This is a genomic window from Candidatus Pantoea multigeneris, assembly GCF_011752615.1.
Lineage (GTDB): Bacteria > Pseudomonadota > Gammaproteobacteria > Enterobacterales > Enterobacteriaceae > Pantoea > Pantoea multigeneris.
Genome location: NZ_VWXF01000001.1, coordinates 114,772 through 172,442, shown reverse-complemented (window position 1 = coordinate 172,442; position 57,671 = coordinate 114,772). Strand labels below are relative to the sequence as shown.

50 protein-coding genes and 3 pseudogenes (2 of these 53 only partly in view) are annotated in these 57,671 nt (G+C 50.9%); 19 read left to right on the top strand and 34 right to left on the bottom strand.

Annotated features, from left to right (window positions below; genetic code table 11):
• Window positions 1–135: the 3' portion of an exodeoxyribonuclease V subunit alpha gene (gene recD / locus F3J40_RS00810; protein ID WP_167012004.1), read on the top strand. It extends 1,899 nt beyond the left edge of the window; only the last 135 of its 2,034 coding nucleotides appear in the window; the start codon falls outside the window, past its left edge; it ends in the stop codon at window positions 133–135.
• A gap of 459 nt (window positions 136–594) precedes the next feature.
• Window positions 595–1,434 (top strand): DUF817 domain-containing protein, encoded by an 840-nt coding sequence (locus F3J40_RS00805; RefSeq protein ID WP_167012002.1) that lies wholly within the window; start codon window positions 595–597, stop codon window positions 1,432–1,434.
• Window positions 1,435–1,464: 30 nt separating this feature from the next.
• Here the strand turns inward: F3J40_RS00805 and F3J40_RS00800 are convergent, their stop codons facing one another.
• The 3 genes from F3J40_RS00800 to F3J40_RS00790 form a co-directional block, all read right to left on the bottom strand.
• Window positions 1,465–2,190 (bottom strand): transporter substrate-binding domain-containing protein, encoded by a 726-nt coding sequence (locus F3J40_RS00800; protein ID WP_167012904.1) that lies wholly within the window; start codon window positions 2,188–2,190, stop codon window positions 1,465–1,467.
• 515 nt (window positions 2,191–2,705) lie between these two features.
• Window positions 2,706–3,758, bottom strand: a complete 1,053-nt coding sequence (locus tag F3J40_RS00795) for a proline racemase family protein (RefSeq protein ID WP_167012000.1) — start codon at window positions 3,756–3,758, stop codon at window positions 2,706–2,708.
• Between the two features lie 69 nt (window positions 3,759–3,827).
• Window positions 3,828–5,207 carry an MFS transporter gene (locus F3J40_RS00790; protein ID WP_167011998.1) on the bottom strand — a complete coding sequence of 460 codons (1,380 nt, stop codon included), beginning with the start codon at window positions 5,205–5,207 and terminating at the stop codon, window positions 3,828–3,830.
• Window positions 5,208–5,750: 543 nt separating this feature from the next.
• On the opposite strand from F3J40_RS00790, the gene F3J40_RS00785 reads away from it, so the two are divergent.
• Entirely contained in the window at window positions 5,751–6,833 is a 1,083-nt protein-coding gene (locus F3J40_RS00785) for a GlxA family transcriptional regulator (protein WP_167011996.1), read from the top strand.
• Between the two features lie 26 nt (window positions 6,834–6,859).
• Here the strand turns inward: F3J40_RS00785 and ydiJ are convergent, their stop codons facing one another.
• The 7 genes from ydiJ to F3J40_RS00750 form a co-directional block, all read right to left on the bottom strand.
• On the bottom strand, window positions 6,860–9,901 hold the full coding sequence (ydiJ, locus tag F3J40_RS00780; protein ID WP_167011994.1) for a D-2-hydroxyglutarate dehydrogenase YdiJ: 3,042 nt from the start codon (window positions 9,899–9,901) through the stop codon (window positions 6,860–6,862).
• A gap of 118 nt (window positions 9,902–10,019) precedes the next feature.
• The gene (gabD, locus tag F3J40_RS00775) at window positions 10,020–11,462 is read right to left on the bottom strand and encodes an NADP-dependent succinate-semialdehyde dehydrogenase (protein WP_167011992.1); all 1,443 of its coding nucleotides are present in this window, start codon (window positions 11,460–11,462) and stop codon (window positions 10,020–10,022) included.
• Window positions 11,463–11,490: 28 nt separating this feature from the next.
• On the bottom strand, window positions 11,491–13,152 hold the full coding sequence (locus F3J40_RS00770; RefSeq protein ID WP_017349059.1) for an acetolactate synthase large subunit: 1,662 nt from the start codon (window positions 13,150–13,152) through the stop codon (window positions 11,491–11,493).
• Between the two features lie 78 nt (window positions 13,153–13,230).
• Window positions 13,231–14,196, bottom strand: a complete 966-nt coding sequence (locus F3J40_RS00765) for an NAD(P)-dependent oxidoreductase (RefSeq protein WP_167011990.1) — start codon at window positions 14,194–14,196, stop codon at window positions 13,231–13,233.
• Window positions 14,197–14,210: 14 nt separating this feature from the next.
• The gene (locus F3J40_RS00760) at window positions 14,211–15,602 is read right to left on the bottom strand and encodes an NAD(P)/FAD-dependent oxidoreductase (protein ID WP_167011988.1); all 1,392 of its coding nucleotides are present in this window, start codon (window positions 15,600–15,602) and stop codon (window positions 14,211–14,213) included.
• A gap of 197 nt (window positions 15,603–15,799) precedes the next feature.
• Entirely contained in the window at window positions 15,800–16,159 is a 360-nt protein-coding gene (locus F3J40_RS00755) for a RidA family protein (protein WP_167011986.1), read from the bottom strand.
• Between the two features lie 8 nt (window positions 16,160–16,167).
• Window positions 16,168–16,518 (bottom strand): cupin domain-containing protein, encoded by a 351-nt coding sequence (locus F3J40_RS00750; RefSeq protein WP_167011984.1) that lies wholly within the window; start codon window positions 16,516–16,518, stop codon window positions 16,168–16,170.
• Window positions 16,519–16,766: 248 nt separating this feature from the next.
• On the opposite strand from F3J40_RS00750, the gene rarD reads away from it, so the two are divergent.
• From rarD to F3J40_RS00730, 4 genes are all read left to right on the top strand, one after another.
• Window positions 16,767–17,654, top strand: a complete 888-nt coding sequence (gene rarD, locus F3J40_RS00745; protein ID WP_167011982.1) for an EamA family transporter RarD — start codon at window positions 16,767–16,769, stop codon at window positions 17,652–17,654.
• Window positions 17,655–17,790: 136 nt separating this feature from the next.
• Window positions 17,791–18,555, top strand: coding sequence for a meso-2,3-butanediol dehydrogenase (gene budC / locus F3J40_RS00740; RefSeq protein ID WP_017349053.1), 765 nt, complete (start codon window positions 17,791–17,793; stop codon window positions 18,553–18,555).
• A 210-nt stretch (window positions 18,556–18,765) separates the two neighbouring features.
• A complete protein-coding gene (yajD, locus tag F3J40_RS00735) occupies window positions 18,766–19,113 on the top strand; it encodes an HNH nuclease YajD (RefSeq protein WP_167011980.1) in 348 nt (115 codons plus the stop codon).
• Window positions 19,114–19,318: 205 nt separating this feature from the next.
• Window positions 19,319–19,720, top strand: coding sequence for a nuclear transport factor 2 family protein (locus F3J40_RS00730; RefSeq protein WP_167011978.1), 402 nt, complete (start codon window positions 19,319–19,321; stop codon window positions 19,718–19,720).
• 49 nt (window positions 19,721–19,769) lie between these two features.
• Here the strand turns inward: F3J40_RS00730 and F3J40_RS00725 are convergent, their stop codons facing one another.
• On the bottom strand, window positions 19,770–20,534 hold the full coding sequence (locus tag F3J40_RS00725) for an LEM-3-like GIY-YIG domain-containing protein (RefSeq protein WP_167011976.1): 765 nt from the start codon (window positions 20,532–20,534) through the stop codon (window positions 19,770–19,772).
• A gap of 167 nt (window positions 20,535–20,701) precedes the next feature.
• Here F3J40_RS00725 and F3J40_RS00720 point away from each other — a divergent pair, with 167 nt between their 5' ends.
• The 3 genes and pseudogenes from F3J40_RS00720 to F3J40_RS00710 all read left to right on the top strand — a co-directional run bounded on the left by F3J40_RS00720 (window position 20,702) and on the right by F3J40_RS00710 (window position 23,751).
• Window positions 20,702–21,829: a PDDEXK-like family protein gene (locus tag F3J40_RS00720; protein ID WP_167011974.1), complete on the top strand. Its 1,128-nt coding sequence runs from the start codon at window positions 20,702–20,704 to the stop codon at window positions 21,827–21,829.
• 439 nt (window positions 21,830–22,268) lie between these two features.
• A pseudogene (locus F3J40_RS00715) lies at window positions 22,269–22,547 on the top strand (winged helix-turn-helix domain-containing protein); the annotation flags it as partial.
• A gap of 106 nt (window positions 22,548–22,653) precedes the next feature.
• A complete protein-coding gene (locus F3J40_RS00710) occupies window positions 22,654–23,751 on the top strand; it encodes an SIR2 family protein (protein WP_167011971.1) in 1,098 nt (365 codons plus the stop codon).
• A gap of 292 nt (window positions 23,752–24,043) precedes the next feature.
• On the opposite strand, the pseudogene F3J40_RS00705 reads toward F3J40_RS00710, so the two are convergent.
• The 10 genes and pseudogenes from F3J40_RS00705 to pth all read right to left on the bottom strand — a co-directional run.
• Window positions 24,044–24,899: pseudogene (locus tag F3J40_RS00705) on the bottom strand (IS3 family transposase); the annotation flags it as partial.
• 309 nt (window positions 24,900–25,208) lie between these two features.
• Window positions 25,209–27,434, bottom strand: coding sequence for a KAP family P-loop NTPase fold protein (locus tag F3J40_RS00700; RefSeq protein ID WP_240155258.1), 2,226 nt, complete (start codon window positions 27,432–27,434; stop codon window positions 25,209–25,211).
• 1 nt (window position 27,435) lies between these two features.
• Complete coding sequence (locus F3J40_RS00695; RefSeq protein ID WP_167011967.1) at window positions 27,436–27,615, bottom strand: hypothetical protein; 180 nt, start codon at window positions 27,613–27,615, stop codon at window positions 27,436–27,438.
• 39 nt (window positions 27,616–27,654) lie between these two features.
• Entirely contained in the window at window positions 27,655–28,467 is an 813-nt protein-coding gene (locus F3J40_RS00690) for a zinc chelation protein SecC (RefSeq protein ID WP_167011965.1), read from the bottom strand.
• Window positions 28,457–28,945 (bottom strand): hypothetical protein, encoded by a 489-nt coding sequence (locus tag F3J40_RS00685; RefSeq protein ID WP_167011963.1) that lies wholly within the window; start codon window positions 28,943–28,945, stop codon window positions 28,457–28,459. The genes F3J40_RS00690 and F3J40_RS00685 overlap by 11 nt, the downstream gene beginning before the upstream one ends.
• Window positions 28,946–29,822: 877 nt before the next feature.
• Window positions 29,823–30,743: a RipA family octameric membrane protein gene (locus F3J40_RS00680; RefSeq protein WP_167011961.1), complete on the bottom strand. Its 921-nt coding sequence runs from the start codon at window positions 30,741–30,743 to the stop codon at window positions 29,823–29,825.
• Window positions 30,744–30,898: 155 nt separating this feature from the next.
• Window positions 30,899–32,185 carry an antiviral reverse transcriptase Drt2 gene (gene drt2, locus F3J40_RS00675; RefSeq protein ID WP_167011959.1) on the bottom strand — a complete coding sequence of 429 codons (1,287 nt, stop codon included), beginning with the start codon at window positions 32,183–32,185 and terminating at the stop codon, window positions 30,899–30,901.
• Between the two features lie 487 nt (window positions 32,186–32,672).
• Window positions 32,673–33,083: pseudogene (locus F3J40_RS24775) on the bottom strand (integrase arm-type DNA-binding domain-containing protein); the annotation flags it as partial.
• A 212-nt stretch (window positions 33,084–33,295) separates the two neighbouring features.
• Window positions 33,296–34,387: a redox-regulated ATPase YchF gene (gene ychF, locus F3J40_RS00665; protein ID WP_017349043.1), complete on the bottom strand. Its 1,092-nt coding sequence runs from the start codon at window positions 34,385–34,387 to the stop codon at window positions 33,296–33,298.
• A gap of 92 nt (window positions 34,388–34,479) precedes the next feature.
• Window positions 34,480–35,076, bottom strand: coding sequence for an aminoacyl-tRNA hydrolase (gene pth / locus F3J40_RS00660; RefSeq protein WP_017349042.1), 597 nt, complete (start codon window positions 35,074–35,076; stop codon window positions 34,480–34,482).
• Window positions 35,077–35,334: 258 nt separating this feature from the next.
• On the opposite strand from pth, the gene ychH reads away from it, so the two are divergent.
• Window positions 35,335–35,613 (top strand): stress-induced protein YchH, encoded by a 279-nt coding sequence (ychH, locus tag F3J40_RS00655; RefSeq protein ID WP_167011957.1) that lies wholly within the window; start codon window positions 35,335–35,337, stop codon window positions 35,611–35,613.
• 88 nt (window positions 35,614–35,701) lie between these two features.
• Here the strand turns inward: ychH and prs are convergent, their stop codons facing one another.
• The 3 genes from prs to lolB form a co-directional block, all read right to left on the bottom strand.
• Complete coding sequence (gene prs / locus F3J40_RS00650; RefSeq protein WP_017349040.1) at window positions 35,702–36,649, bottom strand: ribose-phosphate diphosphokinase; 948 nt, start codon at window positions 36,647–36,649, stop codon at window positions 35,702–35,704.
• A gap of 136 nt (window positions 36,650–36,785) precedes the next feature.
• The gene (gene ispE / locus F3J40_RS00645; protein ID WP_167011955.1) at window positions 36,786–37,643 is read right to left on the bottom strand and encodes a 4-(cytidine 5'-diphospho)-2-C-methyl-D-erythritol kinase; all 858 of its coding nucleotides are present in this window, start codon (window positions 37,641–37,643) and stop codon (window positions 36,786–36,788) included.
• Complete coding sequence (gene lolB / locus F3J40_RS00640) at window positions 37,640–38,266, bottom strand: lipoprotein insertase outer membrane protein LolB (RefSeq protein WP_167011952.1); 627 nt, start codon at window positions 38,264–38,266, stop codon at window positions 37,640–37,642. Before lolB ends, ispE begins: the two co-directional genes overlap by 4 nt.
• 217 nt (window positions 38,267–38,483) lie before the next feature.
• Here lolB and hemA point away from each other — a divergent pair, with 217 nt between their 5' ends.
• Genes hemA through kdsA form a run of 6 tightly spaced genes read left to right on the top strand, consistent with a single transcriptional unit; the run spans window position 38,484 to window position 43,794 of the window.
• On the top strand, window positions 38,484–39,740 hold the full coding sequence (gene hemA, locus F3J40_RS00635) for a glutamyl-tRNA reductase (RefSeq protein WP_017349037.1): 1,257 nt from the start codon (window positions 38,484–38,486) through the stop codon (window positions 39,738–39,740).
• 35 nt (window positions 39,741–39,775) lie between these two features.
• Window positions 39,776–40,858, top strand: coding sequence for a peptide chain release factor 1 (gene prfA / locus F3J40_RS00630; RefSeq protein WP_017349036.1), 1,083 nt, complete (start codon window positions 39,776–39,778; stop codon window positions 40,856–40,858).
• Entirely contained in the window at window positions 40,858–41,691 is an 834-nt protein-coding gene (gene prmC / locus F3J40_RS00625) for a peptide chain release factor N(5)-glutamine methyltransferase (RefSeq protein ID WP_167011950.1), read from the top strand. Before prfA ends, prmC begins: the two co-directional genes overlap by 1 nt.
• A gap of 10 nt (window positions 41,692–41,701) precedes the next feature.
• Window positions 41,702–42,100 carry a SirB2 family protein gene (locus F3J40_RS00620; protein ID WP_167011948.1) on the top strand — a complete coding sequence of 133 codons (399 nt, stop codon included), beginning with the start codon at window positions 41,702–41,704 and terminating at the stop codon, window positions 42,098–42,100.
• Window positions 42,097–42,906 (top strand): invasion regulator SirB1, encoded by an 810-nt coding sequence (sirB1, locus tag F3J40_RS00615; RefSeq protein WP_167011946.1) that lies wholly within the window; start codon window positions 42,097–42,099, stop codon window positions 42,904–42,906. Before F3J40_RS00620 ends, sirB1 begins: the two co-directional genes overlap by 4 nt.
• Window positions 42,907–42,939: 33 nt before the next feature.
• Complete coding sequence (kdsA, locus tag F3J40_RS00610) at window positions 42,940–43,794, top strand: 3-deoxy-8-phosphooctulonate synthase (protein WP_167011944.1); 855 nt, start codon at window positions 42,940–42,942, stop codon at window positions 43,792–43,794.
• 88 nt (window positions 43,795–43,882) lie between these two features.
• On the opposite strand, the gene chaA is transcribed toward kdsA, so the two are convergent.
• The gene (gene chaA, locus F3J40_RS00605; protein WP_017349030.1) at window positions 43,883–44,974 is read right to left on the bottom strand and encodes a sodium-potassium/proton antiporter ChaA; all 1,092 of its coding nucleotides are present in this window, start codon (window positions 44,972–44,974) and stop codon (window positions 43,883–43,885) included.
• Between the two features lie 581 nt (window positions 44,975–45,555).
• Between chaA and F3J40_RS00600 the strand changes: the two genes are divergently transcribed.
• Window positions 45,556–46,227, top strand: a complete 672-nt coding sequence (locus F3J40_RS00600) for a gamma-glutamylcyclotransferase (protein ID WP_167011942.1) — start codon at window positions 45,556–45,558, stop codon at window positions 46,225–46,227.
• A gap of 3 nt (window positions 46,228–46,230) precedes the next feature.
• Here F3J40_RS00600 and F3J40_RS00595 read toward each other — a convergent pair whose 3' ends face one another.
• The 8 genes from F3J40_RS00595 to F3J40_RS00560 all read right to left on the bottom strand — a co-directional run bounded on the left by F3J40_RS00595 (window position 46,231) and on the right by F3J40_RS00560 (window position 55,204).
• Window positions 46,231–47,622: a serine/threonine protein kinase gene (locus tag F3J40_RS00595; protein ID WP_167011940.1), complete on the bottom strand. Its 1,392-nt coding sequence runs from the start codon at window positions 47,620–47,622 to the stop codon at window positions 46,231–46,233.
• 56 nt (window positions 47,623–47,678) lie between these two features.
• Window positions 47,679–48,632 carry a hypothetical protein gene (locus F3J40_RS00590; protein WP_167011939.1) on the bottom strand — a complete coding sequence of 318 codons (954 nt, stop codon included), beginning with the start codon at window positions 48,630–48,632 and terminating at the stop codon, window positions 47,679–47,681.
• A 59-nt stretch (window positions 48,633–48,691) separates the two neighbouring features.
• Complete coding sequence (locus F3J40_RS00585; RefSeq protein WP_167011937.1) at window positions 48,692–49,468, bottom strand: PP2C family protein-serine/threonine phosphatase; 777 nt, start codon at window positions 49,466–49,468, stop codon at window positions 48,692–48,694.
• Complete coding sequence (tagH, locus tag F3J40_RS00580; protein ID WP_167011935.1) at window positions 49,465–50,595, bottom strand: type VI secretion system-associated FHA domain protein TagH; 1,131 nt, start codon at window positions 50,593–50,595, stop codon at window positions 49,465–49,467. Before tagH ends, F3J40_RS00585 begins: the two co-directional genes overlap by 4 nt.
• A 19-nt stretch (window positions 50,596–50,614) precedes the next feature.
• The gene (gene tagF, locus F3J40_RS00575) at window positions 50,615–51,301 is read right to left on the bottom strand and encodes a type VI secretion system-associated protein TagF (RefSeq protein WP_167012903.1); all 687 of its coding nucleotides are present in this window, start codon (window positions 51,299–51,301) and stop codon (window positions 50,615–50,617) included.
• Window positions 51,302–51,323: 22 nt separating this feature from the next.
• The gene (tssM, locus tag F3J40_RS00570) at window positions 51,324–53,414 is read right to left on the bottom strand and encodes a type VI secretion system membrane subunit TssM (RefSeq protein WP_167011933.1); all 2,091 of its coding nucleotides are present in this window, start codon (window positions 53,412–53,414) and stop codon (window positions 51,324–51,326) included.
• The gene (icmH, locus tag F3J40_RS00565; protein ID WP_167011931.1) at window positions 53,414–54,628 is read right to left on the bottom strand and encodes a type IVB secretion system protein IcmH/DotU; all 1,215 of its coding nucleotides are present in this window, start codon (window positions 54,626–54,628) and stop codon (window positions 53,414–53,416) included. Before icmH ends, tssM begins: the two co-directional genes overlap by 1 nt.
• An 84-nt stretch (window positions 54,629–54,712) precedes the next feature.
• Window positions 54,713–55,204: an SH3 domain-containing protein gene (locus F3J40_RS00560; protein ID WP_205297159.1), complete on the bottom strand. Its 492-nt coding sequence runs from the start codon at window positions 55,202–55,204 to the stop codon at window positions 54,713–54,715.
• Between the two features lie 432 nt (window positions 55,205–55,636).
• Between F3J40_RS00560 and F3J40_RS00555 the strand changes: the two genes are divergently transcribed.
• A complete protein-coding gene (locus tag F3J40_RS00555) occupies window positions 55,637–57,076 on the top strand; it encodes a YchO/YchP family invasin (RefSeq protein WP_167011929.1) in 1,440 nt (479 codons plus the stop codon).
• A 62-nt stretch (window positions 57,077–57,138) separates the two neighbouring features.
• Here F3J40_RS00555 and F3J40_RS00550 read toward each other — a convergent pair whose 3' ends face one another.
• Window positions 57,139–57,671, bottom strand: the 3' end of a protein-coding gene (locus tag F3J40_RS00550; protein WP_304623104.1) for a porin. The gene runs 541 nt beyond the window's last position; 533 of the gene's 1,074 nt are visible here — the last part of the coding sequence; its start codon lies beyond the right edge, outside the window — the gene reads right to left on this strand; the stop codon is at window positions 57,139–57,141.

Genomic DNA, 57,671 nt, shown 5'->3' with positions numbered 1-57,671 from the left:
CGTGAGCTGATTTATACCGGAATCACTCGCGCCCGCCACTGGTTTAGCCTCGGGGCCAGTGAGAAGGGGGAACAGTTGCTGGCTCAGGCCATTGAACGCCAGGTACTGCGCTCCGGTGGGTTGACGATCGGCTAGTTTCGTTGGCTGCATGAATCTAACGTCAGAATGAGGGTACAAAACGCAACCGACTTCCCCTCACCCCAGCCCTCTCCCGCCAGCGGGAGAGGGAGCCAGACCGGTGATGCATGTAATGGTGATGCCATACATCCCCTCTCCCTTTTAGGGAGAGGGTTAGGGTGAGGGTAGAGAACGCAGCCGACTTTCCCTCTCCCTTACCGATCCTCATCATTAACGGAAGTTGCTGGAGAGATTCCCAGCATGCCACTCATTAGCCCTCTGACAGATAAAAGAAAATCAGTGATGGATATACGTGAAACAGCACTGTGATGTGCCATGGCGCATTACTGTGTAAAGTTTTCTCTGGCGTTATACTTATCCAGCAGATACTGGCAAGCTGTGCGCCGTATGGTTTCACTGCGGTACTATGTTTTCGGGTGAAACAGGGAAATGACGGCTTACTGAGAGGGAGTACACTTGTCTAATCGTATCGATGATTTCTTGATTCACCCGCCTGCGGTGAATTGCACTGGCGTTAAGCGTGCGGGTCTTGAGTTTCTGTGGTTTGGCGTTAAAGAGCTGCGTGCTTGTCTGTTTGCCGGTTTATTTTTCCTCGCGATGTTTTGTGTCCCGCGCACTGGGCTGATGGGCATCGCACGCTATGACCTGCTGTTGCTGATCGCGGTGACTATTCAGGTCATTATGCTGAAGACCGGATTAGAGAGCCGGGATGAGCTGAAAGCGATTACGCTGTTTCATCTGTTGGGATTTGGGCTGGAGTTATTTAAAACCTCTGCGGCCATTGGCTCCTGGCACTATCCCGAAGCCGGCTGGAGTAAAATCGGCGGTGTGCCGTTGTTCAGCGGTTTTATGTATGCCGCGGTGGGGAGTTATATTATTCAGTGCTGGCGACTGATGGACCTGAAAATACGCCATCATCCGCCCCTGTTTTTTGCCGTGTTGTTGTCTCTGGCGCTTTACGCCAACTTTTTTACCCATCACTTTATCGGTGATTATCGCTGGTATATTGCCAGCGTCGCGCTGGGCTTATATGCGCGTAGCGAAGTGGTTTTCACCGCCTATCAGCGGCGGCTACGGATGCCGCTGTTAGTGGCATTTCTGTTGATCGGTTTCTTTATTTGGCTGGCGGAGAATCTCGGTACGTTGTTTGGCGTTTGGCAGTATCCCAATCAGATCGGTGCCTGGGCCACAGTTCATGTGGGGAAGTGGGGGGCATGGTCGCTGTTGGTGATGATGACCTTTACCATCACGCTGTTCCTGAAAGACATTAAACAGCGGGTGCATATAGCGCAGTAGTTCGCCATACGCACCCGTGAACCGTCGATTTTACGGTTGTGACAGGTGCCATTTTTCGCCCAGTTGCTGGCGCGTTTTTCCGGTCAGCAGCTGATTAATGCCGGATATTAGTGCGCTGTCTTCCTGTTTCACCATGTAGACTTTATAGCTTTCGCTGCCTGCAATTGGCGTTGAGGTGGCGAGGCATAATACGCCGGGCTCGCTGCTCTGATAGTATTCCCCTTCAATTAAGTCGGTGAACATAATGTCTGCGCGTTTATCCCGCAGCGCTTGCAGGTTTTGCACATTGTCTGGCACGCGAATAATCTGCGCCTGTTTTATATGGCTGTTTACGAAGCTTTCGTTGGTGCCGCCGGGATTGACCACTACTTTGACTTCAGGACGGTCGATTTTTTCCAGGCTGGAGAGGGTGGCGCTGTTGGCGCAGTTTGCCAGGGCGATTTTCCCGTTCGGCACCACGGGGGCCGTCAAGGCGAACTGTTGTGCGCGCTGCGGGGTGGCCGTGACGCCGCCCATCGCAATATCAAATTTATCTGCGGCCAGGTCGCGGGATAGATCCGGCCAGCTGGAGATAACATATTCCACCTTGAGATGCAGGGAGGCGGCGATTTTTTCTGCCATGTCGATGTCATAGCCCTGCAGTTTGCCCTGCGGGTTGTGCCATGCCAGCGGGGCATAGTCACCGGGTACGCCCACTTTCAGGACCCCAGAAGCGTGGATTTGCTCGGGCGTACGGGCCTGAGCGGGGTGGATCATAATGAGTGCCAGTAAAGTGAGGCAACTTAACAGAGGTTTTTTCACCGTTAACGTCCTGTCATGCAAAGGAAAGGCGATGATAATAGCCGCGCGGTGTCAGCCAGACAATGTAAGTGGTGCATCCACTGCCGGAAATCACGCAGGGATCACTGAATGGTAGGTTTAATGGAGCAGAGGGCAGGGAGCTGAGTGCGGTCTGTATCCGTGCGTTTCAGTCGCAGATGGCGGGGAGTGCCGTAAAGACGCCGTGAATCCGTCCCTGGAGGCTCTGCCGCCGCATCCATGCAGCGGAAGCTTTACTCTACTCCCCACAATCCCCGTCTTTATGTTGGTGATGTGCAGACCTTCATCCGTGCGGTTTGTGGGTTCAGTTCCAAAAGGAGAGGGAATGTACGGCATCGCTATTACATGCATCACCGGTCTGGCTCCCTCTCCCGCTTGCGGGAGAGGGCTGGGGTGAGGGGATGTCCGGCACCATTATTTGAAAGGGAAAATGAATATTCAGCAGCGTGCAATCAAGCCCAGATATCTCCAACCATAAAGCCCTCGGTGAAGGGATCGTCGTGGTCCAGAACATAGTTATTGATACCGTAAATCCAGCTTTTGCCGGTAATGGTCGGGACCACAGCGGTGCGTCCTGCCAGCGACGTCTCTTCTACGAGGCGACCGGTGAACACGTTACCGAGAATACCCTGATGGCGGAAATCCTGATTCAGCGGCAGTTCACCTTTAGCATGCAGCACGGCCATCTTGGCACAGGTGCCGGTGCCGCACGGGCAACGGTCAATGGCCCCCGTCCAGGTGGTGGGGTCCTCCCAGGAAAATGTCCCTGACGCCATGGTCACCACATTGCGCCAGTCGGCATTGGGATCGTCAGTGGGGCCGGAAAGCTGTGAAATGGTAATTCCAACGCCCGGATAATCCGGGTGCGCCACCGGCAGTTGTTCAATGGCGGCCTGACGAATCATGGCTGATATTCGTGCGATCTCTTTGCCGTGAGAGGAAGTCAGCTCCAGGCCGGGGAACTGGCGCACATCCGCAATCACGTAGAACATCCCACCCCAGGCAACGTCGACTTTCACATTCCCTAAATGTGGTACGTCAATAATCGCATCAAGATAGACGGCGAAAGCCGGTACGTTGGTAAATGTCACGCCTTTCACTTTGCCATCCTGACACTGGGCAGACACTTTAATCAAACCTGCCGGGGCTTCCAGAATCAGTTCTGTCACCGGTTCCTGCATCGGCAACATTCCCATCTCCAGCAGCACCGTCACCACCGAGATGGTATTGCCGCCGGACATCACCGGATATTCAATCTGCTCCATAATGATGTAGCCTGCATCGGCGGTCGGGTCGTTTGGCGGGACAATAATATTGCAACAGTGAGCAGGGTAGCCACGTGGCTCACGCAGCATCAGCTTACGCAACTGATCGTCATTCTCTTCCAGCCACTGCATTTTCTCATACACGCTGTTGCCGGGAATATGCGGCACGCCCCCGGTAATGACGCGCATTGGGCATCCGGCATGGGTATCAACCGCGTGAATCGTTCTTTTAAAAGCCATAGCAACCTGCCTGTTCATCTTGGTGTAGTGCGGTTTCCCTGCGAAGTGAAAACCGGTTAAAGGGCTAACTTACTTCAATTCTGCTGAGCGTTTGAGTGCGGCTACAGGCTGCGCATCGGGCGCAATAACACTGCTGTTGTGTAAATCCATGGCGCGGGTTTCCGGGGCCATGAAGAGGGCGACAACAAACCCCACTACCGAAATGCCGAAGGCGACATACATGGTATTGGCGATCCCCAGTGTAGTGAGTGAAAGGGGGATCAGATAAGTACCTACCGCCGCACCAATGCGCGATAGTGAAGTGGCTAACCCCACCGCGCTGCCGCGAACTTCTGTCGGGAACAGCTCATTGGGATACACATATTCCAGCACCTGAGCACCTCCGATAAACAGCGCATAGGCGCAGAAAAAGGCCAGAGTCGCCATGGCAGCACTGCTCGGGAAAATCGCCAGTAACAGCAGCGCTAAGCCACTCCACAGGAAACTGTGCAGTAACAGTTTACGGCGACCTAACGGATTGATCAGTTTCACGGCCCCCAAACAGCCAGCGACAAACATCAAAGTAATCGCAACCGCGCCCAGGGCCGCCCATTCACCGGTCAATCCCATGGTTTGCAAAATACGCGGTGCAAAGGCATAGATAGCAAACTGCGGGATAATGGCGCAGGTCCAAAACATACTGACGAAGAAGATGCGCTTGCCATAACCAGAATGGAACAACTGGCCGACGGAAACGTTATGCCCATGTTGTTTTTCCGGTAGATCATCAATGGAAAACTCAGCGCCATAAACTTTTTTGATCACGGCATCGGCTTCCGCTTTACGGCCTTTGTTCATCAACCAGCGGGCAGACTCCGGGGTGCCAACGCGCAGGAAAAGGAAAATGGCGGCGGGAACAAAGGCGCTGGCTAATGCCCAACGCCAGGCGTCTTCCCCCGCGACACGGAGAATAATTTCACCTACCACATAAGCAGCGGCGGCACCTATAAACCAGACCATCACCAGGCTCGCCAGAATAGAGCCGCGCTGTTTTTTGGGGAGAAATTCAGCCAACAGTGACGTTGCCAGCGGGTGGTCGGCTCCAATTGCCATTCCCAATAGCAGACGCAGGCTGATTAATGCGGCAGCGGAAGTCACCCAGAATTGCCCCAGGGAAAAGAGCGCCAAAAACACCAACACCAATAAATACAGCGTCTTTCTCCCCAGTTTGTCAGTCACAATGCCGCCAATAAATCCCCCAAGGAACATGCCAAATAACGACGATGCGGCTACCATGCCTTCTTCCATGGGGGTTAAATGCAGCGCGGTGCTGATTTGTAACATCACCACCCCAATAATGCTCAGAATATAACCATCAAGAAACGGTGCGGCTGAAGAGTACACGGCTAACTTTTTATGAAAGCTATTTAATGGTGCATCTTCAAGCGAGGTTTTAACGTGCTTTGACATTTACATTACCTCTGACGTAGCGATTTATATTGCAGGTTTAGTTTTCTTTGTCTGATAAAAGAAAATTGATTTTTATTTCATCCGTAACTGAATATAAAAGTACGCCGTAATAGATTGTGATGTGTTATACGGATGTTGCGTCTGCTGCTGACTTTCGCACTGGACAATAAAATGCCATATAAAAAAAAGGACAATTAACATAAGCTAAACCCGGCATGCCGCGGATATGTGATCGCGCTATTAACTTTGCATTAACGTAGTGCGGAATATTCAGGGATAAAAACTTCCCTTCATTCCTGACGCTTTCGCCCCATGACACGGCGACAGAAGATTTGAGACAACCTGAACCTAAAAGTCCCGCTTATCTTGCTGTTACACATTTTTCTATAACGAGGTTGACAAAAAAGCGGTTAAAAAGTGATTTTCATCACAAATTTTGTCTGTTGTCATTTTTGTTATACTTCCTGAGATCTATGTAATAGCTGTGACAGAAGGCTTTGCGGTACATATAAGTGACAATAAGACGCAGCACAGGTGTTAACTATGTTTAGCAACCCGAGTCCCGCCATTTCATCCACATGCCAGGAAATCGCTCTGCCAGGTAAGCCAGAGTTAAAAGTGGGCTTTATCCTGATGAACCGTTTTACCCTTATCCCGGTTGCCGGATTTGTGGATTCGCTGCGCTTTGCCGCTGACGTCTCCTTCTCCAGCCGCCAAATCTACTGCCAGTGGGACTGGATGTCAGTAGATGACAAACCGGCTACCGCCAGCTGTGAAATGCGCATTGAGCCGACGCGTGCGCTCATTAACACTGAACACTACGACTATATTGTGCTCGCCGGGGGGTTACTGGAAGAGACGCGCGATCCACCAGAGTACCTGCTGGAGCTGCTACGTGATTATCATGCGCGCGGCACGCCAATTATTGGTATGTGCAGTGCTTCGTTTGTGCTGGGTAAAGCCGGGCTGCTGCGTAAGAAGCGCTGTGCGGTGCATTTCACTATCGTCGATGAGTTCCGGCAGCGCTTCCCGGATGCCCATGCGGTCATGGACAAAAGCTATATTGATGATCAGGGCATCATTACCTGTCCGGGTGGTACGGCCATCGATCTTGCGGCGAGTTTGATCCGTAAACACTGTGGCGACATCCGTGCGCATAAGGGCCTGGAGTATCTGCTGGTGGAGGACATTCCGGTAGCGAAAAAAGAGGATGAGTCAGTCAAATCGGACAGCATGGAGGAGCACGTCTATAAAAACGCCGTGGTGCAGCGGTCAATTAACTTTATGAAAGCTAATCTGGGCATGCACTTTACCCTCAAGGATGTGGCCGAGCATGTGGGATCGCACCCACGTCAGCTCAACCGGGTATTTCTTGCCAATACCAACTGCACGCCCGCCAGCTACTGGCGGCAGTTGCGTATCCATCACGCCAGAAACCTGCTGGTCAATACCAGCCAGCGTATTACCACGGTGGCGCTTAACTGCGGCTTCTCAGATGCTTCACACTTTATTCTGTGGTTCCGAAAACAGTATGGCGAAACGCCGAATGATTACCGCAAACGCCGGCGTGAAATTGAAAAACTCACTGACCGCCATGAAAAACAGCGGTTCAGTGGGCATGCCTGATTTGCCGTTTGCCCACCATGCTGTGGCTACCACAGGCAGCCATTTCGGATCTGTTCGAGCAACACCATCAACGGATGTCTGAGCGCAATCGCCGACAGCCGTTTCACCTGGCTACGGCAGGAGTAGCCGGTCGCCAGGGGTTCGCTGGTGTTGTGGCCGGTGACCTGCTGTGACCAGGAGAGAGAATAGATGGTTTGCGAGGTTGCGAGGTTACGCGCCTCATGCCCGTAGGTGCCAGACATTCCGCAGCATCCGCTGGGTTGCACGTCCAGCACCAGCCCGCGGCGGGCAAAAATCGCCTGCCACTGTTTTGCACTCTCGGGGGCATTGGTTTTCTCTGTACAGTGCGGTAACAGGCGGTAAACGGTGTTTGTTACCGTAGTGGCTATGTCCGGTAGCGCTGACAGTAGCCACTCTTGCGGTAACATAACCGGAGGAACCTCACCGACCTGCGGGACTTTAAGGTACTCCTGGCGATAGGTTAGTGTCATGGCCGGATCCAGCCCAACCAGCGGAATACCCGCCTGTGCCAGTGCAGACAAACGCTGCGCATTACCGCGTGCGACCTGGTTAAACATCGACATAAATCCCTGTACGTGCAACGGTTTGCCGTTGGCCTTTAACGGGGCCAGCCAGACCTGGAAACCAATGCGGGTAGCCAGCTCAATGAAGGCGGCTAACAGTTGAGGCTCAAAAAAGCGCGTAAAGCTATCCTGAACCACAATCACACTGCGCGCTTTTTCCGTTGCACTCAGGCGTGCCAGCGCCCCCGGCGTCGCGGTTTTAACTTCCCACTGCTTCATCAGAGTTGCGAGGGGAAAGGGGGCGATCAACGGGCTATCAACCATGCCCACCCGGTTTTTCAGCCACGACTTTACCCTGCTAGCGCTCATCAGCTGATTATAAATCGCCGGTATTTTTGCCATCCACGGCAGGGTGAACTCCAGTGAGCCGATCAGATAGTCGCGCAGGGGGCGTGGGTAGCGCTGATGATAGAGATTAAGAAAGCGAGAGCGAAACTCCGGTACGCTGACTTTAACCGGACACTGCCCGGCACAGGATTTACAGGCGAGGCAACCGGCCATGGCGTCATAGACTTGATGGGAAAAATCACCGTTGTTTGCGGCGCTGCGCGTATTGAACCAGCGCTGTACTCTGGCACCTACGCCAGGTGGGTGCTGCTCCGCTTCCAGCACATCAATCCCGCTATTGCCCTGCAAGCGCAACCATTCGCGCATCAGCGAAGCGCGCCCCTTTGGCGAATGAATGCGATCGCGTGTGGCCTTCCAGCTGGGGCACATGGCATCGTCCGGGTCGGCGTTGTAACAGGCACCATTGCCGTTACAGTGCATAGCTGCGCCGAAACTTTGCCACACTCGCTCATCAATCTGGCGGTCATATTCGCCGCGTGTCGGTACGCCATCCACCTTCACCAATGGCGAGGAGCTATCAGCGGGCGTAGCAATTTTGCCGGGATTGATCTGGTTGTTGGGATCAAACGCCTGCTTTATCTGCTGCAACGCCGGATAGAGTGGGCCAAAAAACCGGGGTGAAAACTCGGAACGCATGCCTTTGCCGTGCTCGCCCCACAGTAAACCGCCGTAGCGTTGTGTCAGTGCTGCCACGGCAGTGGTGATGGGGCGGATCAATGCGGCATGCTGCGGATTTTTCATATCCAGTGCAGGGCGCACATGCAACACCCCGGCATCGACATGACCAAACATGCCGTATTGCAGCTGATAGCTGTCCAGCAGCGCGCGGAACTCCGTAATGTAATCCGCCAGGTGCTCAGGTGGCACGGCGGTATCTTCAACAAACGCCTGCGGCCGGGCTTCACCACTCACATTGCCGAGCAGGCCAACGGCGCGTTTGCGCATGCCATAGACGCGTTCTACGGCGGCATGGCCGACAGCACAGGTATGACCCAGCCGTAGTGTGGTGGTGTCCTGCTGTAGATGCGAGATAAAGCGCTCAACCTGCTGATTCACCTCTTGTTCATCATCGCCACTGAATTCAACCAGATTAATGCCCAGCGTCGGCGCGGCTTGCTGCGGAAAATATTCCGCCACGTTGTTCCAGACAATGTCCTGCATCGCCAGCAGCAGTACGCGAGAATCGACGGTTTCTATGGAGAGCGGGTTCAGGGTAATCAGCGCGCGGGCATCATGCAGAGCATCCATAAAACTGGCGTAACGAACGTTCACCAGCACAGAAAATCGTGGTATTGGCAGTACGTTCAGTTTCGCTTCGACCAGCAAACCCAGCGTACCTTCAGCGCCACACAGCACGCTGTTAAGAGTAAAGCCGCCTTCGGCGGTGGCAACATGGGCCAGATCGTAACCGGTCAGGCAGCGATTGAGCGGAGGGAACTGGTGTTGAATCAGTTGGGCCTGCTCAGTAACAATCTTCCGCACCGTACGGTGCACTCTGCCGATCGGGCCAGGCTGGCGTTCCAGCGTTGACCACTCGTCGGCGCTACGCATCTGGCTGTGTAACTGTTCACCTCCGGCCAACACCATATCCAGTTCCAGTACATGATCGCGTGTTTTTCCATAGGTACAGCTGCCTTGACCACTGGCATCGGTATTAATCATGCCGCCCAGCGTGGCACGGTTGGAGGTTGATAACTCGGGGGCGAAAAACAGGCCATAAGGGCGCAACGCGGCATTTAACTGATCTTTTACCACGCCCGCCTGTACCCGCACCCAACGCGCCTCCGGGTTGATTTCAAGGATGCGATTCATGTGACGTGACAGATCCACCACAATGCCGTGGGTCAGCGACTGTCCATTGGTGCCAGTACCGCCGCCGCGAGGTGAAATCACGATCTCATGAAAACCCGGCTGAGCCATCAGGCGGGTGATTATCACCACGTCACGATTATCTTGCGGGAAAAAAATCGCTTTAGGCAGCCGCTGATAAATAGAGTTGTCGGTTGAGAAAATAATCTGGTTTGCGTGGTTTATTTCTATTTCGCCGCTAAATCCCTGACGTTGAATTTCCGCAATAAACTGATGGTAAAGTGAGGAGAGAGGATTATCATTGGGTTTTAATGTCGCGATTAACATAGACGTACGCCAGCCTGCTTCGATAAGCGAATAAATTGTTGTTGATGAATATTCAGCGGTCAGAATTACCATGGCCGGTTAATACGGGATAACCTGCCATGGTGTTATTTATTCAGCCTCAGATGCTAAGGCAGATGTATTTAATTTCCAGGTAATCTTCGATGCCGTATTTAGACCCTTCACGGCCCAGACCGGAAGCTTTAACGCCGCCAAAAGGCGCAACTTCGGTGGTAATTAACCCGGTATTGACGCCCACCATGCCATACTCCAGTGATTCCGCTACGCGGAAGATGCGAGACACATCTCTGGTGTAGAAATAGGAAGCGAGACCGAACTCCGTGTCATTAGCCTGGGCGACCACGTCTTCATCGCGGGTAAAGCGAATCAATGGGGCCAGCGGACCAAAGGTTTCATCGCGGACCACCAGCGCGCTCTGCGGGACTTCGGTTAAAATGGTGGGCTGGAAGAAATTGCCGCGAATCAACTGTCCCCCGCTGAGGACTTTCGCCCCTTTGCTCACTGCATCGTCAATATGCTCGCGCACTTTGGCAAGGGCCTTCTCATCGATTAGCGGGCCGGTGGTGATGCCGTGCTCCAGGCCATTGCCAATGGTCAGTTCAGCCACTTTAGCCTGTAATTTTTCCGCGAACAGGTCGTAAACGCTATCGTGTACATAGATACGGTTAGCGCATACGCAGGTTTGGCCGTTGTTGCGGAATTTAGAGATCAGCGCCCCCTCTACGGCTTTGTCCAGGTCGGCATCTTCAAACACGATAAACGGCGCATTGCCGCCAAGCTCCATTGAGACCTTTTTCACGTCCTGTGCGCACTCCGCAATCAGCTGACGCCCAATATCGGTTGAGCCGGTAAACGTCAGCTTGCGCACGATCGGGTTGCGGGTCAATTCACCGCCGATGTCCCCTGCGCTGCCGGTGATCACGCTGAATACGCCTGCGGGGATCCCGGCACGCTCCGCCAACTCCGCCAGGGCTAACGCCGAGTAGGGGGTCTGTGAGGCGGGTTTCAATACCATGGTGCAGCCTGCGGCCAGTGCTGGCCCGGCCTTGCGGGTAATCATTGCCGAGGGAAAATTCCACGGGGTAATGGCGGCGGTCACGCCAATCGGTTGTTTGAACACCAGCAGGCGTTTGTCCGCCTGATGGCCGGGGATGGTATCGCCATAGATACGTTTGCCCTCTTCAGCAAACCACTCCAGATAGCTGGCGGCGGTGGTAATTTCCCCACGGGATTCGGCCAGCGGTTTACCCTGCTCAATGGTCATTAAGCGGGCGAGATCCTCCTGATTCTCCAGCATCAACTCATACCAACGGCGGATCTTTTCTGAGCGCGCTTTGGCGGTCAGGGCTCGCCATGCGGGGAGGGCCGCACTGGCTGCGTCAATGGCGCGATGGGTTTCTGTTGCCCCCATTTTGGCAATGGTGCCGATGACTTCACCGGTCGCCGGATTGGTCACTTCGGTGGTTAAGCCACTGTCGGCATCCAGCCATTGCCCATTGATATAGGCCTGCTGGCGAAATAAGGCGATATCTTTCAGTTGCATAATCATGTCCCTTCTTTGACGGGTTAATTCAGCAAGAACGCGGGTTGCAAATGGCGGCGCTGCGTGCTTTGAGTTCAGTATTCAGAATGCGATCGTTCTCTGAATAGTCGACCGGGCAATCAATGAGATGGACGCCGGGTGTGGTCAGGCAGTGTTGTAGCCGCGGCAGTAAATCACCTGCTTGCGCAATGCGGTGCCCCTGCGCGCCATAAGATTCAGCATAGAGGACGAAATCGGGATTGCCGTAATCAAGGCCAAAATCGGCAAAGCCCATATTTGACTGCTTCCAGCGGATCATGCCGTAGCCATCATCACGCAGGATGAGCACCGTCAGGTTCATTTTCAGCCGTATAGCGGTTTCCAGCTCCTGGCTGTTCATCATGAAGCCGCCATCACCACATACCGCCAGAATGGGTTTTTCTGGGTAAACCAGGTGTGCTGCCATGGCCGAAGGCAGACCCGCCCCCATGGTTGCCAGCGCGTTGTCCAGCAGCACCGTGTTAGGTTTATGGGCTTTGTAATTGCGGGCAAACCAGATCTTATAAATGCCATTATCCAGGGCAACAATGCCCTCTGACGGCAGAGCCTTACGCACATCAGCAACCAGACGCTGCGGATAAACCGGGAAGCGATTATCGTCACTACCTTCGGTGAGATGGGCTTCATTAGCTTCACGAATTTGCAGCAGGCGGGTGAAATCCCAGTGCGCGGTATTCCGCAACGCTTCGGTCAGTTGCCAGACGGTATTGGCGATATCGCCAATCACTTCGATCTGCGGAAAATAGACCGGATCGACCTCAGCAGAGCGGAAATTTACGTGGATCACTTCGGTTCCGCCTTGTTGCATAAAGAAGGGCGGTTTTTCAATCACATCATGACCGATATTGACGATCAAATCGGCGGCTTCGATCGCTCGATGGACAAAGTCACCGGCGGAAAGCGCAGCGTTACCGAGGAAGCGGGGATCGCGTTCATCAACCACACCTTTCCCCATCTGCGTGGTGACAAAGGGAATGCCGGTGGTGGCAATCAGCTGAGTCAGCACCCTGGCGGTGAGTTTACGATTCGCACCGGCTCCAATCACCAGCACAGGTGAACGCGCGCTTTTAAGCTTGTCCACGGCGGCGGCGATGGATTTTTGCTCAGCGACCGGGCGGCGGTGCAGACTGGGGGGGATTGGGCGGCTTTCCGTGAGTTCGGCGGCAATATCTTCAGGCAGTTCGAGATGCACCGCGCCGGGTTTTTCCTCCTCAGCCAGACGGAAGGCTTCGCGCACCCGCGAGGGAATGTTATCTGCCGAGGCAAACTGGTGGGTATATTTGGTGACGGGCTCCATCATATTCACCACGTTTAAAATCTGGAAGCGACCCTGTTTTGACTTCTTAATCGGTTTCTGGCCGGTAATCATCAACATGGGCATCCCACCCAACCAGGCATAGGCTCCTGCGGTCACCAGATTGGTGGCTCCTGGGCCTAAGGTGGAGAGGCTCACGCCAGTACGTCCAGTGAGTCGACCGTAAGTCGCGGCCATAAATCCCGCTGACTGTTCATGACGGGTCAGGACCAACCTGATGCTGGATTGTCGCAGGGATTCAAGTAAATCCAGGTTCTCTTCGCCGGGGATGCCAAAGACATATTCTACGCCCTCGTTTTCCAGGCATTTTACGACTAAATCCGCAGCTTTAATCATGATGCATTTACCCTTTGGGGTGATATTAAGCAGGAGAGAGCGCAGGTATTCATTCCCACGCCTTTTAATGTTTGTTATTTAAGCTTCGATGGTCTTTGCCGGTAACAGAGCATGAATATAGGCATTAATATTATTTACCGAGGCGCTGATCAGTGTTTGCATCGCGTCCTCACTGCTCCACGCCATATGCGGGGTCAAAATAAAATTCGGCATTTCAGTCAGTGCCAACAGCGGTTCATCCGCAGTGATCGGTTCATTCACCACCACATCAATCGCTGCACCGCCAATCGTCCCGCGCTGCATGGCATCCATCAATGCGGCTTCGTTGATAATTCCGCCGCGAGCGGTATTAATAATAATGGCATCGGTTTTCATCAAATGAAGTTCAGCGGCATCGATCATATTGTGTGTTTCGCGGGTCAGCGGCACATTCACCGAAATCACATCACAGGTACGCAGCAACGTCTCACGGGGAATATAACGGCTGCCTTCCAAGGAACCATTTCGGTCATCAAACAATACGTGCATGCCGATCTGGGTTGCCAACTGGTCGAGCCGTTGTGCAATCGGGCCTGTGCCAATAATCCCCAGTGTTTTTCCCGCAACGTCACGGACGCGATAATCAAAATAGATATTTTTAGCGGCCACGTCGCCACGACGTACACGTTGCATTAACTGGCTGTAGCCACTGGTGCGACGGAACAGTTCGTAAATCGCGCCGACAACATGTTCCGCCACTGTGTTGGATGCATAGCCAGGCACGTTGGTCACGGTGATGTCGTGCCGTTGGCAGTAGTCCATATCGACGATATCGGTGCCGGTGAGGGCGAGGGAGATCATTTTCAGTTTGGGCAACTGCCGCAAATGCTCAGCGCGCAACGGTACGCTACAGGTTAAGGCCACCGTGGCGTTTTGTAGTCGTGGAACCACATCCTCATTGGCGGTATAGCCATAAGATTCCCACGTATGAGCAAAGGATAGCTCGGGTATTTTCACGGAAGGGGCAATCCCTTCATTGTCCAGAAATACAACGTGATGTGACATGCTTACCTCGCGCGTTACTTTTTCTTGTTCGGCACATAACCCGCCGGTGCCAGCGTGGTCAGAAATTGGGTGATGACACCCGCATCACGATCGCTGTCTTCTAACGACTCTTTACGTACCAGGGCATTACGCACCATGCGTGCGCCAACAAAGCGGAACGGCTCTGGCGGGAGCAGCTTCACTTTTTGATCCACCAGGCCACAGCGCGACCACTCATCGTGGGTTTCGAGCACCAGCGATTTGATAATGCGGCTGGCGAACACCGTGGTCGCGACGCCGTTACCGGAAAAACCAATGCCATAGACAATGTCACCATGGCCGCCGAGGAAGCCAAAGTTGGGGAGTCCCTTCATGGCGCGGTCTAGCGGCCCGGTCCAGCTGCTGATGACCGGCACATCGGCCAGGCTGGGGTAAAAGGAACGCAGCTCCCGGGTGACGCCTTCAGCGGCCGGGCAAGGGCGGTCATACAGGTCGCCAATTCGTGAGGCATAGGCGAATTGTCCCAGTGGCTTGCCAAAAACGATGCGACCATCGGGGGTGTTGCGCCAGTAGTTGAGCACCGTGCGGGAGTCGGTTACGCAGACGCCATCATTAAATCCGGTGGCGTCGAGGCGCGCTTTCATGGGCGCGGTGGCAACCATGTCGCTAGACATCACCACAATCATGCGTTTCAACTCGGGGAACTGAGCGCCCCAGGCATTCATGGCGATGACCACTTTGCGTGCTTGCACGCTGCCTTTTTCAGTATGCACGATGGGTGGTTTGCCGCGTTCGAGACGTGTTAGCGGCGTTTTTTCATAAATTCGCACGCCAAGCTCAATCGCTACGCGACGCAAACCCCGCGCCAGCATCGCGGGCTGCACCGTTGCGGCATTAGGATCGAAGATACCGGACACAGTGCGTGGCGATCCTGATTTACTGCGCGCCACTTCAGGCGTGACTTCAAGAAACGGGTTTGCCTGGTATTTCTCCAGGCTGTCGGTGAGTACCCGCCAGCTGTTGTGCTGGCGCGGGTTACTGGCGGTCCAGAGCCAGCCATCCTTACGATACTGAGCGTCAATATTATGCTGCTGACAAAAATCGCCAATTTCATCAATGGCAGACTCCGCCGCTTCACAAATACGACGCGCCTCTTCTTCACCGCAAATACTCATCAGTGACAGGTATTTCGCCCACCAGTTATTCGCCAGGCCGCCATTACGGCCACTGGCCCCGGAACCACAGCGATCTTTTTCAATCAGGACGATGTCCAGTTCCGGGTACGCTTTTTTGAGGCGAATAGCAGACCAGAGGCCGAGAAAACCGCCGCCGATAATACAGACATCTGCTTTGGTGTGTTCTTTTAGTTGGGGAGCCAGGGCGCTCTCCAGATCGAGCGCCTGCGCATACCAGAATCCACGGTACATGAGTTAATGCCTCAAAAGATGTTATCGATGCGTGAATTATCTGGTGAGGTGAGGTGAACAACTATCATAATTAAGACAGTTTTTATAACAGGCTGGCGTATTTTAAATTGTGTGACGTAACTCTCTTTTAGCCGTAATAATAAAAAAGCCGACGCAGGCGTCGGCTAATCAACAATAGTCCGCTTTTGTGCTCACCGTTAATCGGGTTGATAACCGTAAACCTGAATCTCAATAAGATAGTGTTTATTAGCCAGGGCTGCGCCTACGCAGGCGCGAACCGGGGCATGTTCAGGATCGACCCAGGCATCATAAATTTCATTCATGGCTGGAAAGTCGGCCATATCAGCCAACCATATTTGCACCCGCGTAATATCCGATTTTCTCAGACCCGCGCGGGAAAAGAGTGCTTCGGCCTGGCTTAACACTGAGCGCGTCTGCGCACGAATATCCACTGCGTCTTCAGCGGTGGCGACCAGTCCCGAGGTGGTAACGGCGGAACCGGCAATGACCAGAGATGCCGCGCGGTGACTCCCTTTGATACGTGTAATCTGGCTCATCTTGGCACTCAGAACAGAAGGTAGGTTTTACGCAGTGTCTCTTTGATATCCCAGACGCCTTCGCAGTTTTCCGGGAACAACACCGCATCTCCCGCCCTTAGCTCCACCGGTTCGCCTCCATCTGGGGTGAAAATACACCATCCGCTGATAATGTGGCTGAATTCGCGGTTTTTCAGATAGCGGCGAAACACCCCCGGCGTACTTTCCCACACCCCTGTGCTGGCACCGATCTCTGGCGCTTCCTGATGTTGTACGCTGCCCTGGTAAGCAATTAACTCGCTCAGGGGAAATTTAGCGGCGGTGTCGGTTGCAATTACTGCGGTAGTGGCTTTTTTTACCACGGCTATTTTACCTGTCATGATTATTCCTCATTGGTTTATGACTTTTTTATGTAACGTTAGCGGGTTAGCCTGCACGACGCTTTGAATTCGACATATAAAGAAAATGACGATAATTAGGAGCTTTTTTAGATTTTTCAACGATGCGTGAGCTGGCATTAAATTTGTCGCGTTTAATTGCGTGACAACCCGAGGCAATTAGCTTTAAATCACGCGCGTACAGGACTGTTCAGTCCGTCCGGTTATTTCATCGTTTTTCGGCAGGTTACATGTACCAGGGTATCGCTTTATCTCTTTTGGCATCGGTGCTATTTGCCGTGCAGTATTATCTCTCGGCGCTGATCCCCGGGATCAACGGCTTTGAGCTGTATGGCTGGCGTACGCTGATTTCCGTTCCCATCATGACGGTGTGCCTGCTGGTGAGCGGTCACTGGCGGGCGGTGACCGCCATCATGGTGCGTATTGCGGCGCAACCGGCCTTAGCGTTGGGAATTCTGCTGAGCAGCGCATTGATGACAGTGCAGCAGGTGCTGTTTATCTGGGCACCGCTCAACGGACGTGGCATGAACGTGGCGTTGGGCAATTTTTTACTGCCGCTGGTGCTGTTGTTAGTGGGTCGCCTGTTTTACAAAGAAAAACTCTCCGTGCTGCGAGGCACCGCAGCCTTAGTGGCGGCGTGCGGCATCCTGTATGAGCTGTATCAAGTGGGCGGCTTCTCGTGGGAAGCCCTGACCGTCTCTGTCGGTTTCACCGCTTACTTTGTACTGCGCCGTGCGCTGGGCACCAGCAATCTGGGCGGTTTGTGGCTGGATATGCTGCTGATGTTGCCCTTTGCGGTCTGGTGTGTCTGGGGCGGCGAAGTTGTCACCGGGACGCCGGGTCTGCCGGTTTCGGCGCATCTTGCCATCCTGGCTATCGGCCTGTGTAGCGCGGTTGCCTTTATGGTTTACATCACCGCCAGCCGGTTATTGCCGTTTACGGTGTTCGGTTTGATGGGCTATGTCGAGCCGGTATTACTGGTTTTCGTGGCGCTGCTGCTGGGGGAATCCATCGCCGCACGAGAATGGCCGATGTACCTCGCCATCTGGGGCGCGGTGGGGCTGCTGGCACTGGATGGGATTGCGAATGTCCTGCTGCGTGGTCCCCGGAAGTATTAAGATAACTCAACGCAAAAATCACCAGAAAATAAGGTATTAAAACAAAGGTATAGCTGATTTTTGTCACCATTGTGCTTGAATTCACCCGCATGGCTGCCAGGCTTAATAGCGACAGGCGTTCAACACAGGAGGCATTATGACGCGCTTTACACACAAGATTGTGGTGATTACCGGAGCAGGATCTGGCATTGGTGCGGCGACCGCCCAGCGGTTTGCCAGCGAAGGTGCCACAGTGGTGCTGGTGGGCAGAACGCGTGAAAAGCTGGATAAAATCCTTGATACGCTGGAACAAGGTCGCCACCTGGCGGTGCCTTGTGACGTAGGTGACGCTGAGCAAGTGAAATCACTGGCAGAAAAAGTGATCAGCACCTTTGGTCGGGTGGATGTGCTGGTCAATAATGCAGGCACCGTGGTGCAGGGAAAAGCCCATGAGGTGTCGGTAGAGGACTGGAAAAGCCTGATGAATACCAACCTCGACGGCGTTTTCTACTGTACGCACTACTTCATGCCTGCGCTGCTCAAGACTCAGGGCAACGTGGTGAACACCTCCTCGGTCTCGGGTTTAGGTGGCGACTGGGGCATGAGCGTGTACAACGCCGCGAAAGGTGCGGTGACGAACTTTACCCGCGCCCTGGCGATGGATTACGGTGCTGATGGGGTACGGGTTAACGCGGTGTGCCCAGGCTTTACCCTGACTGACATGGCGGATGAGATCAAAGATGACAAGGCGCTGCTCAATAAGTTTTACGATCGCATCCCGTTACGTAAAGCGGGGCAGCCCGAAGAGATTGCCAGTGCCATCGCTTTCCTCGCCAGCCATGATGCTCGTTACATCACGGGGGTGAATCTACCCGTTGATGGGGGGCTTACTGCTTCCAACGGTCAGCCTAAACAGGCCTGATTATTTTGTTTCCAGCCCGCCGCGATGGCGGGCTTTTTTATTGCCTTTTTCCATCCGTTAGCCTGCTGCTAACGCAAAATTTTTGGGAAAAATGCCAGGCAGCTCGATTAACCGTCATCAGCCCGCAATTGCCACTTGAAGTGGCGGGTTAAGCCAGCTAGCCTGCCTGCATAATTTGTTTATCCTTCCTGAACACAGGTAATAACGGCAATGGCTTTTATCCCAAAAAACTATGCGCGGCTGGAGAGTGGCTACCGCGAAAAAGCGTTAAAAATCTACCCGTGGGTCTGCGGGCGCTGCGCACGCGAGTTCGTCTACTCCAACCTGCGTGAATTAACCGTTCACCACATCGACCACGATCACAACAATAACCCGGAAGATGGCAGTAACTGGGAACTGCTGTGCCTGTATTGCCACGATCACGAACACTCCAAATACACGGAAGCGGATCAGTACGGCACCAGTGTGGTGGCCGGTGAAGACGCACAGAAGGATATGGGGGCAGCCACCCATAACCCGTTTGCCGATTTAAAAGCGATGCTGAATAAAAAGAAATAAGCGCAGCGCTTAATCTTTCGCTGAATCTTTCAGGCCCACTCTCCAGTGGGCCTGAGTGTTTTCTGGCGTACCCATCAATCCTGAGAGAAAGGCAGAAACTGCGAAGTTGCCCGGTGGGCGATAACCTATTATGCCCAGGCGTTATCTCCGCGTGGCGGTGGTTATCAGGCTTGCTACGCCTACTTTAAGGGTTAAGGAAGGGACTATGAGCAACACATCTCGCGCGGTAATTGATGAATTTTTTCGTCGGGTAGGTGGCGGTGAGCCAGTAGAAAACATCGGTGCGTTATTCAGTGAGCAAGTCGACTGGTATGTGGCCGGAGATACCCGCAACGTCCCGTGGATTGGCCGTAAAAAGGGCAAAGCGGGCGCGGCGGAATTCTATGCTCAAATCAGGGAATATCTCTTATCCGAAGCCTTTTCAGTGGATGATATTTTAACCCAGGGCAACCGGGTACTCGCCGTCGGCAAACTGGCCTCCCGTATGATTAAAACCGGTAAGCTGATGGAGACGGAGTTCTGCCTCGATTTCACGGTGGAGCAGGGTGAAATTACCCGTTTTCGTATGTTTGAAGATAGCTTTGCGGTGGCGCAGGCTGCGGTGTAGTGTTGGCGTCTGGCCCGTGCGTACGTCGGGCCAGCAATCAGCGTTGCCGTTAACTTTCGACGGCTATTTCCGCCGCCACCACACCCACTTTTACAAACGGGTTGCCGTGGCTACGCGGTTTTTTGATCAGTTTACCCACATAGAGATCTCTGACCGCTTGCGGCGCGATGCGGCCAATAAACTCTGAACGTTGTGTATCCTCTTTGATCGTTAGCTCGCGAGTGAAGTATTGCTGCGTGCCTGCTTTAACCCAACTATGAATGGAGTAGACCTCCATAATCAGTCCCTCATAGGTTGCGTAGGCAAACTTCAGGTTTTCATTTTTCGGGATCTTTGCCCACACACCGCGAGTCGCTTCATACAGCGCCAGACTGCTCATGCCAGATTTGTAGGTGGTGTTTAGCAAGAAGGCGAGCCCGGCATGCTCAGGCGCGATTTCTGTTTCTTCCTGCAACACCAGGTGATGAAACTCATCCAGCGTGATGCGGCCCATCAGAGAACTGCTGCCACGGACTTTATTCGTCAGTTCACCCACCCCCAGCAGGTCAATACAGGTTGCTTCAACCAGCTTCGCCGTTTTCTCATCCATACCATGGCGCAGAATATCGATACCGAGTCGGTTCATGGCCGCCAGAGCCTGAATACGTTCTGATTTCGGCGAGTCATCAGGGTGTTTGATGTGATCGAGGCAGCGGCTGCCTTTCCCTTTACCAATATAAAACGGCTTTTTAGTCTCATCGCCAGCGTCGTAAAAGGCATACACATAAGTATCAGCCATGGCTAATGACCGTGAGTATTTAGAAATATCCTGCATGGGGTTAATTCCTTTTTATGGGGGCTTTGAGAGGGTTATCGGCAGCGGTAATATAAACTTTAGCGGAAATGCATTGTAAATAGTAAATTGCTCATGGTTTGCATTTGGATTTATCGTGATGTATAAAACAGTCGCTCTGTAATGGACTATTTTAAATAGAGGTTTGCTTGTTAACTGATGAATTGAGCGTTGAGTTTATTAAAAGTCTCAGGGGGATTTCGCTTAAGGAAGATGTGGAATTTAACTTCTTTGACCTGGGCGGAGCCGGATACCTTGAAAACCCCACCTCAGATTTGATGGCACTGTTTATGGGGGGTAATAAAACTATCTCCCCATGGTTGCTCAAAGCTTTGCTCTGTTGTCTGGATGAAAATTTTAATGTTGATGAAATCGACTTTACCTCGGTTGAGCTATTGAGGGAAGCAAGGACCGAAGACGGTAAGTATCTGGACATACTGATAAAACACGATGATTTCATTGTGGGTATTGAACATAAGGTGCAGGCAGATACTTACAATCCATTCCCCAGCTATGTCAATCTTATCAAGACGTATGGTGGCAATAACCAACGTCTGTTTCGCTGTATCATAAAGCCGGATACTAATGCTGCTCTGGGTGTAGACGACTGGCAGTTGATCAATTACTCCCTTTTGGTAGAGAAAGCCACGCAGCGTTTAGGCATTGAAATGCTAAACGAAGGGCTTAATAAATGGAACGTCTTTTATCAGGAATTTTTACATCATCTTAAGACATTGAGTGGAAAGAAAATGAATAATACATCAGATGAAAATGTCGACTTTGTCACTGAGAACTTTACATCATTAATTAAATCAGTTCAGTTGCTGGAAATGTATCAACATGCCATTACCGAAGAAGCTAAACGGACTGTAGCCGCAGTGCTGCCCGATACCCAGATCACCACCAGCATTAATAACTGGAAAGACCACTATAAAGCCATTCATTTGATGCCTGGCTGCTGGGGGCAGGGGAACACCGGCGTGACACTGGTTTACCGCCCGGCAACCGGTGGACGCGATGCGGCTGAATTCTATGTGAATGGCTGGATTCATGCCGACGATTACCCGAATATTAAAGCATTGAAGGAAGAGGTCCAGGCGTTGCTCAGCAACGGTAAATTTATCCCTGAAGCCAGCACGGAAGATTACGAGGTTTCACTGTCAGAGAAATCCCAGCTGCTGGAACTGAGTTTTTGGGGACTTACCCGGCATAAAACAGACGGGCTGGTGTTGTTACGTGCGATGACGGAATGGGTTGATGGGAAGGTGAGGGTGTAAGAGCGGTATTCCTTAAAGCTACACAGTTTTTGGGCGTGGGGTTAGGTTTTTGGTTTAATGTTGCGTAAGAGGGAGAGGCAGTTTTAGCAGGAGTAAAAACCCACGCAGTTGCGTGGTTTTTAGCGTTTTCGTGGATATATGTGATTTAATAAAATCGCATAAGACCGAAGAAGACTTAGACGTTGAAACGTGACTTTTCGTATATCATTGTCTTTAAGCGTACTTATAAACACTGCCTTCCTAGGATTTTTTTCTCAGTGATTATTTCAGTAGCTAGTTGCTGCTGTGGTTAATAGTGGCAATTGGGATATTAACTCATAGCGGAGTGTCATTTCCAGGCTCAAATACGTACAAAGTGTGAACAGTAGCATCATTACGCCAACAACTCGAAGCCGATGACGTTGCAGCGAATAAACAGGCGTAATGTTGGGAAGACTAACTTGAAGTCTTACCTGACACTACGGGAATGTTTATGGGGAACGCTAATATTGTTCCCCGTCAGCCTCGCATATATCTTTATCATGCCTATCTGGTCTACATGGAGACTAACGGCTATAAAAATACGCTCAGTCTGACCATGTTTGGCAAGGGGATGCCGTTAATACTGAAAGAGTATGAGCTGCAGTACGAGAAGCCGTGGACCAATCAGGGAATACAGACAAACCTCATTTTAAAGGAAAAAAGCAATGTAGATTGGCTGCCGAAGTGTAGCGTCTAATTCACAAAAAAGGATTTTAAACCGGCGGAACCCGGTTTTTTACTTGACATATGAATAAACTAACCTTCAAATATCTGACCGCAGAATATAATTTAAGAGGTTGTGGATGAAAACTGTATTTGTGCTTGGCGCTGGATTTTCAAAAGAAGCTGGCGCGCCTATGCAGGCAGAAATAATGGGTGAAATATTTAAAATACACCAAGAGAATCCAAACGATTTTAATACTTCAGATTTTCTTCTTTTTGAAAGCTTGCTTACTGAACAATTATATTATAAGCGTGAGCAATTTAAAGATGTTCAGATTGAAGATATGTTCACTCCTTTAGATCGGTGCTTAGCGGATAATATCCAGTTTAGAGGTCTGTCTATTGAGCAAATGACAAAGACAAGGGATGCTATTTTTAATATCATTGGCGTGGCCATTAGAAGGATATTAAAAAGAAAAGGGAATAGCAAGGAATATATTGACCGCTTTGCTGAGTATTTAGTGAGGAAGGGTAGTGAGAGGCTGGGTGGGAATTATAGACAGCATGATCCTGTAAGCGTCATTAGTACCAACTGGGATATTCTATTGGATAATTCATTGTATGATTATATCCAGAAGAACTACCAAGGACGTGCAGTTGTTGATTATTGCTGTTATATAAGCTCATTAGAAGAAAAGGACGAAACGGTAAAGCCGGGCCTAGAAATGTTAGGAGCAGGTGGTTTTAATGTGAAGCTGCTGAAGATACATGGTTCGCTTAACTGGTTACAATGTTCGCGATGCATGCGCCTTTATGTGGGGTTTAATGAAAAAATAGGGGTTGTTAGAGGGGAAACATGCAGGCATTGTGATAAAAATCATGACGTAACAAATAAAGAAAACAGATTGATATCAAATCTCATCATGCCTACTTTTCTAAAGGATCTATCAAACCCTCAATACAAAATAATTTGGCAAAATGCTGGCATTGAATTATCTGAAGCTGACAGAATAATCTTCATAGGCTATTCATTGCCGAATGCTGATTTTGAAATGAGACAGCTTTTATCTCGAATGATTAAAAGAAGTGTTAAAATTGAAGTCGTAACATATGAAAGGGATAAAGAAAAAGAAGATGATGTAAAAAAATATTGGCAGAGGTTTTTTGGGGAGCGCGAGGTTAAAATCCATTTATGTGGTGCCAGTCAGTTTATTGAGCAATCCTTATATCTTCAATAAATCCTATAGGCTATGGATGGGGCTAACTTCACAGTCCTGTTCTTTTGGAATAGGTTAAGATTTAGGAATAGATAGCCTAGACCTATCATTAGTTTGTTGAGAATAGACCACCAACCCGGCGTATGCCGGGTTTTTTTATTGTCTAAGACAAAATGTAGAGTTTGCTGTTCACTCTTCACTCTTCACTCTTCACTCTTCACTCTTCACTCAACGGTTAACCTCTATTGTAAGTATCCCAGCTTTTAATCCCTAAATTTTTTTAGATTTCTAGTTTTTCAGTCATCAGCCGGTATTATTCCAGCGTCAGATTGTTTAGGGATTCATGAGGCATCAGGTTGTTGTATTCCAACAGCCTGCGGTCTGTTATTTTATGTGCTTCACCTAGCGTTTTGAACAGATAAAAAACCAGTATTTCGGCCCGGTATGTTCGGATAAATTGTTTGATAAAGGCATTCTGCGTTGACTTACCGGGCCTTATAAATTTTAGCATCACACTATGCTCTTCTGCCCGTTGTGGTAGAGTCAGTGAGATCAGCTCAGGACCGTTATCCATCCGCATAGTCTGTTGATACTCACGATTTGTCACTATCCTGTCTAGGAGCCTGACGACATGCTGCGCCGGGATATTCAGATCAATTTCGATGGCCAGTGCTTCACGGTTAAAATCATCAACGACATTGAAAGTCCGAAAACGTCGGCCACATGCCAGCGCGTCGTGCATAAAATAAATCGAACAGCTTTTGTTGAGCGCCAGCGGCTTTGCCAGCCTGGCCGGATTACGCACCGGCATGCGTTGTTTACCCTTGCGACGAAAATATAGATTCAGTAGGCAGTAAATCCGGTGTATACGCTTATGATTCCAGACGTGCCTCTACCTGCGGAGAACCTGAAAAATCCTCTTAAAGCCGTAGCGGGGATAGCGCTCAGCCGCCCCCGCTAGGGCCTGGATCACTGATTCATCACGTCTTGTATTCTCCTGGTAACGAAAAACCGTCCTGCTCAGCGACAATATATTGCATGCTTGGCGTAAGCTCATGGCAAACCGCGTGGTCAGATAGCTGACCAGCTCACGCTTTATCGCTGGTTTAAAGTTTTTTTTCGATGACGTCTTTCAGTGCCCTGCATTCCAGACTCAGATCGGCGATGATCTAGTGTTCGGTGAGCCGGGCTTTGCGCATAGTGTTCTCTTTAAGGGACATAGTCAGTATGTCGGAAGATCTCTAAAAGTGAATGGTCCGCTTTATCGGGATACTTGCAGAAAAACGTTTCAGATCTTGCTGGTGTACTGTATACCGAGCTTGATTAATATGGTGGCTGGGAACGCAAATTGTTTAGCAAAGGAATATGCTGGGATTCCATTTGACAAAGAAAAAGCTCTTAGTGCCTGAAAATAGATGTAAGGCCGCTAAGCGGCCTCTCATACTGAGTTAGTCGTTATTAACCGTAGATTAGATGCATCAGAATGAATTACTGAGGGCGATGGCGGCCCTAACGTCTTTTACTTGATCTGGAAAATTATCCTCGGACTCAATACGCTCTAACCTTTCTAAGAGCATATCCTCACCTCCAAACAGGTGAGCTATATCCCTTATTTTTAGTGTCAGATAGTGCCCGGTTGCACTGGAAATAATATGAGACCGCAGGTTCAGTAACAACATCAGAAACGCTTTATCACTTTCACTATGTTGAGTAATCCACGAAATAACGGATTCTGGGCCTGCAATATCCTGCCAGGCCCAGACAAAGCCCCCCAGTTCACCATCCTGCTCAAACAGTGATTTCAGTTCATCCTTGTTTAGGCGTTCGCAGAAATGATGACGAATACAGTTCAGTTCCTCATCGTTCAGTACGCGTTCGTGCTCTGGCTCTGGCCGGTTGCCGGCTAACCCGTTCTGCCATAGCAAATCGCGGATATAATTCGCAATCCAGACCCAGGCGGCTCCTTTCATCGTCATTAAAAGCAGATTTTCCATCGCTTTCGTCCGGTCATTATCCAGCATCCTTTTCAGAAGACGATCAGCCGCACTGTTTACATCAAGATCATACCGGGAAAACCAGAGATTTCTCTGTCTGTAACGTGTATATATCTCATCACCGCTATTAAAGAAGAATGTCAGCAGACCATGACACTCTGCAACTGTACGTTTGTTTATCATCGGCAGTGTCAGCTGACTCAGAATATGTTCAAACCATGTACGTGAGGACACACCATTGCTGTTGATCCTAGCCAAGAGTTCTCGGGCCATCGCAGGATACTCATCAGGATTACTGCTTTTACGGAACAGCTCATCAAAATATGTTGGTGGCAATACGTTCTGAGGCGAAGAAAATGCAAAGTAATAACGCCAGTATGCCGTGCTCCCGAGACGGCGATTTGCTGTCATCATCGCTTTATCTTCATCACTTGTCTGAGAAAATAACTTCTGTATATTAGCCTGGTACCCTGAAATTCCCGGCACCCAGTTTTTCAAGGAGGTTACAGATTTTGCTTCTGAAGATCGGAAACGGGACAGACATTCAACTAAATTTTGTGTCAGAAATTTTTGTTCTTCCTGACTTACACTGCCGTCACCAGATTCCACGATTGCCCGCTCTGTAAGATATTCTTCTATCCAGTCATACAATCCGGGATTGGTGGTGCGGATCAATTGCAGAAAGCTCAAATCCGGTAAATAGACGTAATCACGTATTCCGCTATATCTGAACCGCAGATTATTCAGGGATAGATGAACTTCACGGGGTGTTTTCAGTGCAGCACCGTAGATATCTGTTACGCGGTTCAAGTCGTTTATAAATTCTTCGTCCGGAAAATCGCCATTAACAGTTTCGTATAATCCGACTACTCCCGAAAAAAATTCACGACGCAGGTCGAAAGATTCCGGCCTCGGCAGGCTAAACGAAATTTGCACAATTTTCTGCAGGTAAAGTTCTCCATCTTCCACGCCTAGACCTTTTTTGATGGCCAGAGCGAGCACAGATTTGTCATAACAGAGTATGTAGCGGAAACGGGGAAAATCAGCGACGGATTTGACTAAGCGGACGACCTCCACAGCCTGCGCTGGCTCCAGTCTGTCCAGATCATCAAGAAGAATAATAAAGCTTAAATCCATTCCGATAATCTTTTCTGCAATTTCAGTACGCATCTCCGTAGCAGTTTTTTCTTTTTCTTTTAGCCATCGGGACTCTGACAACGCATCCAACGCACCGCTGGCATCAGGTACCCCCGGGATCATTGCTGCAGTCTGAGCTAGGGGAGCAAGATGGCGGGCAGTCGCTCTTGTATATTCCATCAGGGTCCGAGCTGTCCGGGTAAGCATTTTTTTCTTTTCGAGGCTTTCCCGGTCTTCAGGCGAAAGAAGACGCTCTTCCTCAGCGGCAATAATACCTGCCACAGGTATCAACAGCGATTCCACCAGACTGGTTCCGCTGCCGTCAAGCCATGGGGATATACTCAAAACAAAGGTGTTGCCCTCTTTCTGTTTATCCAGTTCCGTGTGCAATAGGTTAAGCAGACTCGTTTTCCCCGAGCCCCATGCTCCCTCAATGCCGATAACGGCGCTTCCTTCACGACCGATAGACTGTATAGACTGTGCCAGTTGTGCAGCAACATAGCGAAAGCCATAACGATCCTGTTCCGGACGGGTGACAGACTGATCCAGCCTCATTACATCGATATCAGACATTTCACAAATCCTCATACATATAGTGCAATCTGGCGAGGGCCTCCGCCAGTGCGCCTTCAGCGCCCGCCGCAGTGAATTCACGGATCAGCGTCTCGAACGCCTCTGCCAATAAAAAAACTTCCCCTCCGTCGATACCGAAGAATCCCTCTGGCATGACGTGTATGCACGAGGAAAGCATCATGTGCTTGCCCTAGTGACCATGCTCTAACTCATATTTATTTTAATACGGAAAGCTAATTTCTTCTTTATCAGGAGGGATAGATTTTGAAAGTATGAAATCAATATGTGGAATTTCAATTTCTTTTTTATCACTACAGCAACCATGGAACTCTCTGCCACTTTTACAAGGGCAATCATCCTCGCTTCTCACATTTGCAAAACGCTCTTTTGGAAACCTCATAGTTGTTCTATTTAAATCCCACTCCTCAAATGCACTTTCTAAAATATTTGATATATATTCTATCAGTGTAAAATCAAGGGTTGCATCATCATGCATTACTGAGTACTTTTGAGCAGGTGTTGATACAATTGAAACCTCAAGGATCTCCATGTCATGCGCTACATGAAGACATAGTTCACCATTATAAATTTTACCTTTTTTATGTCCACACCTCGATCTTGGTCTAACTCTGTGATCACAGATACTGCAGGTATAGTAACCAACTTTAAAACCGGGGCTAACAAACAGGCAATACGGATAAAGAGACTGCCATTTAATAACCTTGTCTATTATGAACTTAGATCTTGTGTTAATTAAAAAAAATTCATTTGAATTTTCACTAAGAAATTCATAATTTATTTCACACTTTTCGAGTTCATTCCACGCATCTCTATACCTCTTATTTTTTATATTGTTAAATGCTCGGATATAAAGCACGTTTAGATCAAATGCTTTAAGTGCTCTCCAGCACTCATTGGCTTTTTCTTCATCGCCACATTTGATGGATTTTAATTTTTCTTTTTTTATGGAATCAATTGATTTAATAATTTCTGGATTTACAATATCTTCCAAAGTTGTTAATTCAATCTTCATTACTAAGTCCTTTAACAACATTCAGAACTTCACTGAATTTTTCTATTTTTCCATTGTATTCAATTGAAACAGTCTTTCCATCTTTCTTTTCAACGATGAATTTTAGCGAGATTTTATCATTTTTCTTTGCTTTTATTTTATCATAAATATATGCCGAAACTACACTACAGAATATAGGTATTACAAAATTTTTAATGATAAAGGTTCCAAGCCATATATCTGCCGCATGCAACCCCAATTCTTTATATTCATCGTCGGTAGCATACACTTCGGCAGTAATGTTATTTTCATTAAGATAATCTAGTGTATCTAATGTGCCTGTGTAATAAACGTCTTCATACCCATGAGATGGTAAAATAATAACGTTTTTTCCTTTGAGTATTGAGGATGTTTCTGGTGGTGCGTCCGCAATTAAGGATTCAAAAGTAACTGTTGACTCTTTTATGTCAAATTTTTCAAGGTCATTGAGATTTTTCATTTACACCCACTTTTAATATATGATTTTATACTCAAGGTACATTACTGTATATAAGATGAAATTTCAATAACCTTTGTATGGACAGTGAGGGTAACATCAAAAAATGTTGCTAACAGCATTCAACGATCATCCCATTCACCACTCAATATTAGCAATGTATTAAATGATCACAATAGTTAAATATATACCCGTTAGAGTAGAGGTATCAGCAGAGGGATTGGATCATTAATCTGAGGGATCACCTCGGGGGCTGTAATCGTGGACATGCTAGTGGTTATAAAGAAAGGGCCACAATGCCCAAGATTTTCAGGTTGCTTTAAAAATTTAGAAGCTGATTCTGAAAATCCTTGTGTTCATTTTAGACACACAGCTTTTCTGACATACATTAAAATTTAGAATTTGTCTTTAATAAGTCATCCCAAGCATTAACTAATTCCTTCTCATGCTAAATTTTTATAGTAGCAAAGCTGTTTGCCGTAGCGCTGTCTCTCAATCTGGTTGTTGAAGTGATTGGTTGCATCATTTTAGTTGTTAAGTAAAGTCAAGAAAAGGCAGGTTAGTTAACCTTCTTTGAGACTTTCATTGATAATCGCTCGAATTCTATTAATAACATATGGGAACCTTCAAGTTCCCATATGTTATTAACCCAGAGTATACTCTCCATTTTTGTGATGTTTATGTCCCAAACACTGTAGATTCAGCGGGATATTTACACAAATAGTGATGTCTGCTTTTGGCACTAAGCGGACAAGCTATCTGATCTGAAGGTCCGTTGCGAGCGATCTGCGGGCATTGCTAATAACTCGATGTATTAATTCTTGTGTAATAGATCAATGCAAGATCAGGTGATGAGGATGCCACTTGTCATCCTCTTATATTAAAAGTGGTAGGGGATTATATTTCCAAGTATCACTGCTAAAAAGCAATATGTCAAAATTTTCACAATCTTTAGTATGGTTTCTAATATGTAATGTAGTCGAGAGGTTTCTTTGTTTTTTTTGCTCTCTTTTGATGTTTTTTCCTTAACCTCCACCTCCCATTGAGAAATTTTCATTTGAGAGGTGTTAGTTGTCCTACGTGTTATCCAAGATATAATTGTGTTTGTTAATACAAATGTAGAGCCAAAAATAATAAGTGGGGAGAAGTAATACCAAGCTGGAAAATCTTTTGAGAGTGCAAGTGTAATGATAACGAATATTACTATCCAAAGGAAAATAAAAACAACATAGAGGAAATTATTCAACCCCGCGATTGAATAGCGATTGTTGTCTTTATCAAGCAGGCTTGAATATAATCTTCCGGAAAATAAAGGTTCTAATAGGCTTACATGATACTCCCAATTTTTCTGCCAATATTCTCCACTTTTAAGTATGAAAGAGGTTGTTATAGTAATAATAACACCAAAAAATGACACGCCTGCTAAGGACGCCAGTAAAAGATTCCTGGTTTCACTAAGAGCGCTATCTTTTAAAGATTCGGTATCATGGACTCGATAATAATCTGCCGCTAAAATTGCACATGCTGTAATTAGCGCAGCCACTAACGTCCAAATATAGGTGGTGCGTTTCCAGTAAAGTTCTATTTCGAATTTCCTAATATCATGGGCTTTATCATATGATTCTTTAAGTTTCTCTAAATCTCCGTTGGTAAAATATAATTTATTGTCACAGCCAAGTAGTTTTTTAAAATATAAATTAGTAGAAGGTTCCTTAAAATAATCTTGAGCAAAACTATCTTCGTAAGGATCGCTTGTTTTTATGGGTTTGCTGACTTTAAGGGAGTTAAATTCTTCATTCATAATAGTATTAGTCTTTTTAAAGTACAGAGTTAAACATGAGATTTGATTTTATAACATAACAAATTTTCTTTAATTAGTGAAATTAATTCAGCATTGTCCATTTTCCACCATCTAATTGAGAGTTTTTTCTGAAAACCATAAATGGGCAACACACTTTACTTTTTGATCTCTTCTTGCAATCTCTCCCACAAAGGCTTCAACTGCTTTCTTATTGAGGTAGACTTCATGATGCGTGAAGCTCGGTATCCATAAGTTAAAAAATTTCGTTTTCCTACATGGGCATAACGGGCATAAACTTTTTCCTTAAAGAGTTCTTTGTCTGGTAGACCTTTATGTTTTCTTATTTTATTCTTTCGCTTCATGGTTGCTTTTGCAAGCTTAACACCACGCTTCATTCTGTCAGAATATCGTGAAAGAGATGAAGATCTTAGGGAAATATTTTCTCCATCGAAAATAAATCCTAGATATTGGAGTGGTTTATCACATGCAATTTTTATTGGAGTAGCTTTAAATTCTCTGATTTCTGTTTTTTTGACGTTTAGAGAAACTTTAAGTTTAATCAACCGTTTTTCTGCTTCGCCAGCTACATTGTTTTTTTCATGTGTAGGTATAATAAAAAGCATGTCATCGCAATAACGGAAATATTTCCCACCTAATGATGATACGTATTGATTCATTTCAATGTCAAAGTTCAGCATATAGATATTTGAAAGGAGGGCGCTTATAGGAGAACCTTGCGGAATACCAAAATTGGCTTTATTAGGCACTATAAGGTTAGATTTTCTAACTTTATTCCTGAATTCCGAAAATGAGCAAATTTGCTTCTTTGTCTTTTTTGCGTGTTTTGCATTGTTTTTAGGAATTGCCATAAGCTCATAAACTTTTTCTTTATCTACTTTAGAGTATTTGGTAATGGCTTTGAAAACAGCATAATGATCTTGGGGTAAGATATCAGTAGCCAGTAATCTACACCAAGCGTCTTTTAATAGAGAATGATCCAGAGTGTCAAAAAATTTAGATAAATCTAATGCAACTGCACTGCAATTACCTCTGAGTTTTATTTCCTGAAAGGCTTCGTTAGCAAACTCAATATTGCTTTTACCCAACGCTCTGAACGCTAGTACATTCTTGGAAATATCATGGGTGTGTAACTGTTCCTCATACAGGTAGTCGAGGATTCCAGCATAATAAGAATAGATATGACTATCGATGTGCGAAGAATACGCTATGGGTCTTTCTTTTAGCGTTTTTGCTATTGCATTTGTGCCTTTGTCTTTATGGATTTTAAAAGTAGTCGAAGTGAAGGTTATAAACGGGAGGAAGGAATGAGTGGCAACCGTATTAGGATTAGTAACTATATCTAAGGCATGCTCTACAGAAATTGGCTTATCAAAGTGCAAATAACCACGTTTTCTAAACCAAGGATGTTCACGAGATTCCATATTTTTAGTTCTCAGGGATTGTGAAACCGGGGCAACTTAGAACTGCGGTCGTTCAAAAACATTGCCCCGGCTTAACAAAGTGGTCTTTATCCAACCTTCTCATACATACTGATTCGCAAGTAACCAGAAATGCATTTCACCGCAAATGTTAGAAGCACTGTATAATGTAATCAGCTTAATGGAGACCGTTATGAGCATCGTCCACCTGTTGTTCAGTCTCTGGTCGGCGTGTTGCGAAGCTCGCTGGCCCGGACTGGACAAACTGTACACCTCCCCCAAGCCTACACTCAGGGCGATTTTTTATAACATTTTTTAATGATTTGTTGCAAGCGGAAAAATCCTTCTCGCATCATAAAAATTAATAATTATATTAAAATACAGAGAAATACAAAAAATATCGCAGATGACCTGCTCCCGGTGAATCAACACTAAGTGCTGTTAGCTACTTCCGCTTGTGGCAAAAAATGGACCCTGAAGAATTTCAAGAATGTGGTGTGGTTTCTCGGACTGGGAGCTTACCGATTGCGGGGAAAACCACACGTTCAGCATATTCAGTCGCCGAGTTTTGGTAATTTCGGCCCAGTCCTTCATCTGCAAACACTCTTTGGCGATTAGCTCAAAGGTGTTGGATGGGTCATTGACTTTGCTTATCTAACTGATAAACCTGTGTCAGGCTAACTCCATTCGCGACTTTCTTACGCGCTTGTTCACAAGCTTCGGGAGGTCTGACCGTCTAATACTCAGCCAGTGCAACATTCTAGATTTGACGTTGAGTTTAAGCCGGTAGCGCCATGACTCTTTGCCAATCGGTTCACTTCGATGTAGAGGCTATTGAAATCATTGAGCCGATAGAAATTTCTTCTGTCTTGGCAATGCGGTATTGCATATCAGTGACCATAACAATCCTTTTTTATTTACTGACCCGTTATTGTGCCCACTTATAATCGGGACGAAAGAATCCCGAACTCATGTAGGTACCCATTTTTGACTACGAGCTGACGAAATGGGGCTTCATAAAACAAAAAATCCACGCAACCGCGTGGATTTTAATTTTACACTTTCCCAGCCATCAATGAGATTCAATAAAACCTCATCCGACCCAAAAAAGACTTAGACGTTAAACAGGAAGTTCATTACATCGCCATCTTTAACGATGTACTCTTTACCTTCTGAACGCATTTTGCCGGCTTCTTTCGCGCCTTGCTCGCCTTTGAAGGTAACAAAGTCATCGAAACCGATGGTTTGTGCGCGGATAAAGCCTTTTTCGAAGTCGGTGTGGATTTTACCGGCAGCCTGTGGCGCGGTAGCGCCTACTGGGATGGTCCATGCGCGGACTTCTTTCACGCCAGCGGTGAAGTAAGTTTGCAGGTTAAGCAGCTCGTAACCGGCGCGGATTACGCGGTTCAGACCTGGCTCTTCCAGACCCAGTTCAGCCATGAATTCTGCACGATCTTCATCTTCCAGTTCGGCAATATCAGACTCTACAGCGGCACACACGGCAACCACTACTGAACCTTCGGCGGCAGCGATTTCACGCACTTTATCGAGATATGGGTTGTTCTCGAAACCGTCTTCGTTGACGTTGGCGATGTACATGGTTGGCTTCAGCGTCAGGAAGCTCAGGTAGCGGATCGCGGCTTTCTCTTCTGCGTCCAGCTTAAGGGCGCGCAGCATACCGGCTTGTTCCAGCTGTGGCAGGCACTTCTCCAGCGCAGCCAGCTCAGCTTTGGCGTCTTTATCGCCACCTTTGGCTTTCTTCTGCACGCGCTGAATCGCACGCTCACAGGTATCCAGGTCAGACAGCGCCAGCTCGGTGTTGATGGTATCGATATCTTCGGCTGGATCCACTTTGCCCGCAACGTGGATGATATTGTCATTCTCGAAGCAGCGCACCACGTGGCCGATGGCTTCGGTTTCACGGATGTTGGTCAGGAACTGGTTACCCAGGCCTTCACCTTTAGACGCGCCTTTCACCAGACCGGCGATGTCAACGAACTCCATGGTGGTGGAGATCACACGCTGTGGCTTCACGATCTCTGCCAGTTTGTCCAGACGTGGATCGGGCATCGGTACTACACCGGTATTTGGTTCAATGGTGCAGAAGGGGAAGTTAGCCGCTTCGATGCCTGCTTTGGTCAGCGCGTTGAACAGAGTGGATTTACCGACGTTCGGCAGGCCTACGATACCGCATTTGAATCCCATGGATATACCTTTCTCACTGATGAGCACAACACCGTAATGTCATGCTGGGGATGAATAAAAATTTTGCCGCATTATACACATAAATGCAGGTTTCAGGGCGTTTCACTGGCTTTAAAGGCGTGCAGACGGTTCATCGCTTTCAAACGATCTTCCTTTAGCCACACTTCAGTGCAGCGCGCCGCTTCGTCAATGGCGTCATCAATGCGCTTTTGCTCGCTTAAAGGCGGTTTGCCTAACACAAAGCCAGTGACTTTGTTGCGATCGCCTGGGTGGCCGATGCCGACGCGCAGACGGTGGAAGTTATTATTATTGCCCAGACGGCTAATAATATCCTTCAGACCGTTATGACCGCCGTGACCGCCGCCCTGTTTAAATTTAGCGATACCCGGTGGCAGATCCAGCTCGTCATGGGCAACCAGAATCTCTTCTGGCTCGATGCGATAAAACGTTGCCATCGCGCCCACGGCTTTGCCACTCAGGTTCATAAAGGTGGTTGGCACCAGCAGGCGGACATCATGCCCGGCCATATTCAGGCGCGCCGTGTAGCCGAAGAATTTCGCTTCCTCTTTTAAGGACTGATTGTAGCGCTGCGCCAGCAGATCCACATACCAGGCACCCGCGTTGTGGCGCGTGGCGGCATATTCAGCTCCGGGGTTCGCTAACCCGACAATCAGTTTAATGCTACTCACAATCTCTGTCCTGCACTTAAGAAGAAAGGGCGATAGTGTACTGCGCACGGCGGGGGATGACAAAGGCTGAAACCACTAAACGGTTGCCTGGGGTGATTAATGAAAACTGAATGAAATTAGGCGGGTAACTGTAAGGTTGCGTCAGCTTATCTGCTGGAAATGTGATCGTCGACGCAATGTTACGTCATGTCATTGCCTAAACTTATGGCAGATTAACATTACGTGCGATTTATTTTGCACCTTTTAAGGAGGTCGACGATGAAACGTCATCATACTCGTACAGCAGGTAATGCGCTGATGTGTATCGGTCTGGCAACCATGGTTCTCGGGCTGCTGTTCTCCATTGCTAACCAGTTACCTTCTGCGCATCTGCCTGAGATGATCAATCACGGCGCAATGTTTGCCATTTTTATTGGCGCATTGATGTGGCTGGCGGGAGCGCGTATTAGCGGGCGAGAAAAAGTTGAAGACCGTTATTACTGGATTCGCCATTACGGTGATAAACGTTGTCGTCGTGGATCGCCTCACAGCCATTAAGCCTCTCCGTGGTGACGGCGCAGTGCTTCAGGCATAAAAAAACCGGGTTTAATCACCCGGTTTTTTATTTGCTCAGTCTGAACAGGACTTAGTGTTCGAACATCGCAGAGATGGATTCTTCGTTGCTGATACGACGAATCGCTTCGGCCAGCATCCCAGACAGGGTCAGGGTGCGGACGTTTGGCAGGGCTTTCATCTCGTCAGACAGCGGGATGGTATCGCACACGATGACCTGGTCAATCACGGATTTACGCAGGTTCTCTACCGCGTTACCTGAGAAGATTGGGTGAGTTGCATAGGCAAACACGCGCTTAGCACCACGCTCTTTCAGTGCTTCAGCGGCTTTGCACAGCGTACCACCGGTATCGATCATGTCGTCAACCAGGACGCAGTCGCGGCCTGCAACGTCACCAATAATGTGCATAACCTGAGAAACGTTAGCGCGTGGGCGACGTTTATCGATGATAGCCATATCGGTGTCATTCAGCAGTTTAGCGATGGCACGGGCACGCACTACGCCGCCGATGTCTGGAGAAACCACAATCGGGTTTTCCAGGCCAATCTGCTGCATATCTTCCAGCAGGATTGGGCTACCGAATACGTTATCAACCGGGACATCAAAGAAGCCCTGAATCTGTTCAGCGTGCAGATCAACGGTCAGTACGCGGTCAACACCCACGCTTGACAGGAAATCAGCCACAACTTTTGCGGTGATTGGCACACGAGCAGAACGGACACGACGGTCCTGACGCGCATAGCCAAAGTAAGGAATTACCGCAGTAATACGACCTGCAGAAGCGCGACGCAGTGCGTCGACCATCACCACCAGCTCCATCAAGTTATCATTGGTTGGGGCACAGGTAGACTGGATGATGAAAATATCACCACCGCGTACATTCTCGTTAATTTGTACACTTACTTCACCATCGCTGAAACGGCCGACAGCGGCGTCTCCGAGGCTAGTGTAAAGGCGGTTGGCAATACGTTGTGCTAGTTCCGGGGTGGCGTTACCAGCAAAAAGCTTCATATCAGGCACGAGAATAACCTCAGGCTTTGCGTCCAGAGAATGAACGGCTTTACGATTTACCCGCGCATAGCGTAAAGCCGTTCATACGGGTAGTTGATGCGAAACGTGCAGTGTCTGGAACGTGGTGACACTGTCACGCATTCGCCTAAATCCCGGAAAGGGTACGAGTCAGGGGCGAGACGTTTTGTCCCTGCGCCACAAATCCTGTTATCCATTCCGGGGCAAAATCTAGCACCTGACGAGCAGCGGCCTCGGTGTCAAATTCAGCAAACACACAAGCACCGGTTCCAGTCAGGCGCGACGGCGCGTATTCTAGCAGCCAGGAAACGAGTGCATCAACCTCGCGAAAACGTTTTCTTACGACATGCTCACAATCATTGCTAAAAGGCGTATGTAAAAGCGTCTCTAATGAACGTTCAGGCGAATCTCTTGTTAAATCAGGATCGTTAAAAATTAACGGTGTTGCAACACTTACCCCAGGGTGTGCGACCAAATACCATTTTTCCGCAGGATGAGCAGGTTGTAGCTGTTCACCGACTCCCTCGGCAAAAGCGGCATAGCCTTTCACAAACACCGGTACATCCGCGCCGAGGCGAACGCCAAATTCAGCCAGCTCATCGGGCGTGAAACCGACTTTCCACAGATGGTTCAGTGCTACCAACGCAGTGGCGGCATTGGATGAGCCACCACCCAGCCCACCGCCCATCGGGAGAATCTTCTCTACGGAGATCAGCGCGCCTGCGTCAGGTGCCAGCCGCTGTTGTGCCAGCGCCTGGGTTTTCAGCAAGGTTGCGGCGCGGACAATCAGGTTATCTGCCTCTGCGACGCCCGCCACCGGGGTAGCCAGCCGAATCTCGCCGCTGCTGTTCGGGGTAATTTGCAGGTGGTCGCCGTAATCGAGAAACTGAAACAGCGTCTGCAAATTGTGGTAGCCGTCAGGACGACGGCCCGTGACGTAGAGAAACAGGTTGAGCTTTGCAGGAGCGGGCCAGCGAATTGTCATTGCAGTTTCCAGCTATCCATACGCAGCTTAATGCGCTGTTGACCTTGCGTGAGCTCCAGGGTGGCAGGCAGTGCAGGGGTCACATCGGTACGGTAATCACTGATCACCACTTTCCACTGCTGCCCATCGCGGCTGTAGTTCAGGCTGCGCAGTTGGAATTTGTCGTTGAGCTGGTAATCGGTGGCATCACCCGGCAGACCCAACATCCACTGACGCAGGTTAGCCAGCGGGATATCCATACCGGTGAGCTGTGAGATCATCTTCTCTGCATCGTTGCTGACATAACGTTTGCCTTTATTATCCACCAGCTGCACCACGCTGCCCTGGGCATCCAGCTGTAATTCGGTGCTGCCCAGAGGGTTGGTCAGCAGCAGGCGATAGCGGTCGGCGGCGGTCTGCTGCCAGTTATAGCGGGCATAGACATTCTGGCGGTTGGAGATGTAAGCAAAAGCACCACGGGTTTCGAAGTGGCTCAGTTGTTTCACTTCTTTTTCATGCTGTTGCCACTGCGGCGCGGTGACTGCCGGGCCTGGGCCTTGCGGCTGGTTCAGGGTACAGGCAGCCAGTAAGACGCTGGCGAGGGGCAACAGGCGCAATAATGTGCGCGGGGAATATAGCTTCACGTGGTCATCTCCTCAGACACGTTTTTAATTCATAGCGATTAACGCTAAACATTCGCATTTAAGCAGTCAATGCTGTTCTGCATCAGTTTGTGTGTATTTGGTTAATCTTATTACAGTCATAGCCTTTGTATGGCTTTTCTTGATCTGCTGCATCTTGTAGAATGCCTCTCACAAAACCCTGACATTATTGGGCCAACACGACCCATATCGAATCACCATGACGCTGCTTGCTCTCGGAATCAACCATAAAACTGCCCCTGTTGCCCTTCGTGAACGTGTTGCGTTCGGGCCGGAATCACTGGAGCTGGCACTGAATAGCCTGCTGTCTCAACCTCGAGTACAAAGTGGCGTAGTTTTATCGACCTGCAACCGAACCGAGCTCTATCTCAGCGTGGAACAGCAGGCCGATCTGCGTGAGCAACTGGTGCACTGGCTGTGTGAATACCACCAGCTGCAGGAAGAGGATGTGCGTAAAAGCCTCTACTGGCATCAGGATAACGCCGCTGTCAGCCATTTGATGCGCGTGGCCAGCGGTCTGGATTCGTTGGTGTTAGGGGAACCCCAAATTCTCGGCCAGGTGAAAAAAGCCTTTGCCGATTCGCAACGCGGCCACTCACTCAACAGTGAGCTGGAACGCATGTTCCAGAAAACCTTCTCAGTCGCGAAACGTGTTCGTACAGAAACCGATATCGGTGCTAATGCGGTGTCAGTGGCGTTTGCCGCCTGTACGCTCGCACGGCAGATCTTTGAATCGCTGTCGGATGTAAACGTGCTGCTGGTGGGTGCAGGTGAGACGATTGAACTGGTGGCGCGCCATCTGCGTGAACACCGGGTGAAAAATTTAATGATTGCTAACCGTACCCGCGAACGCGCGGAGCTGTTAGCAGAAGAAGTCGGCGCAGAAGTGATTGGCCTGGCGGACATTGATTCCCGTCTGGCCGAAGCGGATATCGTGATCTCCTCCACCGCCAGCCCGTTACCGATCATTGGTAAAGGAATGATGGAGCGCGCGTTGAAAGCGCGTCGTAATCAGCCGATGCTGCTGGTGGATATCGCAGTTCCGCGTGACGTTGAACCGGAGGTCGGCAAATTGCCGAACGCCTATCTTTACAGCGTGGATGACCTCCAGGCGATCATCGAACAAAATATGGCACAACGCAAAGCCGCCGCCTTGCAGGCTGAGAGCATCGTGGTACAAGAGTGCGGTGAATTTATGGCGTGGCTGCGGGCGCAGGGTGCAGTAGACAGCATCCGTGAGTATCGCACCCAGGCGAATGACATTCGTGCTGAGCTGGAAAGTCGTGCGCTGTTAGCCCTGCAACAGGGTGCCGATCCGCAGCAGGTCCTGCAGGAACTGGCGCACAAGCTGACTAACCGTCTGATTCACTCCCCCACGAAGTCCTTGCAGCAGGCCGCCCGCGACGGCGATACTGAGCGGCTACAGATTTTACGTGACAGCCTCGGTCTCGAGTAGGCTGTTACCACCTTTCACGGGAATTCCTCTATTACATGAAAACGTCTATTGTTGCCAAACTGGAGGCTCTGCAAGAGCGCCACGAAGAAGTGGAAGCTATGCTGGGTGATGCCGGTGTGATTGCCGATCAGGAACGCTTTCGCGCCTTATCTCGTGAGTATGCACAGCTTACTGACGTGACCCGTTGTTTCCGCGAATGGCAGCAGGTTCAGGAAGATATCGAAACCGCCCAAATGATGCTGGATGACCCTGAGATGCGTGAAATGGCGCATGAAGAGTTAGTTCAGGCGCGTGAGACGGCGGAACAGCTGGAGCAGCAGTTGCAGGTGTTACTGTTGCCAAAAGATCCCGATGATGAGCGCGCGTGCTTTGTTGAAGTTCGTGCGGGGACCGGCGGTGATGAAGCCGCTATTTTTGCAGGCGATCTGTTCCGTATGTACAGCCGCTTCGCCGAGACACAGCGCTGGCGTGTAGAGATCATGAGCGCCAATGAAGGCGAACACGGTGGCTATAAAGAAGTGATTGCCCGTATTACCGGTGAAGGTGCCTATGGCCGCCTGAAATTCGAGTCTGGCGGTCACCGCGTGCAGCGTGTGCCAGAAACCGAATCGCAAGGGCGTATTCATACTTCAGCTTGTACCGTTGCGGTGATGCCGGAGTTACCGGAAGCTGAGCTGCCGGAAATCAATGCCGGCGATCTGAAAATCGATACCTTCCGTTCGTCGGGAGCGGGTGGTCAGCACGTTAACACCACCGATTCTGCGATTCGTATTACCCACTTACCAACCGGGATTGTGGTGGAGTGTCAGGATGAGCGCTCGCAGCATAAAAACAAAGCGAAGGCATTAGCGGTACTTGGCGCGCGTATCCACGCAGCCGAAATGGCGAAACGCCATGCGGTAGAGGCTTCAACGCGCCGTAACCTGTTAGGCAGTGGCGACCGTTCCGACCGTATCCGCACCTACAATTTCCCACAGGGCCGTGTCACCGACCACCGTATCAACCTGACCATTTACCGTCTGGACGAAACCATGGAAGGGAAGCTGGATAGCCTGATTGAGCCGATTGTACAAGAGTACCAGGCGGATCAGCTGGCGGCTCTGGCTGGTCAAGATTGATGGAAATCCGCGTCTGGTTAAAGCAGGCGATAGCAGTGCTGGCGGGCGGTGAAAGCCCGAAACGTGATGCGGAGATTTTGCTGGGGTTCGTCACCGGCAAATCGCGCAGTTGGCTGGTGGCGTTTGACGACCACCCGCTGGACGCCACTCAACAGGCGCAGCTGGCTGAGTTGCTGGCGCGCCGCGCGCAGGGTGAACCGGTTGCGCATCTGGTGGGGCAGCGTGAGTTTTGGTCATTGCCGTTACGCGTTAACAACAGCACGTTAATTCCCCGTCCGGATACTGAAGTGCTGGTTGAGCAGGCGCTGCTGCGTCTGCCGTCCACGCCGGTCAAGGTGCTGGATCTGGGCACTGGCACCGGCGCGATAGCGCTGGCGCTGGCGAGCGAACGGCCGGATTGTCAGATCACCGGCGTCGACCGCATTCCTGCTGCTGTCGCACTGGCACAGGAAAACGCTGCACAGCTCGGGTTAACCAATGCTGAGTTCTGTCTGAGCCACTGGTTTGATGCACTTCCCGCCACGCGCTTCAGCGTGATTGTCAGTAATCCCCCTTATATCAATAGCCTGGATGAGCATCTCAGCCAGGGCGATGTCCGTTTTGAACCGCTGAGTGCGCTGGTGGCCGAAGAAGATGGCCTCGCCGATTTGCGTTTGCTGATTGTGCAGGCGGTAAACTGGCTTGAACCCGATGGCTGGTTGCTGCTGGAGCATGGCTGGCAGCAGGCTGAAGCGGTGCAACAATTGATGCAGCAGCAGGGCTATCGCGCTATTGAGACCGTTGCCGATTACGGTGGTAATCCACGCGTTACGCTGGCCCAATCCCCCCGTTAACAGGATTTTTATGGCTACCTGGTATCCTCTGATTAAAAACCTTCATATTCTGACCGTTTTCATTACTGTCAGCCTGTTCTTATTGCGTTTTTACTGGCAGCGCACGGGTTCTGTCATGCTACAGCGCCGTTGGGTGCGCATTGCGCCGCACATTAATGATACGTTTTTGCTGCTTACCGGCGTATTGCTGGTGCTGATCACGCACTTTTATCCGTTCTCCCCACAGGGAAGCTGGCTGACGGAGAAGCTAATAGCGGTTATCATCTACATCGCCTTAGCGTCTGTGGCATTGAGCCGTCGCCAGCGTAGTACCAAAACGCGTTGGGTAGGCGGTGTGGTTGCACTGTTAGCGGTAATGGTCGTAATTGACCTGGCGGTGACAAAAATGCCGATTTTGGGGAGTGTATGACCTCGTTCGAACAGTTAGATTTTACCAATGCAAGGCTAAGTGAAGCGGTCATTGGTGCAACAGCCGCCATTCGCACTGATTTTTCAGTGAGCGGCACGGAACAGCAGTTAGCGGCACTGGTGGCAGAAGCACGGGAATATGTCAGCAGTGAACAGGAAGCCGATCAGCAGTTAGATAAGCTACTGGAGCTGTTCTATCAGAAGTGGGGCTTTGGCGGAGCCAGTGGTATCTATAATCTCTCTGACGTGCTGTGGCTGGATAACGTGCTGCAAACGCGTAAAGGTACAGCGGTGTCGCTCGGGGTGATTTTACTGCACATCGCTCATGAGCTGGAACTGCCGCTGATGCCGGTGATTTTCCCCACCCAGTTGATCCTGCGGGCTGACTGGCTGGATGAAGAGATGTGGCTGATTAATCCGTTCAACGGTGAAACGCTGGATACGCATATGCTGGAAGTGTGGCTGAAAGGCAATATCAGCCCGCTCGCACAACTGTATAAAGACGATCTGGATGAAGCCGGCACGGTTAACGTCATGCGCAAAATGCTCGATACGTTGAAGTCCGCGCTGATGGATGAGAAGCAGATGGAGCTGGCGCTGAACGTCAGCAAGGTTCTGCTCCAGATTGACCCGGAAGATCCGTACGAAATCCGCGATCGCGGGCTGATTTACGCTCAGCTGGAATGCGAGCACATCGCGCTGAACGATCTGACCTACTTTGTTGAACAGTGCCCGGAAGATCCGGTCAGTGAGATGATTAAAGTGCAGATCAACGCGATTGAACACAAACAGGTTACGCTGCACTAAGCGGCGCATAATGAACATTATTAAGGACTGAACATGTCGCAAAAAGTCGTGAACATTGGTGATATTCGGGTCGCAAACGATCTGCCATTTGTCCTGTTTGGTGGGATGAACGTGCTGGAGTCGCGCGATCTGGCCATGCGCATCTGCGAACACTACGTGACCGTTACCCAAAAACTGGGTATTCCGTACGTGTTTAAAGCCTCATTCGACAAAGCGAACCGTTCTTCTATCCACTCTTACCGTGGCCCAGGCCTGGAAGAGGGGATGAAAATTTTCCAGGAACTGAAACAGACGTTTGGCGTAAAAATCATTACTGACGTGCATGAAGCCTCTCAGGCTCAGCCCGTTGCCGACGTGGTTGATGTTATTCAGCTGCCAGCCTTCCTCGCCCGTCAGACCGATCTGGTGGAAGCCATGGCGAAAACCGGCGCGGTGATCAACATCAAGAAACCGCAGTTCGTTAGCCCAGGCCAGGTAGGCAATATCGTCGATAAGTTTATCGAAGGTGGCAACGATCAGGTTATCCTGTGCGACCGTGGTAGCAACTTCGGCTATGACAACCTGGTGGTCGACATGCTGGGCTTCAACGTGATGAAGAACGTCAGCGGCAACAGCCCGGTGATCTTCGATGTGACCCACGCCTTGCAAACCCGCGATCCATTCGGTGCTGCTTCCGGTGGTCGTCGTGCTCAGGTGGCTGAACTGGCGCGTGCCGGTATGGCGGTGGGTATTGCCGGTCTGTTTATTGAAGCGCACCCGGAACCGAACAGCGCCAAGTGTGATGGCCCATCGGCACTGCCGCTGGATAAGCTGGAGCCATTCCTGGCACAGATGAAAGCCATTGATGACCTGGTGAAGAGTTTCCCGGAGCTGGATACCAGCAACTGATCGGCAGAATAAAAAAAGCCCCTGCACGCGGTTGCCGGGGCTTTCAGGAAGTATCAAGGACGCCTCGGCGTCCTTTTCTTTTTTGTGCCTAGAGCATAATGGTCAACAGATAGCCCGCAAACAGGGCCAGATGCGCGGCACCGTTTAAGACGTTGGTACGTCCGGTAGAAAACGAGATGTGGCACAGGATCAGAACCGCACTCATCATCACCATCTGTGGTGGCTCAAGACCAAAGACCAGCTGCTGGCCGGTAAGGGTAGCGATAATCGAGACCGCCGGAACCGTCAGTGAAATGGTCGCCAGTACGGAGCCAAAGAACAGGTTCATCGCACGCTGTACCTGGTTAACCAGGACGGCTTTGATCGCCCCTAAACCTTCCGGTGACAGAATCAGCAACGCCACGAGGAAACCGGTGAACTGCGCCGGCGCATTCAACTCAGTGAGTAAACCTTCCAGCGTATTGGCATTCATTTTGGTAACGCTGATAACCGCAATCAGATGGACGATCAACCAAACCGTGTGCCACAGGCTGCTGTGTGCCGAAGGCTTACCGTGGTGTGGGTCGCCATCATCGCTGTCATCTTCATGTTCATAGACAAACAGACTCTGGTGCGTTTTGGTCTGGATCAGCAGGAATACCCCGTACATTGCCGCAGAAATGGCGGCAATGATCAGCGCCTGCGCGGTGGTGAAGTTACCGCCGGGCAGGGCATTCGGGAACACCAGCACCAGTATTGCCAGTGGGAAAATGGCGATCAGATACTGTTTTACCCCGGCAAGGTTCACGTACTGCGTGGCAAATTTGCGCCCGCCCAACAGCAGAGCAAAGCCCACCAGCCCTGAGGTGACAATCATGATGATGGAGTAGAGCGTATCGCGCATCAGCGCGGGGGCAGCATCGCCTGTGGCCATCAGGGCGGAGATCAGGCTGACTTCAAGGATCACCACCGACAGGCTCAGAATCAGTGAGCCATAGGGTTCGCCCAGGCGGTGGGCCAGCACATCCGCATGGCGGACGACGCTGAAAGCACTGCTCAAAATGGCGACCAGGGCCAGCAAGTTAACCCCAATCAGCAGGGGCAGTGAGTGAGGGGCGGTAAGAAAACTCAGAATGCCGAGCGTTACCAACGGAAAAATCAGGGAGTATTCGGTATGACGGGTCTTTTCATGTGCGGCCATGGTCTCTCCTCGGTGCAAGGTCGCGGAACCGGTTACCTGTACGTGCCAGGTTAAGCGGCATAAGTGTAACGTCAACCGTGTTTTTGCTGGGGAAGCTTTACGGTTTTTTACTTCTTGACGGTTTTATTCCCTGTAACGCCTTTTTTGTCCTGTTTTCTCCTCGCCATGATGGTTAATCAGTAAGTTATGTTTTTAATTTTATGTTTATTGCGCACTTTTCTGCGCTTTTCACGCGCCTTGATACGTATTGATAGCGACAAAAATCATAATGGTATAAGTAAATCCTCTAAAGAGGGGTTTGGTCGGTTTTTCCTGTCAGGCCAGGCTTTATCACATTGCTCTCTGGCGCGGGAAGTCTTTCATAGCGTAGCAAAAATGCGCCGTTACGGCGTTTTTGTTGGATTGAAAACCGGTTTTGCTGTGTGCGTGGGTTAGGCAGTAGATGCGCTTTTCCCATAACTTTACTGTGTGATTATAAGTCTGGTCTTGAAAGCGTTGCGGAAAATGCATTAATGTCATTGAACCGCAATAAGAAAGTCACGTAGCAACGCGAGAGCGTTTAACCGAGTGAGGAGGTCGCATTGTTAACCCGAGAATTTTTGTTAAAAGCTGACTGCAAAACCTCGTTTGGTGAAATTGATGAGAGCTTGCTGTGGAGCGCAGAGAAACGCGCATCATCACTGGCAGCGACCCTGTCATGCCGTCCTGATGCCAGCCCGGTGTGGATTTTTGGCTATGGCTCGCTGATGTGGAACCCGATTTTCGAGGCGGAAGAGGTGGCCGCAGGGCGCCTGAATGGCTGGCATCGTGCCTTTTGCCTCCGGCTGCTCGCCGGGCGCGGCAGTGCTGACTATCCCGGCAGAATGTTGGCGCTTAAACAGGGCGGTGAAACCAGCGGGCTGGCGTTTCGGTTACCCGAAGCGCATCTCTACGATGAGCTGGAACTGCTGTGGAAGCGAGAAATGATCACCGGCTGCTACCTGCCCACCTGGTGCGAACTTACCCTGGACGACGGGCGCAAGGTGACGGCTCTGGTGTTTATCATGGACCCGCGCCATCCGCTGTATGAGGCAGACTCCTGTGCTGCGATTGTTGCGCCGCTGATTGCTCACGCGACCGGCCCGCTGGGCTCTAACGCGCAGTATCTGTTCTCCCTTGAACAGGAACTGGCAAAACGCGGCATGGAAGAAGAGAGCCTCAGCTTGCTGGCACAGCAGGTGCGACAACTTCAATCCGGCCGTGCGGCCGGATAAGTCCTACCCCTTACCTGGCGCAATCAGCCAGGTACCGGCATGGGTAATGGTTAACGACTGACGGCGTACACTGCTGCCCTTGCCAATTTCAAACTGATAATCTCCTGCTGGCAGACTCAGCGCAGCAAAACCATTGCTGCTGGCTTTGACGGCCAGCTTTTGCCCGTTCAGCGTAATCGTCTCGTTGGCTGCCAGCGGTAAGTAGACGGTGGCTAATGACGGTGCCGCGACGGGCCTGGCGGCAGACGTCACGGGCAGGGGCATCTCATTCGCTGGCTGACGCTTCACCAGCCACACCGTAACCCCCACAGCCAATACCGCCACCGCAGCCACGCAGGTTAAGAGTGGGGAGAGACGGCGAACGGGCTTGATGGGCAGGGATTCTGCCATAGGAGCCGTGGGATTGATGGCGACGACAACCGGTTCTGCCGGCTCGCGTGGCGTTTGTTCTACTGCGGCAGGCGTGAGTTTGCCGATCACGCTTTCAACATCGCTGACCGGTAAATGGATCAGGCTGGCAAATTCATCAATGGTGGCCGGACGATCTTGTGGCTTCATTGCCAGTGCCCGGTCAATAGCATGCAGTAACGGCAGTGAGAAACCCTGTAGCCCACGTTGCGTCAATGGCTGGTAGCTATCCTCAATACAGCGCACTACGCTGGCTGGCGGCGGTGTGCCAACAATCAGGCTATGTAATACCGCACCTAACGCGTAGATATCGGTCCATGGGCCTTGATCGCTTTCTGCCTCTTCGCTGTATTGCTCTATGGGCGCGAAACCCGGTTTCAACATGATCTCGGTTTCGTCCGACAGATTACCAATCTCTTTGCGCGCTGAGCCGAAATCCAGCAACACCGGCAACTGGTTTTCCTGAATCTGGATATTATCCAGCGAGATATCACGGTGCAGATAGCCTTCACGGTGGATGGTACTGATAGCACCAAACAGGGGAGGCAGGAGGCGGCGTATCCAGGCTTCATCAATGGTGGCTGGGCTTTGCTGTTGCCAGGCTTTCAGGGTCATCCCGCTGTAATACAGCGTACACATATAGGCTGTGCCGTTCTGCTCCCAAAAGCGCAGCACATGCAATAAGCCAGGATGATTGAAGCGCGCCAGCAGGCGTGACTCCTGAATAAAACTGTTGAGACCGGCGCTGAATAGCTTCTGGAAACGTTCACCGCGCAGCACCAGATCATGGCCTTGCTCTGAGCGCATCGCCAGTGATACCGGCATGTACTCTTTGATCGCCACAGTGCGTTCCAGTTGGTGATCCCAGGCGCGATAGACAATGCCAAAACCACCACCGCCAATCACATCCTGAATCTCAAACTCATTAAAGCGAAAGCCGGCTGGCAGGGCGCCGGGAATTGTCGTTGTATTGTTATTTGCCGACATAGAATACTCTCTGAACATGGCCCACGCGGCGATGCGTTACGGGCGATGCAGGCTAATTAATCAATGTTACGCCAGGCACCGATCGCAGGATCAACCAGATCCGCATGTAAGGTGTCGATCAATAACACATGCATTTTCTGCTGTGGCAACCCATTTTCCGACCACAGTTTCTGTTGTTCAGCAATACGTTGTTGCAGCGCAGTGTCAGTTTGCTGCGCAGTGGGTTTCGCGGCCTTGATGAGCAGCGTGCCATCAAAACGCCAGACGTGATGTTGATTGTCGAACGGGAGTACTAGCCAACTCTCTTGTGCATCGCGGCGCGTCACAATCATGCGCTGATTATTGGCCGAGACCACCTGTAACGGCGTGGTGGCGCTGCGCAGGTTTTCCAGCGGATAGCCCTGTTCAAACGTCACGGTAAGCGGGACGTTTTGCGCCGCATCGGTCAGGCTTAATGTAGTATCGCCCTGAAGCCAACCTTCTGATGTACAACGATTCTGTGCCGCATCCGGTATGAACAGCGCGCTGTCAGAACCTGACCACCAGGTGCGGAAGTGGCAACCGCTGGGCAGGTCAAAACGCACCAGTGGCGTGGTATCTGCCATCGGGGAGAGATCCAACGGTGCGGCATTACTGGCGCCAGGGCGTGCGGTGCTGTCTGCTGTGACCACCGGTGCCCACTCCTGGGCTTTGCGGGCGGTGCCACTGGCTAAGAGGGTGCCTTGCTGGTTAGTCATGTGCCACGGCAGGTTGGTCAACTTGCTACACTGATTTGCCAGCAAACGGCCAACCTGGGGCAGAAAGGCGTTAAGTACGCTCACACTCTGCTCTTTTTCCGTGACGATGCGCAACGGCAGCGTGGTTTTACACCAGTCTTCTGGCGCATTGCTCTGCACGTTATCGATATACACCTCCAGCGCCTGGCGGGGCGAATAGACCGCACGATAATCTTCGGCCTGCACGCTGCAGGCAAGGAACATGACCACGAGGCCGGACAGCCACACTTTCATCAACAATCTCCGGAAAACCCCGCCATCATTAGCGTGGTGCAATCAATAAAGCGCTGACATTATGTGCGACGGGGCAACAATTGCTCAGCATCTGCCTGCGAGTAAATCAGGGTGGTCTCTTCTGGTTCGCCAACCCAGATTCCCATCGCACTGAGGTTATCGCTTTTTGTAACCGTATCGAGCCTGTGCGCCATCAGGGTCAGCCACTCATCACAACGGGTGACCATCCGCAGAGCTTGCGCTATGGTCTCGCCCGGTAAATGACGCCAGAAGCCATCACTGCAGACAATGAAAGCGTCACCATCTTCCAGCGGTAAAGGAAGTGACTGGCTTACCTCACGTGGCTGCGCGATACCGAGCGCATTATAGAGTAAATTACTGTTAATGCCGGAATTTTCATAGCCTGCATCATGCAGTTGCTGCGCCAGACTATGGTCACGGGTGACCTGTTTTAGCTCACCATGGCAAAAGTGATAAACCCTGCTGTCGCCTGCGTGTGCCCACCATACCTGAGCATTAAGACGGTCAATAAATAGTGCCGCAACGGTAGTACTCATTTGCGAAAATTTCGGATTACTCCGCTGTGCCTGCTGTAGTTTTTGCTGGCACTGCTTGAGTGCTTCTCCGGTGAACGCGGGAGTGAAATACCGTGCCTGACTGAGCTGTTCCAGCAACGTATCGCAAACCAGTTGCGCCGCCACTGCGCCACCATCTGTACCCGCGACACCATCACAAAGAATAAACATGGCGCGATCTTCGGTGACGTGTGCCGCGTAACGATCCTGATTTTCCGGGCGTTCACCCTGTTGTGAACAGATAGCCCAGTCAATCTTCACGCGTCTTCTCCTCGCGTCTGCGAGTCTTTGTACTGGTTCACTTCCATTTCATAGGCGCGCAGGAAGGCCTCACCAAACAAGGTATGGAAATCATCCTCGATCTCACCGGCTGTGCGCTGATAGTGGCGGGTAAAGGCATCCCACAGCGCGGCTTTACGTGCGGTGCTGAGGGCAATTTTAGGTAATACCCCTTCATTGCGCGCCTGCTCTTCGAGGCGTTGCGGGTTAAAGGATTGCAACATGGCGGCGATGATGGCACGAATACCCGTGATCATGCCGAGCTGATGTGCCTGAAGATCGACTAATGCATCACGCACTGCCTGCTCGGGGGGCATAAATCCGGGGAACTGGCCCTGGTAAATTTGCATCAGTGCGGCTTTACCCGAGGGTAGAATTTTAAACGGGTTATTAGCCTCATTTAAAATCATGGTGAGGTCGGCTTTGACGCCCCGTTTCAGAATGGTACGGGAAGAGAGTAGGGCCACGGTTCCCTGAGAAAACAGGCTCAACATCCGGCCCGTAGTATACATCTGTTCTTCATCCAGTGGCGTCGTCTGGCCGTTGTTCAAACCCATCCCCGCGATCAACGCGGCAATGAGCTTATCCGCGTCGCCGTAGGCTGCGTTTTGCTGCGCCACGGCTGTCGCAGGAAGCGGGTCGATATCTAACCGGGCTTCGGCATGGCCAGCAGGACGCGACACCGCAGGTTCATCCAGTGGCGGTGCGGGGGAGAAGGTTTCGTGCATCTCCAGCGGGTCATGGCTGCTGTCGGCGAGATCGAACAGGGCGAGAGGATCATCCCGGATCGCGGCTTCCCGCGCAGGATCGGTGACCGCAATGACATAATGGCCAATTTCCAGCCGATCGCCATGATGGAGAACCACCTGTTCGCCGCGCGCCAGAGGGCTGCCATTATGCATTACCCGGCTCACACTGCCCTGATTGGTCAGACGGCACTCGCCATCGGCCGAAAGATGGATCAGCGCCTGTAGACGCGAAATGGCTCGCGCAGTGTCAGGCAGTACCAGGTCATTCTCCTGGCTGCGTCCAATGGTGCCACCAGGGGGGTGAAACACCACCGTATTTCCAACCCGGGTTTCATCACCGCTCTCAAGGGTAAATTGCATCTGATATCCCATCATCATGCTATTCGAACATCGGCGGATAGAGGCCATTACGCCCAGGTTTCGCGCCTGCTGCCGGATTAAAAAGTAGGGTAAACAGCTCTGCTGTCAGATTGCCACCGTGTTTGTGCGTTGCGTGCGGGAAGCCATCGCTGCGGTTACTCCACCAGTAGCTAAACGGTAGCCGGGGATTAAAATCTTCCGCCACTTCCCGCCAGCTCAGGGTACACGGCAAGTCGGCGTAGCCAATTACATCCATAATGTCTGAGGGCTGGGTTTCCGGCACCATCAGGGGAACCTGATTTTGCAGCATGCGTTCTAACGCATCCGCTGGCAGGGCATCCTGCACGGCATGCAGCAGGGTCGCACCCAGTTCATCAAACCACTCGCCGGAAATACGCAACTGCGCAGGATGCCAACGATCCGCAGGTATGCTGTGTAAGGCCAGCAGAGGCCAGATGCGACCGACGCGATCGCGCGAGGGCAGCAGGCAACCCATCTGCACCTGACGCGTGCCGGGCGTCACCGGCAGGACAAAATTCCACACCGGGGCGCGCATAAAGCCTGCTGTCGTGGCATGTTCATCGCTCTGACGCAGCAATAACCCCTGCTGAAACCAGTGATTCCAGGGGGCAATCAAGGCTTCTGGCATACGCTGGTGCAGGAAGTCGCCCATTGCAGGTAATTTACCGTACCAGCCGGGCGTCATATGTTTAGCCCTTTTCACTTGGTTACTCCTTCTCCTGCACTGGAACACTCCCTACCGCTGCCAGGTGAGTTGTTTCACCGGCATGTTTGAGGTTGTCCGCCAGTTTACGCATCATCAGCGCGTTATCGCTGGCGTAAGGTGAAGATTGTATCTGCTGATCGAGTAACTGACTGAGGTGCCAGTCAAGTTGTTGCAGATCGCGTGCGGTAATGTCGGCAGGCAGCGATTTCTGCAAGTTTTGCATGATCCAACTGCGCAAAAAGGCACCGTCATAGTTACGCGGCTGATAGAGCATCTGATAGGCGCGTAATGCATTACGACTGTAGCTGTCATCATCGCCTTTATCATCCCGCAGCAGGTTGGTAATTTGCTGGGCGACGCGCGGTAGCAACAGGGATTTCAACGCATTCTGGTACAGCCTCCAGGTCGCATCACTCATCTGTGTGCCACGGTAAAGCCCGGCGCGCATCGTCAACGGCGGATTATCCAGGGAGAAGTGGTCTGACAACGGCAGCTTGACCAAATCATTCAGTAACGGCAGCAGATCAAACAAATTATCTGACGGTTGCTGCACCACTGCACGACTTTCACTTTGAATATGCGGGATGCGTTCCACGATCGAAGACAAGTAGCGCTGATTCTGCTGATAACTGATCCCCCATAAGCCACACAGCAGCAGCAGAGCACCCGTCAGGATGCCATAACCAATCCAGTGGAACAGTTGGTTGCGGGACTCCCAGTGGCGATTGCTACCCGCCAGTCCGCTCTCGCGGAACACCAGATCGTTGAGCAGGTCGCGAATAAAAAAGCTCTGCTGGCGATTGCCCGGAATGGGGTTGCTGCGGTTGACCGTATTCCACGAGGCAATTGACTGGCCACTCTCCTGCGGGATCTGCAATTTACGGTTGAGGTGGCCCATGATACGGTCAAACGGCAGTCCTTCCTGGGTGCCGCTGGTGAAGAACAGTCCGCGTACGCTCCAGCGTGTGTTCTCCTCTTTGGGTGAGCACAGGACATCAAGGTACTCATTTAACAGGGGGCGTAACGAAGCGAACTCCTGTGGGAACAGGAAGCACTCCGCGCGTTGATTCAGGTCGCGTGAGCTGGCCATATGGCCGGCTAGCTGCTGCTGAAGCTGGCGCTCAAGGCGTAAATATTGCTGATTAAAATGCTGATGCCAGTCATGACGCTGGGATTTGCCCGCTTCCCAGGGGAAAGTAAAGCCCCAGATGGCCTCGCGCTGTTGTTTGTCCAGCGTGGAATAAAAGCTCATAAAGCCTTTCAGCAGGTCGGTCTTGGTGACCATGACATACACCGGGAAATGGATGCCGGTTTGCTGGTGCAGTTCTTCAAGACGATTGCGCAACGCGCTGGCTTGCTCAAACCGCGCATCGGCAGAATCACTCAGCAGGTCTGCCACGCTGACGGTCAGGATCACGCCGTTGATTGGCTGGCGAGTACGGTAGTGCTTCAGCAAACGGATGAAACTGGACCATTCGCTGGCATCGCGGTTGCGCTGGCTCTCTTGCAGGCTATAGCGTCCGGCGGTATCAATCAGTACCGCACGGTCAGTAAACCACCAGTCGCAGTGGCGAGTACCGCCAACACCACGAATAGCCGCTTCACCGTGGCTATCGGTGAGCGGGAATTCCAGCCCGGCGTTGAGCAAAGCGGTGGTTTTACCGGCACCCGGTGCACCAATCACCATGTACCAGGGCAACTGATACAGGTAGCCAGTTTGGTAGCGTGCCAGCCAGCCACCCGGTGCCGATCGATTGAACTGGCGGCGTTTAAGCTGGATGAGGGCATCGGTAAACCGTTGCGTGAGCAGCGTTTCATTGGCCTGAACATCCTGTATCTCGTCACTCTGTCCATCCTGGAGTTGTTTGAGCAACTGACCGTTGGCTCTGGCACGCCAGAACGCCGGTAACAGCTTAAACAGCAACCACAGTATGATCAGCGTGCAGATAGCGACCCAGCGCCCGCTGGTGGGTTCTAATGGACGGCTTTCGCCCCAACTGAACAGGGGGCCGAGCAGCCAGATAACACAGCAGAACGCAGCAACACCAATGAAACTCCACAGCAGTCGATGCGTTAGAAAAGCAGTACGCATCACGGCGCTCCTTGAGAGAGATTTTGACTTTCTGGGGCGGCGAACAGCGTAATTTCTACCCGACGATTGCGGGCACGGTTCTCACTGCTGTCATTGGGCTGGATCGGATTACTGTCCCCACGGCCCTCGGTGCGGATGGCGTGATTGTCAGCCAGTTGTAGGCTGAGCACTTGCCCCAACGCGCGCGCGCGGGCAAACGAAAATTCGTAGCTGGAAGCGAATCGCCCCTGAACCGGGCGGTTATCGGTATACACAGACACCAGAATGGTCCCTTTAATATCTTTCATAGCGGTCGCAACGCGCGCCAGTAGGGCGCGTCCCACCGGATTGATTACCGTGCCGTCAGCGGCAAACAGCTTATCGGCAGGGATAATGACTTTGCTGCCAAATGCGCCGTCGCTGACCTGAAGCTGCCCGGCGGCGATCACGTCACTCAGGCGCTGATGCAGATCCAGTAATGCCTGAGGTGAAGCTGGCCTTCTGCCCGCGACAATCTGCGGCAGTGGCAACTGGTAAATAGTGCGCAGTAACGGGCCACTTTCAGTGCCGAGGCGCCAGTTAAGTCCAGAATAGACCAGGCTTGCCACCAATACGGCCACGGTAGCGCAGGCCCAGAGTGGGATCATGGGACGCGTTAAAGAGCTGGCTAACGGGTGAACCTCAACCTGGGGTTTTGCCTGATTCATGGCGCTACTACGCGTATTAGCGATCAGCTGCGCCAGGCGTTGTCGCAGGGCTTCGCACTGTTCAGTCCCGTTCTCCGCGTCGCGATAGCGTCCTTCATAGCCGAGCAGTAGGCAGTAGTGCATCACTTCCAGTAGCCAGAGGTGCGTTTGCGGTTTTTGTGAAATGCGCGCCAGCAGTTGGAAAAATTTCTCGCCCCCGCCACTTTCATTATGGAAGGTGATCAACATGCCATTGCCAGACCAGACGCCGCGCGTTCCCCATGGCGTCTGCGCAGCGGCTTCGTCCAGTACGCTACACAGGCAGTAGCGGGCACCAATGATCATTTCAAACGGCAAGCCAGACTGTTTGCTGCGCTGCTCAAACTGACGGATTTCATCAATCAGTAGCTGGCGTAGGCTGGCAGGATCGTCGTGTGTCGCTGCCTGGCGAATTTGCACCACGGCATTCAGCAGCGGAGCCGCAGCCTGTAGTAAGAGGTTATCGCTGCCTGAGACTTTATCCTCAGGCGCACTGTGTTGCTGCGTCATTCAGTTACATTCTTCCAGAGCTTATTTGCTCTCTCATCGGACAGGGTTGGACAAATAAAACGGGTTGTGAGCCGCAAGACGGCATCAGTCCAGAATCCAGGTCGCGGTGTTTTTGCTTCGGCAGGCTTTATTATCACCGCCTACATTAACGCACTCTTGGGTCGTTTTACGCGGGCGTGGGCGATCGTTACGCAGCGTGGCAGCATAACGGCTGCTTTCGACCCCGGCTTTGGTGGGCACATAGCCGATGAGCGGCCCATCACGCTGATCGGCTATCGCCAGCCAGTGATGTTCAACCTCGCCTAACACAAAGAATGGCTTGCTGTTTGCCAGCGTACGCACCACCTGACCGCTGTAGTCAGGCGTAGTCATGACCGAGGCCGCATACAAGGCACGCCAGGTTTGATTCAGTGGCGTGAATTCATGAGGGGCGGATACCGCATAGCGGTGGACCAGTTTAACCCCGTTAATTTCACTGGTGACCAGCGTGTCGTCAGCGGGTTTTGCAGGTGGCGATTTACAGCTGGCCAGGCTCAACACTGCGATCAGCGTTAATATAAGACGCTTTTTCACCATAATCCTCATGATCGTTATCGAAAAAAGGGTCATATAACATTGGGATAGTTCTGGTGCTCAGTCTACCTAAGACTTTTAGGATTTTAAACCATTGCACTCCATGAGAAGGCGTGTCAGGCCGCTGTTTAATCAACTCTGGCGAATAAAGTGTGATCAGGCAATGAGTTGAATTATAAATTTATCTTTACTGTTTCCCTGAGGAACTCAGCGTACTCCAGGCCGGCCTGAGGTTCAGCCCAGTGCAGTGTTAATTAATCGTAAATTTCATTTATTACTTTGCGCTGTCATATCGCTTCGGTAGGTGAATATCTGATCAGATATTTCAGATAAAACATGTCCTGAGCAGCGGATATTCGCACCACCCTGATTTGGACAGGGTTGATGTGCTAAGGTAATCGATATTACTCACTTTTTCCCTGTTATATTGTTGCTATGCGCTTTGTGTTGGGTCGTTGTTCATCACTCCTTCTCCTCCTGGTTAGTACCCACGCTAACGCGTGGCAATCCAGCCTTGATAAGCTCTCGTCGTCGTCCTTCGATGAGCGTGACGCACATTTACTGCACATGGAGCACAGCCTGCCGCAGTTAGGCAGTGATGCGAGCAGCGATGACAGTGACTGGAGTAAAAAGCTTGCGACCATTGCGCAGAGTATCGCCACCGCCAGTGAGCAGAGCAGTGACGATGACTCATTTGGTCACGAAGCCAGCGTCTGGGCGTTTAACCATTTTCGCGATGAAGTGGCTGAGCGGGTGGCTAGCGAGGGTGCCTCGTTACTTTCGCCGTATGGCACCGCAGAGATTGGTTTACAGGTTGATATGGCGGGAAATTTCACCGGTTCTGAAGCCACCTTACTCAGTCCGTTACAGGACCGGAAATCCTTTCTGACCTATAGCCAACTCGGGATCAGTGAAAGCGATCAGGGGCCGGTCGGCAGCGCAGGCCTTGGCCAGCGTTGGATGGCCGGAAGCTGGCTGCTGGGGTACAACGCATTTATCGATCGCAGCGCACGCAGTGGTTTACAGCGGGGTTCAGTGGGGACTGAAGCCTGGGGAAATTTCCTGCGCTTATCGGCGAACTACTATTATCCGCTCAGTAGCTGGCGGGGCGGCAGCAGCGGAGTCGAGCAGCGGATGGCACGCGGCTACGATATTACCAGCCAGAGCTATTTGCCTTTTTATCGTCAGCTAGGTTTTAGCCTGAGCTATCAGCAATTCCTCGGTGACAACATCGATCTGTTTAATAGCGGGACGTTGTACCACAATCCCGCCGCGTTCTCGTTAGGCGTCTCTTACACGCCGGTTCCTTTAGTCACTTTTTCTGCCAGTCACAAGGCCAGCAGTGACGGGGAAACGCAGGATGTCTTTGGCCTGAAGCTCAACTATCGCTTTGGTGCCTCACTCCAGCAGATGTTAGATCCGGCGAACGTTGCGGTAGTACGTTCGCTCCGCGGCAGTTGGCTAGATCGCGCGACCCGCAGCGAACAACCGGTTTATCAGTATCGTCAACGCAAGTCTTTATCGGTATTTCTGGCTACGCCACCGTGGCAGCTTAATCCGCAGGAGAGTGTGCAACTGGTTTTACAGGTTCACAGCGCGAATCCGATTGTTAAGCTGCTATGGCAAGGCGATACGCAGGCGCTGAGCCTGACACCCCCCGCAGACAACACCAGTACCAGCGGATGGTCGGTGATTATGCCCGCATGGGATAATACGCCCGGTGCGTCAAACCGTTATCGTCTTACGGTGACGTTGCAGGACAGCAAACAGCAGCGCGTTACCTCAAACGAAATTGTGCTGGCGCTTCAGCCGCCGATGCAGCTTGACCAGGGCGAGGATGATAATCAATTTGATATTTTGGCACCTGGGCCTTAATCGCAGCGACGATAAAGCCTGATGTTGCGACATCAGGCTTGGGGAAATGCCAACAGCTAACATCAGAACTGATAAGCGAAGCCTGCGGCGGAAACATCGTCGGTGGCCAGACCCAATGGATTATCCTTTTTCAGCAAGTTAATCCGGTATTCTGCATAGATATTGAAGTTTTTATTGAAGTAGTAATACGCACCAAACGAGGTGTATTTGACGATATCAGCGTCGCCAATATTCTCAATGTCTTTGCCTTTTGATGAAACATAGGCAGCCGAAGGGCGGAATCCATTCAGGAACTGATATTGCGCCACCACTTCAAAGTTTTGCGCTTTATTCGCGAAACCGCCGCTGATGGGAGTGGCATTAAGCGTCTCACCGTACAGGGTGGCCAGATAAATCTGGTTGGCATCATATTTGATCGCGGTGGCCCAGTTCTGCGCTTTGTCCCCTTTGCCACGCGTCGCCTGATTTTGCGCGTTGGTTCTGTCCAGGCTGGCATAAGCCCCCACCAGGCTAAGACCAAAATCAAAGTTATATGAGGCGGAAAGCGCGAAGCCGTCACCATTACCACGGCGCACGGCATCGGTGGCACCGGTAC

Bases quoted from the DNA above. Each gene is read 5' to 3' on its own strand.
- F3J40_RS00800 (WP_167012904.1), bottom strand. From the start codon at position 2,190: ATGATCCACCCCGCTCAGGCCCGTACGCCCGAGCAAATCCACGCTTCT.
- F3J40_RS00795 (WP_167012000.1), bottom strand. From the start codon at position 3,758: ATGGCTTTTAAAAGAACGATTCACGCGGTTGATACCCATGCCGGATGC.
- F3J40_RS00790 (WP_167011998.1), bottom strand. From the start codon at position 5,207: ATGTCAAAGCACGTTAAAACCTCGCTTGAAGATGCACCATTAAATAGC.
- F3J40_RS00785 (WP_167011996.1), top strand. From the start codon at position 5,751: ATGTTTAGCAACCCGAGTCCCGCCATTTCATCCACATGCCAGGAAATC.
- ydiJ (WP_167011994.1), bottom strand. From the start codon at position 9,901: ATGTTAATCGCGACATTAAAACCCAATGATAATCCTCTCTCCTCACTT.
- gabD (WP_167011992.1), bottom strand. From the start codon at position 11,462: ATGCAACTGAAAGATATCGCCTTATTTCGCCAGCAGGCCTATATCAAT.
- F3J40_RS00770 (WP_017349059.1), bottom strand. From the start codon at position 13,152: ATGATTAAAGCTGCGGATTTAGTCGTAAAATGCCTGGAAAACGAGGGC.
- F3J40_RS00765 (WP_167011990.1), bottom strand. From the start codon at position 14,196: ATGTCACATCACGTTGTATTTCTGGACAATGAAGGGATTGCCCCTTCC.
- F3J40_RS00760 (WP_167011988.1), bottom strand. From the start codon at position 15,602: ATGTACCGTGGATTCTGGTATGCGCAGGCGCTCGATCTGGAGAGCGCC.
- F3J40_RS00755 (WP_167011986.1), bottom strand. From the start codon at position 16,159: ATGAGCCAGATTACACGTATCAAAGGGAGTCACCGCGCGGCATCTCTG.
- F3J40_RS00750 (WP_167011984.1), bottom strand. From the start codon at position 16,518: ATGACAGGTAAAATAGCCGTGGTAAAAAAAGCCACTACCGCAGTAATT.
- rarD (WP_167011982.1), top strand. From the start codon at position 16,767: ATGTACCAGGGTATCGCTTTATCTCTTTTGGCATCGGTGCTATTTGCC.
- budC (WP_017349053.1), top strand. From the start codon at position 17,791: ATGACGCGCTTTACACACAAGATTGTGGTGATTACCGGAGCAGGATCT.
- yajD (WP_167011980.1), top strand. From the start codon at position 18,766: ATGGCTTTTATCCCAAAAAACTATGCGCGGCTGGAGAGTGGCTACCGC.
- F3J40_RS00730 (WP_167011978.1), top strand. From the start codon at position 19,319: ATGAGCAACACATCTCGCGCGGTAATTGATGAATTTTTTCGTCGGGTA.
- F3J40_RS00725 (WP_167011976.1), bottom strand. From the start codon at position 20,534: ATGCAGGATATTTCTAAATACTCACGGTCATTAGCCATGGCTGATACT.
- F3J40_RS00710 (WP_167011971.1), top strand. From the start codon at position 22,654: ATGAAAACTGTATTTGTGCTTGGCGCTGGATTTTCAAAAGAAGCTGGC.
- F3J40_RS00700 (WP_240155258.1), bottom strand. From the start codon at position 27,434: ATGTCTGATATCGATGTAATGAGGCTGGATCAGTCTGTCACCCGTCCG.
- F3J40_RS00695 (WP_167011967.1), bottom strand. From the start codon at position 27,615: ATGATGCTTTCCTCGTGCATACACGTCATGCCAGAGGGATTCTTCGGT.
- F3J40_RS00690 (WP_167011965.1), bottom strand. From the start codon at position 28,467: ATGAAGATTGAATTAACAACTTTGGAAGATATTGTAAATCCAGAAATT.
- F3J40_RS00685 (WP_167011963.1), bottom strand. From the start codon at position 28,945: ATGAAAAATCTCAATGACCTTGAAAAATTTGACATAAAAGAGTCAACA.
- F3J40_RS00680 (WP_167011961.1), bottom strand. From the start codon at position 30,743: ATGAATGAAGAATTTAACTCCCTTAAAGTCAGCAAACCCATAAAAACA.
- drt2 (WP_167011959.1), bottom strand. From the start codon at position 32,185: ATGGAATCTCGTGAACATCCTTGGTTTAGAAAACGTGGTTATTTGCAC.
- ychF (WP_017349043.1), bottom strand. From the start codon at position 34,387: ATGGGATTCAAATGCGGTATCGTAGGCCTGCCGAACGTCGGTAAATCC.
- ychH (WP_167011957.1), top strand. From the start codon at position 35,335: ATGAAACGTCATCATACTCGTACAGCAGGTAATGCGCTGATGTGTATC.
- ispE (WP_167011955.1), bottom strand. From the start codon at position 37,643: ATGACAATTCGCTGGCCCGCTCCTGCAAAGCTCAACCTGTTTCTCTAC.
- hemA (WP_017349037.1), top strand. From the start codon at position 38,484: ATGACGCTGCTTGCTCTCGGAATCAACCATAAAACTGCCCCTGTTGCC.
- prfA (WP_017349036.1), top strand. From the start codon at position 39,776: ATGAAAACGTCTATTGTTGCCAAACTGGAGGCTCTGCAAGAGCGCCAC.
- prmC (WP_167011950.1), top strand. From the start codon at position 40,858: ATGGAAATCCGCGTCTGGTTAAAGCAGGCGATAGCAGTGCTGGCGGGC.
- F3J40_RS00620 (WP_167011948.1), top strand. From the start codon at position 41,702: ATGGCTACCTGGTATCCTCTGATTAAAAACCTTCATATTCTGACCGTT.
- sirB1 (WP_167011946.1), top strand. From the start codon at position 42,097: ATGACCTCGTTCGAACAGTTAGATTTTACCAATGCAAGGCTAAGTGAA.
- kdsA (WP_167011944.1), top strand. From the start codon at position 42,940: ATGTCGCAAAAAGTCGTGAACATTGGTGATATTCGGGTCGCAAACGAT.
- chaA (WP_017349030.1), bottom strand. From the start codon at position 44,974: ATGGCCGCACATGAAAAGACCCGTCATACCGAATACTCCCTGATTTTT.
- F3J40_RS00595 (WP_167011940.1), bottom strand. From the start codon at position 47,622: ATGTCGGCAAATAACAATACAACGACAATTCCCGGCGCCCTGCCAGCC.
- F3J40_RS00590 (WP_167011939.1), bottom strand. From the start codon at position 48,632: ATGAAAGTGTGGCTGTCCGGCCTCGTGGTCATGTTCCTTGCCTGCAGC.
- tagH (WP_167011935.1), bottom strand. From the start codon at position 50,595: ATGCAATTTACCCTTGAGAGCGGTGATGAAACCCGGGTTGGAAATACG.
- tagF (WP_167012903.1), bottom strand. From the start codon at position 51,301: ATGACGCCCGGCTGGTACGGTAAATTACCTGCAATGGGCGACTTCCTG.
- tssM (WP_167011933.1), bottom strand. From the start codon at position 53,414: ATGCGTACTGCTTTTCTAACGCATCGACTGCTGTGGAGTTTCATTGGT.
- icmH (WP_167011931.1), bottom strand. From the start codon at position 54,628: ATGACGCAGCAACACAGTGCGCCTGAGGATAAAGTCTCAGGCAGCGAT.
- F3J40_RS00560 (WP_205297159.1), bottom strand. From the start codon at position 55,204: ATGGTGAAAAAGCGTCTTATATTAACGCTGATCGCAGTGTTGAGCCTG.
- F3J40_RS00555 (WP_167011929.1), top strand. From the start codon at position 55,637: ATGCGCTTTGTGTTGGGTCGTTGTTCATCACTCCTTCTCCTCCTGGTT.